We start from the raw sequence: 56,537 nt of genomic DNA, 5'->3' as shown, positions 1-56,537 counted from the left end.
ACATCACTGTCCCGCGGAAGGGAGCACCCGCATGTCGAACCACACCTACCGGGTCACCGAGGTCGTGGGCACCTCGCCCGACGGCGTCGACCAGGCCGTCCGCAACGCCATCACGCGCGCCTCGCAGACCCTGCGCAAGCTGGACTGGTTCGAGGTGACCCAGGTGCGCGGCCAGATCGAGGACGGGCAGGTCGCGCACTGGCAGGTCGGCCTCAAGCTCGGCTTCCGCCTGGAGGAGTCCGGCTGACACCCCTGGAGCACCCTGCCGACGAGCGCCCCTGGAGCGTCCTGCGGACGGGCGCGTCCCTCAGGTGCGGCCCTCGCGCTCCTGCGCCGCGCGCAGCTCGGCCGACCGGGCCGCCCAGCCCGCCCTGAGCACCGGGAATCCGGCCCGTTCGGCGTCGTCGCAGACCAACTCGTCGTCGTCCACCAGGACCCGGACCTCACGGGTCCGCGCGAGGCGCCGCAGGATCTCCAGCTTGGTGCGCCGGGCGGGCCTGCGGTCGGCGTTGCCGCGCATGTGCACGGTCCCGTCCGGCAGGCCGTGCGCGGCCAGCCAGTCGAGCGTGTCGCGCCGGCAGCGCTCGGGCCGCCCGGTCAGGTAGACGATCTCGCACTCCTTCGCGCTCTCCCGGACCAGCGCGATGCCCTCCGCGAGCGGCGGATCGTGCGGCGCGGCGGCGAAGAAGGCGTCCCAGTCGCGGGGCCTGCGCTCCAGGAACCGCTGCCGGTGCGCGGTGTCGGCGAGGGTGTTGTCCAGGTCGAACACGGCCACCGGGGGCCTGCTGCTGTCGCTCACCCGCCCACCCTAGAGCGCGCCGCCGCGCAAGGGGGCCGGGAATCTGTGCGGCGTGCGGGCGTTGAACACCGTGTGACCTCCGTACTCGCCACCACCCGCTTCTCCGTCCTCGACCGCTCCCGCATCCGGGCGGGCCGCAGCGCCGGGGAGGCGCTGCGCGACACCCTCGGCCTGGCCCGGGAGGCGGAGCGGCTCGGCTACCACCGGTTCTGGGTGGCGGAGCACCACGGTGTGCCCGGGGTGGCCGGCTCGGCGCCGACCGTGCTGGCGGCCGCCGTCGCCGGGGCCACGAGCCGGATCCGCGTCGGCACCGGGGGCGTGATGCTGCCCAACCACCGGCCGCTGGTCGTCGCCGAGCAGTTCGGCGTGCTGGAGTCGCTCTTCCCCGGCCGGATCGACATGGGGCTCGGCCGCTCGGTGGGCTTCACCGACGGGGTCCGCAAGGCTCTGGGCCGGGAGAAGGACGACGCCGAGGACTTCGACGCGCAACTGGCCGAGCTGCTCGGCTGGTTCCGGGGCACCTCGCCCACGGGCGTGCACGCCCGCCCCGCGGAGGGCCTGACCGTGCCGCCGTTCGTGCTGGCCATGGGCGAGGGCGCGGCCGTCGCCGCCCGTGCGGGACTGCCGATGGTCATCGGGGACCTGCGCGACCGGGACCGGATGCGCCGCGGCATCGACCGCTACCGCGCCGGGTTCCGCCCCTCCGAGTGGAGCCGGGAGCCGTACGTCGTCGTCTCCGGCACCGTCGCGGTGGCCGCCACGCCCGCGGCGGCCCGGCGGCTCCTGGTCCCGGAGGCGTGGTCCATGGCGCACGCCCGCACCCGCGGCTCCTTCCCGCCGCTGCCGCCGGCCGAGGAGGTGGAGGCGCGCACGATGACGGCCAAGGAACGCGACCTGTACGAGGCCGGTCTCGCGGGCCACGTCGCCGGTACGGAGGAGCAGGTCGCCGACGAGCTGGAGAGGCTGGTGAAGGAGACCGGCGCGCAGGAGGTGCTCGTCACCACCAGCACCTACGACCGCGAGGCCCTGCTCGACTCCTACCGGCGGCTCGCCCGTGTCACCGGTACGGGGACCTTCGGCGCCCCGGCGTAGAATCGCGGGGTTTGTCCCGCCCACCGTACGGAGCCCTCCGCGATGCACAGCCCCCACGACCCGTACGTCCGGGTGCGCGACGCCCGCGAGCACAATCTGAAGGGCGTGGACGTGGACGTCCCCCGGGACGTGGTGGCGGTGTTCACCGGCGTCTCCGGATCGGGGAAGTCGTCGCTGGCGTTCGGGACGGTGTACGCGGAGGCGCAGCGGCGCTACTTCGAGTCGGTCGCGCCGTACGCCCGGCGGCTGATCCACCAGGTCGGCGCCCCCAAGGTGGGCGAGATCAGCGGGCTGCCGCCCGCCGTGTCGCTCCAGCAGCGGCGGGCGACCCCGACGTCCCGCTCCTCGGTGGGGACGGTCACCAACCTCTCCAACTCCCTGCGGATGCTCTTCTCCCGGGCCGGCGACTACCCGCCGGGTGCCGAGCGGCTGGACTCCGACGCCTTCTCGCCGAACACCGCGGCCGGGGCCTGCCCCCGGTGCCACGGGCTCGGCCGGGTGCACCACACCACCGAGGAACTGCTGGTCCCCGACCCCTCGCTGTCGATCCGGGACGGGGCGATCGCCGCGTGGCCGGGCGCCTGGCAGGGCAAGAACCTGCGGGACGTCCTCGACGCCCTCGGACACGACGTGGACCGGCCCTGGCGCGAGCTGCCCGCCGAGGCGCGGGAGTGGATCCTGTTCACCGACGAGCAGCCGGTGGTCACGGTGCACCCGGTGCGGGAGGCGGGCCGCATCCAGCGGCCGTACCAGGGCACGTACATGAGCGCCCGGCGGTATGTGATGAAGACCTTCGCGGACTCCAAGAGCGCCACCCTGCGGGCGAAGGCGGAGCGGTTCCTGACCAGCGCGCCCTGCCCGGTGTGCGGCGGCGCCCGGCTGCGGGCCGAGTCGCTCGCGGTCACCGTCGGCGGCCGCACCGTCGCCGAGCTGGCCGCCCTGCCGCTCACCGAGCTGGCCGCGCTGCTGCCGACCGAGGGCGAGACGGCCAGGGTGCTGACCGAGGACCTCACCTCCCGGATCGCACCCGTGGTCGAGCTGGGGCTCGGCTATCTGAGCCTCGACCGTCCCACGCCCACCCTGTCCGCGGGCGAGCTGCAGCGGCTGCGGCTCGCCACCCAGCTGCGCTCCGGGCTGTTCGGTGTCGTGTACGTCCTCGACGAGCCCTCGGCGGGTCTGCACCCGGCGGACACCGAGGCGCTCCTGACGGTCCTCGAACGGCTGAAGGCGGGCGGGAACTCGGTGTTCGTGGTCGAGCACCACCTGGGCGTGATGCGCGGCGCCGACTGGATCGTGGACGTCGGTCCGCTGGCCGGCGAGCACGGCGGGCGGGTGCTGTACAGCGGCCCGGTCGACGGACTGGCCCGCGTCGCGGAGTCGGCCACCGCCCGTCACCTCTTCGACCGCTCCCCCGCACCCGTCCGCGAGGTGCGCGTCCCGCGCGGCACGGTGACGGTGGGCCCGGTGACCCGGCACAACCTGCACGGGGTGACCGCGCAGTTCCCGCTCGGTGTGCTCACCGCGGTGACCGGCGTGTCCGGCTCCGGCAAGTCGACCCTGGTCGGCGAGATCACCGAGGAGCTGGCGGGGGTGGACCGGCTGGTCTCCGTGGACCAGCGGCCGATCGGCCGCACCCCGCGCTCCAACCTGGCCACGTACACGGGCCTGTTCGACGTGGTGCGCAAGGTCTTCGCGGCCACCGACCAGGCCAAGGAGCGCGGTTACGGCGTGGGCCGGTTCTCCTTCAACGTGCCGGGCGGGCGCTGCGAGACCTGCCAGGGCGAGGGCTTCGTCGGCGTCGAGCTGCTGTTCCTGCCCAGCACCTACGCGCCGTGCCCGGACTGCGGCGGGGCGCGCTACAACCCCCAGACGCTCGAAGTGGCGTACCGGGGACGGAACATCGCCGAGGTGCTGGACCTGACGGTGGAGGGGGCGGCGGAGTTCTTCGCGGACGCCCCGGCGGCGGCCCGCAGCCTGGCGGCGCTCCTGGACGTCGGTCTGGGGTACCTGCGCCTCGGCCAGCCCGCGACCGAGCTGTCCGGCGGGGAGGCGCAGCGGATCAAGCTGGCGAGCGAGCTGCAGCGGGGGCGGCGCGGGCACACCCTGTACCTGCTCGACGAGCCGACGACCGGTCTGCACCCGGCGGACGTCGAAGTGTTGATGCGCCAGTTGCACGGCCTGGTCGACGCCGGGCACACGGTGGTCGTGGTCGAGCACGACATGAGTGTGGTCGCGGGGGCCGATCATGTGATCGACCTGGGGCCGGGCGGCGGTGACGCGGGCGGCCGGATCGTCGCCGCGGGGACGCCCGTCGAGGTGGCGCGCGCCCCGGGCAGCGCCACCGCGCCCTATCTGGCCCGGGCCCTGGACGGCGGGGAGCGCCGGTGAAGTCCGTTCACCGGCGCACGGTCCGTACTGACGACCGGGTGACGGTCACTCGCGGCCCCGCCGCTTGCCGCCCCGGCCGGTCTCGTCCTCCGTGAAGGTCTCGGTCTCGGCCTCGATGCGCTCCTTGCGGACCTGGCCGCGCACCGTCTCGTTCTCCGTGATCTCCTCCGTGGTCATGCGGACCCGCTCCACGGGCACCGTCTCCGTCCTCACCACGGGGCGTTCCGCGTGCAGCGTGACCTCGTGCTCGGCCTCGCTGATCTCCGGCCCGGCCAGGGCCTCGTCACGGTTGGCGTCCGTGATGGGCTCGCGCACCACGCGCACTTCCTCGTGGGTCACCGGAACGGTCTGCTGGGTCTCTTCCGTGACCACGTACTTGTGCAGCCTGGCCCGGCCCGACTCGTGCCGTTCGACGCCGACGTGCAACTGCTCCTCGGAGCGGGTCATGGCCTCGTCCCCGCGCATGGCCTCGCGGTCCATGGCGTCCTGGCGACCGGTCATGCCGCCGGTACCGGCCGTACCGCGCATGTCCTTGCCGCCGGTCTCGCCGGTGCGGCCGGCCATGCCCGCCGCACCCGCCGCTCCGGCGGCTCCGGCCGCGCCCGCCGTGCCCGGTCCCGCGGCGAAGCGGCCGTCGTCGGTGCGTTCGGCCTCAGACAGCACGCTGTCCCAGTTGATGCCGTAGTAGTCGTAGAGCCGGTGCTCCTCGGACTCCGACAGATGGCCGCCCGCGTCGACGTCGACCGAGGGCGCGCCCTTGACCTGCTCCTTGCCGTAGGGAACCTCGAGGTGGTCCTGCACCAGTGCGGCGTCGCGGATGGGCACGAAGGACTCGGTGGAGCCGAACATGCCCGTCTTGACGCTCACCCACTCGGGGCGCCCGGTCATGTCGTCGAAGAAGACATGCTTCGCGTCGCCGATCTTGTTGCCGTCCCCGTCGTAGACCGGCTGGTCCAGGACGTTGGCGATCTCTTCACGGGTGATCATCTGCCATCACCCTCCTTTCGGGTGCCTGCCTTCCGGTTGTCCGCATCCAGCGGTAAGGAAACGGCACAAACCTCACAAAGCACACATACTTTTCGAAGGTGCTTTCCCCGGGTCACCGTGGACCGCGTCCTCGGTGACCCGGGCCAGCGAACGACGGTCACGGTGGCGGCCGGGCGGTACCACCGGTCGCACCGACACCTCGGCGGTCAGGCCGCGCGCCGACGCCACCCGCCACAGGGAGGCGAGCAGCGTGTCCGCGCCGACGAACGCCGGCGTCGTGCTCACCGCCCGCTCCCCGGCCCGGTAGTGGATCCGGACCGGCTGCACCGGCACCCCGGCGTCCAGGGCGGCCTGGAACACCGCCCGGCGGAAGGTCCCGTGGGCCCGCCCGCACCAGGTGCTGCCCTCGGGGAAGGCGGCCACCGCGGCACCCGCGCGCAGCGCCCGCGCGATCGTGTCGACGGTGCCCGGCAGGGCCCGCGGCCGGTCCCGTTCGATGAACAGCACCCCGGCGCGCGCCGTCGGGCCGCCCGCCACCGGCCAGCCCCTGATCTCGCTCTTGGCCAGCATCCTGGCGGGACGCACGGCGGCCAGCAGCGGGATGTCGAGCCAGGAGACGTGGTTGGCGACCAGGAGCAGCCCGCCCCCGGGGACGGCGGCGCCGGTGACCCGGACCCGGACCCCCGCGGCCCGCACCACCCACCGGCACCAGCGCCGCACCAGGGCCGCCGGCAGCCTGCGCCTGAGCACGGACGGCGCCAGCACGACGGCGATCCCGGCGAGGAGCAGCACGGCGACCGCGGTGAGCCGCAGCACGGCCCGCGGGACGGCCGCCGCGGCTCCGGACGGCTCCACGCAGGCGGCGGGGGTGCAGGGCGCGAACGGCAGCCAGCCGCTCATCAGGCCGGGGCCAGCGAGAGGAAGTGCCGCAGGTAGCGCGGGTCGACCCGGCTCATCGGCAGCAGCACGTACAGGTCCGCCACGCCGAAGTCCACGTCGTGCGCGGGCTCCCCGCAGACCCAGGCACCGAGCCGGAGGTAGCCGCGCAGCAGCGCCGGCAGCTCGGTGCGGGCGGCGGGCGCCGCCGGGCGCGGCAGCCACGGCAGCAGCGGCCGGACCCGGTACTCCTCGGGCGCCAGGTGCCTGGTCCGCACCCGGTCCCAGGCGCCGGCGGCGAGCGCCCCGCCGTCGGCGAGCGGGAGGGAGCAGCAGCCCGCCAGCCAGGCGTGGCCGCGGTCGGTCATGTAGCGGGCTATGCCGGCCCAGACGAGCCCGATGACGGCGCCGTCGCGGTGGTCGGGATGCACACAGGACCGGCCTACCTCGACCAGGGAGGGGCGGATCGCCTCCAGCGCGGCCAGGTCGAACTCGCTCTCCGCGTAAAGCCGTCCGGCGACCGCGGCGCGCTCCGGCGGCAGCAGCCGGTAGGTCCCGACGACCTGCCCGGTCGTCTCCTCGCGCACCAGCAGGTGGTCGCAGTACGCGTCGAAGGGGTCGATGTCGTACCCGGGTTGCGGGCTTTCCAGCAGCGCGCCCATCTCCCCGGCGAAGACGTCGTGCCGCAGCCGCTGCGCGGCCCGCACGTCGTCCTCGTCACGGGCGAGGGCGACGGTGTAGCGGCGGTCGGCGGCGGGCTTCGGGGGGCGGTCAGCGGTCAGTACGCCGGTCATGGGTGCTCTCCTGGTCATGAGAACGCAGGGACGTTTCCGCCCCAGTTCTTCCGACGCCGGCTGTACTGCGCATGACGACTGCCGGGAGCGCGGATGTGCGCTTCCTGAATGCCGGGCTCCCGGACACCGGCCCGCTCAAGCGAAACGGGGCCGGGAGGAGCACCTCTCCCGGCCCCGTCCGTCCGCACCTGTCGGCGAACGTCGTGGGGGCTACTTCTTGGCCACCTTGCGCGTGGCCCGCAGCCATTCCTTGTTCATGCTGGTGATGGAGACCAGCGGGATGCCCTTCGGGCAGGCGGTCGCGCACTCGCCGGTGAGCGTGCAGCCGCCGAACCCCTCCGCGTCCATCTGGCCGACCATGTCCAGCACCCGCGTCTCCCGCTCGGGCGCGCCCTGCGGCAGCACGTTCAGATGGTTCACCTTCGCGGACGTGAACAGCATCGCCGCACCGTTCGGGCAGGCCGCCACGCACGCGCCGCAGCCGATGCACTCGGCGTGCTCGAAGGCGAGGTCGGCGTCCGGCTTCGGTACCGGCGTGGCGTGTGCCTCGGGGGCGGCCCCGGTGGGCGCGGTGATGTAGCCGCCGGCCTGGATGATCCGGTCGAAGGCCGAGCGGTCGACGACCAGGTCCTTGACGACCGGGAAGGCGGCGGCGCGCCACGGCTCGATGTCGATGGTGTCGCCGTCCTTGAAGGACCGCATGTGCAGCTGGCAGGTGGTGGTGCGCTCGGGCCCGTGGGCGTCGCCGTTGATGACCAGCGAGCAGGCGCCGCAGATGCCCTCGCGGCAGTCGTGGTCGAAGGCGACCGGGTCCTCGCCCTTGAGGATGAGTTCCTCGTTGAGGGTGTCGAGCATCTCCAGGAAGGACATGTCGCTGGAGATTCCGTCCACCTCGTACGTGGACATGGCGCCGTCGGCGTCGGCGTTCTTCTGCCGCCAGACGCGCAGGGTGAGCTTCATGCGTAGCTCCGCTGGGTGGGGTGGACGTACTCGAAGACCAGGTCTTCCTTGTGCAGGGCGGGGGCCTCGCCGGTGCCGGTGAACTCCCAGGCGGCGGCGTAAGCGAACTCGTCGTCCTTGCGCGCGGCCTCGCCGTCCGGGGTCTGGGACTCCTCGCGGAAGTGGCCGCCGCAGGACTCGGAGCGGTGCAGCGCGTCGAGGCACATCAGCTCGGCCAGCTCCAGGTAGTCGACGATGCGGTTGGCCTTCTCCAGCGACTGGTTGAACTCCTCGCCGGTGCCGGGGACCTTGATGCGCCGCCAGAACTCCTCGCGGATCTGCGGGATGCGCTCCAGCGCCTTGCGCAGTCCGGAGTCGGTGCGGGCCATGCCGCAGAACTCCCACATCAGCTCGCCCAGTTCCCGGTGGAAGGAGTCCGGTGTGCGGTCGCCGTCGACGGACAGCAGCAGGTTCAGCCGGTCCTCGGTCTCGGCCAGCACCTCCTGCACCACGGGGTGGTCGTCGTCCACGTCGTCCTGGCGGGGGTTGCGGGCGAGGTAGTCGTTGATGGTGGCCGGCAGCACGAAGTAGCCGTCGGCCAGGCCCTGCATCAGCGCGGAGGCGCCGAGCCGGTTGGCGCCGTGGTCGGAGAAGTTGGCCTCGCCGATCGCGAACAGGCCGGGCACGGTGGTCTGGAGGTCGTAGTCGACCCACAGGCCGCCCATCGTGTAGTGCACGGCGGGGTAGATCCGCATCGGTACCCGGTACGGGTCCTCGTCGGTGATCCGCTGGTACATGTCGAAGAGGTTGCCGTACTTGGCCTCGACCGCCTTGCGCCCCATGCGCTTGATGGCGTCGGCGAAGTCCAGGTAGACGCCCTGGCCGCCGGGGCCCACTCCCCTGCCCTCGTCGCAGACGTTCTTCGCGGCGCGGGAGGCGATGTCGCGGGGGACGAGGTTGCCGAAGGACGGGTAGATGCGCTCCAGGTAGTAGTCGCGCTCGTCCTCGGGGATCTTGTTGGGCGGCCGGTCGTCGCCCTTGGCCTTCGGCACCCAGATCCGGCCGTCGTTGCGCAGCGACTCGCTCATCAGCGTCAGCTTGGACTGGTGGTCGCCGGTGCGCGGGATGCAGGTGGGGTGGATCTGCGTGAAGCAGGGGTTGGCGAAGTAGGCGCCGCGCCGGTGCGCCCGCCACACGGCGGTCGCGTTGGAGTTCATGGCGTTGGTGGAGAGGTAGAAGACGTTGCCGTAGCCGCCGCTGGCCAGGACGACGGCGTCCGCGTAGTAGGTGTCGATCTTCCCGGTGATCAGGTCGCGGGCGACGATGCCGCGGGCCCGGCCGTCCACGACGATCAGGTCCAGCATCTCGGTGCGCGCGTGCATCTCGATGTTGCCGGCCGCGATCTGCCGGCTGAGCGCCTGGTAGGCGCCGAGCAGCAGCTGCTGGCCGGTCTGGCCGCGGGCGTAGAAGGTGCGGGAGACCTGGACGCCGCCGAAGGAGCGGGTGTCGAGCAGTCCGCCGTACTCGCGGGCGAAGGGCACGCCCTGGGCCACGCACTGGTCGATGATCTCGACGGAGATCTGCGCGAGCCGGTGCACGTTGGACTCGCGGGAGCGGAAGTCGCCGCCCTTGACGGTGTCGTAGAACAGGCGGTGGATCGAGTCGCCGTCGTTGCGGTAGTTCTTGGCGGCGTTGATGCCGCCCTGCGCGGCGATGGAGTGGGCCCGGCGCGGGGAGTCCTGGTAGCAGAACTGGACGACGTGGTAGCCCTGTTCGGCGAGGGTGGCACCGGCGGAGCCGCCCGCGAGGCCGGTGCCGACGACGATGACGGTCTTGCCGCGCCGGTTGGCGGGGTTGACCAGCTTCGCCTCGAAACGGCGGGTGTCCCAGCGCTCGTTGACGGGTCCGGCGGGGGCCTTGGTGTCGGCGACCGGCTCGCCGGTCGTGTAGTCGGCGTAGGTTGTCATGTCAGCTCACCACTCCGGTCATGACGCCCACGGGTACGGCGACGAAGCCGATCGTGAGCAGCAGCGCGAGGACGTTCGCGGTCGTCTTCAGGGCCCGGTCGCGGGTGCGGCTGCCGGCGCCGAGGGTCTGGGCGGCGCTCCAGAAGCCGTGCCGGATGTGCAGGCCGAGGGCGAGCATCGCGACGATGTAGATGACGTTGCCGTACCAGGTGGAGAAGGTGTCCACGACGTTCTGGTAGGGCTTGCCGGACTCGAAGCCGCCGGAGTGCACGGTGCCGGTGGTCAGGTCCAGGAGGTGCCAGACGATGAACAGGCCGAGGATGATCCCGCCCCAGCGCATGGTGCGCGTCGCGTAGCTGGAACGGGGCTTCTTGTGCACGTACTTGCTGGGCCGCGCCTTGATGTCGCGGCGGCTGAGCTGGTACGCGGAGACGGCGTGGGCGACGACGGCGACCACCAGCACGACCCGGATCAGCCAGAGCGTCCACTCGTAGTGCATGAACGGCTCGCCGACCGTGCGCAGCCAGTGGGCGTAGTGGTTGAACTCCTCGGTCCCGAAGAAGATCTTCAGGTTCCCGATCATGTGGGCGACCAGGTAGAGCAGCATGACGAGACCGCTGACCGCCATCACTGTCTTCTTGCCGACGGTCGAGTCCCACACGGTGCGCGCCATGGACGGCCGTCGGTCCGTCCGCGTTGCCAGAGCCATGTCACAGGACGTTACGGGGCGGAGACCTCATCGGTCCAAGACATGGAATGCCTCGTTTCCATAGGCGCTGCCTATCGCTCACGTATGCTCGCGGTATGCAGTTGCAACAGCTCCAGTACTTCGTGGCGGTCGCCGAGACCCGGCACTTCACCCGGGCCGCCGAGGCGGTCCACGTGGCGCAGCCCTCGCTGTCGCAGCAGATCAAGGCGCTGGAGCGGGAGCTGGGCGCCGACCTGTTCCTGCGGGCGCGCGGGAACATCACCCTCACCGACGCCGGGGAGGCGCTGCTGCCGCTGGCCCGGCGCATCCTGGCCGACGCGGACACCGCCCGGCACGAGGTGCTGGAGCTGGCGCAGCTGCGCCGGGGCCGGGTCCGGCTGGGCGCCACCCCGAGCCTGTGCACCGGCCTGCTCCCCGACGTGCTGCGCGCCTTCCACGACCGCTATCCCGGCATCCAGCTGCTGATCGAGGAGGGCGGCTCGCACGACCTGGTGCGGGAGCTGGCGCGCGGCGCGCTCGACCTCGCCCTGGTCGTGCTGCCGCTGCCCACCGCCTCTCCGGCGCTGACCACGGTGGAGCTGCTGCGGGAGGACCTGGTGGTGGTGTCGTCCCCGGAGTCGCCCCGGCCGGGCGGCGGGCGCCGCGCCGTGCGCATCACCGACCTGGAGGGCGAGCGGCTGGTGATGTTCCGGCACGGCTACGACCTGCGGGAGCTGACCGTGGCCGCGTGCCGCTCGGCCGGGTTCGAGCCGGACTTCGCCGTGGAGGGCGGGGAGATGGACGCGGTGCTGGGCTTCGTGCGGGCCGGGCTCGGCATGGCGGTCGTGCCGCGGATGGTGGCCGCCCGTTCCGGGCGCGGACTGCGGGTGACCCCGCTGGCCCGGCCCGGTCTGCACCGGACCATCGCCCTGGCCCACCGCAGCGACGTGGCTCCGCCGCGGGCTGCGCGGGAGCTGCAGCGGATGCTGCTGGAGCGGTGAGGGCGCCCGGTTCCGTGGCCCGCAGCCGCCGTCAGGCGAGCGCGGCCGGCCGGAGGGTCTCCTCGCACCAGCGGCGGAAGCTCGTGGGCGCGGTGTCCGGCGTGCTCGGCTGGACCGCGCCGTAGAAGCCCTGGGCGTCCATCGCCGCGGCCATGTCGGCCAGGCCCTGGGCGCCCGCTTCGCTCGCCCCGAAGCGGAGGGCGGACGCCCGGTACGCCTCGGGCGTCGTCTCCAGCACGCGTACCGGACGGCCCAGTACGTCGGACAGCACCTCGGCCATGCCTTCCGGGGTGAGGTCGTCGGGGCCGACTAGCGGGACGTCGGCGCGGCCGGTCCAGGAGTCGTCGAGGAGCAGGCGGGCGGCCGTGGCGGCGATGTCGGCGGTGGCGCAGGTCCGCAGGACGCGGTCGGGGGCGCAGGCCATGCGGAACTCGCCCGTCTCGCGCAGGGCGGCGGCCTGCCCGAGCAGGTTCTCCATCAGGAAGGGCGGGCACAGGGCCCGGTAGTGCACGCCCGTGGCGGCGATCCGGTCGTCCATGGCGAGCGAGGCGGAGATCGGTCCGGCGTCCTTCGCCACGCCGCGTCCCAGGGTGGAGACGGCGACGACCCGGGCGACGCCCTGCCGCGCGACCACCTCGCACAGCGACCGCGTGAAGTCGCGGAAGTGGCCCTCGACGCTGTCGGCGCCGGGTGCGGGCGGCACCAGCCAGAACACCTGGCCGGCACCTTCGCAGGCGGCGCCCAGCACCTCGGGGTCGGCGTGCGAGCCCTGGAACACCTCGGCCCGCTCCCGGGCCCGGTCGGTGAGCCGGCCGGGGTCGCGGGCGATCACCCGGACCGTGGTCCGGGCGCCCTGGGCGTCGAGGAGGTCCAGGACGTCGTCGAGGACCTGTCGGCCGATGCCGCCGGTCGGGGTGGTGATGACGATCACGAGCACAACTCCGGTTCGGGGAGGGAGAAGAGAGTGGGTGCGCGCCGGGCGGGGAGACTGCTGCCGTCCGCTCTCCGGCGCACTCCCATCCTGTTCGCCGGGCGGCCGGAACTGAAGGATCGGTCGGGTCCCGCTTGTTACCCTGAGGGCAATACCAGGCGTCACCGGAGGGAGGCGGGCCATGGAGTCGCGGTCCCTGCGCTACTTCGTCGCGGTCGCCGAGGAGCTGAACTTCGCGCGGGCCGCCGAGCGGCTGGGCATCTCCCCGCCTCCCCTGTCCCGGGCGATCCGGCGGCTGGAGGCGGAGCTGGGCGTCACCCTGTTCGAGCGGACCACCCACAAGGTCACCCGGACCCCGGCGGGGGACGTGCTGCTCGCCGAGGCGCGGGTCGCGCTGGACGCGCTGGAGGCCGCCGGGCGTCGGGCCAGACGGGCGGCCGAGGGTCCGAAGCTGGTGCTGGCCGTGAAGGCCGACGGGGACGCGGGACTGCTGGAACCGATCCTCGCCCGCTACGCGTCGGAGCCCGGGTCCGTGCCGGTCGCCGTCCGGCTGTGCGGGTGGCAGGAACAGCCGCGGCTGCTGCGCGCCGGTGAGGCGGACGTCGCCCTGGTCCACGCGCCGTTCGACGCGACCGGTCTCGACACGGAGACGCTGGCCGCCGAACCGCGCGTCGCCGTGCTGGCCGCGGACCACCCGCTCGCGGACCGCGACCGGCTGGAGCTGGCCGACCTCGGCCTCGACGCGGGCAGTGTGGCGCGGCACATCGACGACGCCCGGCGCGGCCACGACGACCTGGCCCAGGTGCTCACGGCCGTCTCCCTCGGGAAGGTCGTCACCCTGCTGCCCGCCTCGGTGACCGCCCGCTACCCGCGCCCCGGCGTCGCCTACCGCCCGGTCCTGGACGCGCCGCCGGTCGTCCTGTCCCTCGCCTGGCCCCGGCAGTCGCGTTCGACGGCGACCGCGGCCCTGGTCCGCGCGGCGACCGAGGCCGCCGAAGCCGCCCGCGACGGGGCGTGAGCCGGACAGCACCCCGCCCGGCACCCCCACCCCGCGCCCCATCCAGCAACCGTGCCCCGCCCGCGCCCACCACCGGGTCCGAGCCGGGCCGCACCCGCGACCGCAGTCACCCGGCCCCGCCCGGCAGCCACGCCCCTACGGCCACTGCCCACCTCCTCCGCGCGGCGCCCCGGACCGCCGAAGCCGCCCGCAACACGACGCAAGCCGGACGACACCCCCGCCCGGCTCCCTCACCGCGCCCGATCCGGCGGCGAGCACCACCCGCGCCCCGCACTCGCCCGCCACCGGGTCCGAACCGGGCCGCGGCGTATCCGCGACCGCGGCTCACCCGGCCCGGGCGGCGGCCGGGGTCAGCCCGTGGCGTCCACCAGGGCGAGGTCGTGCAGCCGCTCCGGCGGGCCCGGGCGGGCGTAGTACCAGCCCTGGGCCGTGTCGCAGCCGAGTATGCGCAGCTGCTCGGCCTGGGCGCCGGTCTCCACGCCCTCCACGGTGACCGCGAGGTCCAGGCTGTGGGCGAGGGCGACGATCCCCTCGACGATCTTCAGGTCGACGGGGTCCGCCGGGAAGCGCTGCATGCTCTGGGTGAACGAGCGGTCCAGCTTGAGGACGCTCACCGGCAGCCGGCGCAGGTTGGCCAGGTTGGAGTAGCCGGTGCCGAAGTCGTCCAGGGCGATGTCGACGCCCATCTCGGCCAGCCGGCGCAGCGGCTTCAGCAGGTCGTCATCCGCGCCGATCAGCGCGGACTCGGTGACCTCCAGGCACAGCGCGTCCGGCGTGACGCCGGTCCGCTCCAGGATCTCCACGGTGTCCTGGACCAGCCCCGGGTGGGTGAGCTGGCAGGGCGAGAGGTTGACGTTGATCCGCAGCGGGCCCGCGGCGCCGCCCTGGCCGTACCGCTCCCGCCAGACGCGGGCCTGCCGTACGGACTGCTCCAGGACCCAGCGGCCCAGCGGCACGATCAGGCCGGTGTGTTCGGCGAGCGGGATGAAGCGGTCGGGTCCGAGCACCCCGTGCTGCGGGTGCAGCCAGCGCACCAGCGCCTCGGCGCCGCGCACACTGCCGTCGCCGAGGTGGACCAGCGGCTGGTACTCGATGAAGAACTCGCCGCGCTCCAGGGCGGCGGGCAGCGCGGTGGTCAGCCCGTGCCGGGTGATGACGCGGGCGTCGGCCTCCGGGTCGGCCAGCTCGAAGCGGTTGCCGCCCGCCGACTTGGCCCGGTACATGGTGATGTCCGCGCTGCGCAGCACCTCCGCCGGACTGCGCTCGCCAGCCGGGCCCTCGACGACACCGATGCTGCCGCGCACGGTCAGTTCGCGGCCGTCGACGCTGACCGGGGCGAGCAGCGCGTTCATGATGCGCCCGGCCAGTTCGTCGACCTCGCGGCGGGTGTCGGGCCCGGTGGTCAGCGCCACGAACTCGTCGCCGCCGAGCCTCGCGACCATCTCGCCGGGCGCGGTGGCGCAGGCCTGGAGCCGGTCGGCGACCTCGACGAGCAGCCGGTCGCCGGCCGCGTGGCCGAGGCTGTCGTTGACGGTCTTGAAGCCGTCGAGGTCGAGGTAGCACAGGCCGAAGCGCTGGCCGGGGCCCGCGTTCAGGGCCTTCTCCAGGCGTTCGAAGAAGAAGCTGCGGTTGGGCAGGCCGGTGAGCGCGTCGTGGGTGGCCTCGTAGCGCAGCCGCAGGTTGAGCAGCCGCCGCTCGGTGGTGTCCTCCATCAGGGCGAGCTGGTACTGCGGGGTGCCGTCGGCGTCGCGCAGCAGGGAGACGGTGAGGTTGGTCCACAGCACCGTCCCGTCGGGCCGGTAGAAGGCCTTCTCCACGTGGTAGTGCTCGCGCTCGCCGCGCACCAGCTCCTCGTAGAGCCGCCAGGTCTGCGGCGCGTCGTCGGGGTGCGTCCACTCCGTCGCCCGGCGGCCGCCCAGCGTGGGGTCGGCGATGCCGAACATCCGCATCAACGCGTCGTTGACCTGGAGGACGTTGCCGTCCAGGTCGGCGATGCCGATGCCTATGGCGGCGCCCTCGAAGACCGCGCGGAAGCGCGCCTCGCTGGCGTGCAGTGCCTCGGCCACCACGCCCTGCGCCTTGAGCGCGGCCTGGGCGATGGCCTCCTGCTCGGCGAGGGTCCGGGCCCGCAGCGCCCCGGCGAACCCGGCCGCCATCGCGTGCTGGAGCCGTGCTGAGCGGGCCCGCAGGTCCTCCGGGTCGCCGTCCTCGCCGCAGTAGAGCACCAGGTAGGCGTCGACGCAGTCCAGCGTCCGGGAGAGCGCCTCCGGGTCGGTGCAGTGCGCGTCGACGAGCGCCGCGCCGACCGCCCTGGCCTCTTCGGCGTCGAAGCCGCGGGCGCGCAGCACCTCGCTCAGCCGGCGGGCCAGCGGCAGCAGGTGCGCCTCGAACTCGGGCCGGGTGGACGACGTCGAGGTCACCGGGAACACCGCCCGGCTCCAGATCGTCGCGAACCGGCGCAGCCTGTCCTCCGGCCCGTCCGGCTCCGCGCTCACGCCGTACGCCCCACGCCGGCGAATCCGGAGAACGCGTACGGGTCCTCTTCCTCCGGCTCCCCCTCCGGCCGCCAGCGCGGCATCGGAACCAGTCCGGGTTCCACCATGTCGTACCCCTCGAAGAACCGCGCGATGTCGTCGCGCGAACGCATGATCAGCGGATTGCGGATGTCCTTGTACACGTCCACCGCGCCCCCGGCCCGCTCGGCGGGCAGCGGGATTCCCTCGTACGAGGCGTGCGTGAGGACGAGCAGGCTGCCGGGCGCGAGCGCGTCGCGCAACTCGGCCACCGCGGCGTACGGGTCGTCCTCGTCTTCCACGAAGTGCAGTATGGCAACCAGCAGCAGGGCGACCGGCCGGTTCAGGTCGATCAGCCGCTCCACCTGAGGACTGGCCAGGATCTCCCGCGGCTTGAGCAGGTCGCCGGCCACGACGTCCGCGTCGTCGTGGCCCGCCAGGACGGCCTCGCTGTGCGCGACCGCGACCGGGTCGTGGTCGACGTACACCACGCGGGCGCCGGGACGGTCCCGTCCGGCCACCTCGTGGACGTTGCCGAAGGTGGGGATGCCGGAGCCGATGTCGAGGAACTGGTCGATGCCCTGGTCGGCGGCGAAGCGCACGGCCCGGCGCATGAACGCCCGGTTCGCCTGCATGATCTTGGGAAGTCCCGGCATGAACTCCATGGCCCTGCGGGCCGCTTCCCGGTCGACCTCGAAGTTGTGCGAACCGCCCAGGTAGAAGTCGTAGATCCGGGACACGCTGGGCACCGAGATGTCGATGCTGCGAGGGGCCCAGGCGGGACGCTCCATCTAGCTCTCCAAGGCATAGGCGATCCGGTGTTCGAGCTGAGGCTACTGATCGCCCGCCAAAGGAGCGAGCCCAACCGGAAATTGACCGTCCGTTCCCGGTCACTGCCCGCGGCACGTGCCGTGGGCGAAGGCGTGCCAAAGCACACGAACGGGGCCGTCCCCTCCGTCTGGGTACGGAGGGGACGGCCCGTGGCCGGGCGCCGAAGACCGGCAGGCGGGAGGTCGCTACTTCTTCGGCGCGCCGACCGGCTTTCCGTCGGGCTTGACGGCGTACCACGTGCCGCCCACGCCCTGACCGTTGGTGTCCCCGGCCTTCTTGTCGCCGGCGAAGGTGTAGATGGGCCAGCAGTCGATCGTCTGCTGGGCGGCGCCGTCGGGCCGGGTGAAGCTCATCAGTCCCTTCTTCTCCACGCCCTTGGTGTCGTTCGCCTCGACGGGCGCCACGACCGGCCACTTCTCCAGGCACGCTCCGGTGCAGGCCGAGACCGGCTTCGGCCAGGCCTCGTCCTTCATGAAGCGGTAGACGGTCATGCCGTTCTTGTCGACGACGATCTCGCCCAGTTCCGGGTCCTCGCGGGTGGACAGCCCGGCGGCCGGCGCGGCCTGGGCCTTCTTGCCGTCCGCCGCCAGCGCGTACCACTTCTTGCCGACGCCCTGGCCGTTGACGTCCCCGGCGGCGGTGTCCTTGGCGTAGCGGTACGCGGGCCAGCCGCCGATGGTCAGCTGCTTGGTGCCGTCGGGCCGGGTGACCTCGCCGAGCAGGTCCTTGTCGATGCCCTCGCCGGCGAGGGCGTCGTCGGCGGCCACCGGCGGCCACGTGGTGGCGCAGTCGTTCTCGCAGGTCGTCTTGGGCGGCTCGGCGGTGTCGGCGTCGAAGCGGTAGAGGGTACGTCCGGCGCCGTCGGTCACCAGGTCGCCGATCTCGGCGTTCGTCGAGACGGACAGCTTGCCCGCGGGCTCCGGCGCGCTCGCCGAGGGCTGCCCGGCGCCCGCGCCGGTGCCGAGTCCGTCCCCGGCGCCGGTGCCGAGGTCGCCGACGTCGCCGGGCGCGGCCGTCGCGCCCACGTTCTGACTGCCGGTGGCGCCGCCGCCGTCCTGGCCGCACGCCGTCGTCAGCGCCAGCAGCGCCGCGGCGCCCGCCGCGAGTGAGGCGCTCCGCCAGGAGGTCTTCATCGTCAATCCCCGATCGTCACGAAGGTGTTGGGGCGCCCTGCTGGGCCGCCGCACGACACTGGGTACGCACGGGGGAGCCGGTTGTGTTCAACCGGTCGCGGGTTTTCTCGGGCGGGCGGATCCGCCGTTGTCAAATCCCTGGTGGGGCCGTGTCCCTCCTTCGGGGCAATCGCCGGGCACTCGGGCGTGGGACGGTGCGCCAGGCTTCATGATCTGCGTCGTGCATGGACCCGAACCGACCCGATCCGCCGCTGCCGGACGGGTGTTGGCCCTGGTGACGCTGACGTTCACCCTCGTCGGCATACCGGTCGGCGCGGCGCAGGCCGACGCCTGTGCGTACGCGTCGACGGGGCCGGAGGGCACCGACGCGGTGGCGGTCGCCGGGAGCGTTTCCACCTGGCCCACCTTCCCGCCCTGTCCCAGGCCCACCCCGACGCCGACCCCCACTCCGACGCCCCCGCCCCCTCCCCCTCCTCCGCCCGAGCCCACTCCCCCGCCCGCCCCGAAACCTCCGTCGCCGAAGCCACCGGCGCCGGAGCCCGAGCCGCCGCCTCCCGCCCCGCGGCCGGCGCCGCCGCGGCCGGCTCCCGAGCCGAGCCCGACGCGGACGCCCGCTCCCACCGTGCCGCCGGTCCGTCCGGCGGTTCCCGCGCCCGTTCCCCCCGTCACGCACCGGCCCACGCCCCGTCCGTCGCTCAGCCCGGTGCACTACCCGCGCCACCGCGCCGCCCGGGCACCGCAGCGGTCCTCGCGCGGGGCCACGTCGCCGCTCGTCTTCGTCCTGCTCATCACGGTGCCCGCGGTGGTCGCCGTCGCCGCGCTCCGTGCCCGCTGATCCTGGAGGCCTCTCTTGCCGGAATGGCTTGTTCTCACCCTCGCGATGCTGGCCGCCTGTGTCGTGGTCGTCATCGTCACCCTCCTGCGGCACCGCGCCGCGTCCGACGACGAGGACATCACCGAGACCCCGGATGTCATCGAGTACATGACGATGTGGATCGGCGTGGTGTACGCCATCGTCCTGGGCCTGGCCATCGCCGGTGTCTGGGAGGCGCGCAGCGCGGCCCAGGCCGACGTGCAGACCGAGGCCGTCGCGCTGCACGAGATCTCGGAACGGGCCCGGGTCTACCCGCCCGACGTCCGTGACCGCATCCGGGAGGATGTCAACGCCTATGTCGGACACGTCGTCACCACCGAGTGGAAGGCGATGGCCGACCACGGGGAGGTGACCGAGCGCGGCACCGAACTGCTCGACCGGGTCCGCGCCGACGTCACCGACTACGAGCCGAGGTCGGACTTCGAGGCGCAGGCGTACCAGCCCCTCGTCGACCAGGTGGCCCTCGCGGACCAGGCGCGCAACTCCAGGGCTCAGTCGACCGGGGCGACCATGCCGGGGGTGGTGTGGTTCGGGCTGATCGCGGGGGCCGTCATCACCATCGGGATGGTCTTCGCCCTGCAGATCCGGCGCACCACCCGCGAACTGGTCCTCGCGGGTCTGTTCTCCGCGCTGATCGCCTTCCTGCTCTTCCTGATCTGGGACTTCGACGCGCCCTTCAGCCGGGGCGTGGCGGCGTCGACCGACCCGTTCCTGAGCCTCTTCCCCGGCGCCGGGGACTGACCCGGCACTGACACGACACCGGGGGCGGTGACGGCCGACACGCCGTCACCGTCCCCTGTGCGGCCCACACTCTTGCCCCATTCGCGCGACTGCGATCGCGGTGACGTGCACGGCTTCCTAGCGTTTCGGACATCGAGGTGCATTCCTGGCGCGAGCGGAACAGGTCCGCCGCTGCTCCTCGGGGACCCGGAGGATTCACCATGCGCGCGATACCCGTCGCCTCGGTCGCACTGCTGGGCGGCGTCGCCCTCTCCGCCTGTGTACCGGCCGGGGCCGTGGGCTCGAACACGTTCGGCTTCACCGTCAGCCCCGCCACCGTGGCGCCCGGCGGCGAGGTCACGCTGGGGGTGGGCCGTACCGCCGCGGGCTGCCACGGGCGGGTCACGGTGACCTCGCCGGTCTTCGACACGGTCACCATCCCCCGGGACGAGTCCTCGGCGACGGCGCGGGTCGACCGGGACGCCCGGCGCGGGGCGGTCTACCAGGTGACGTTCGCCTGCCGGGACAAGACCGGCACGGTGGACCTGACCATCGCCGGCGGCGGCTCGCACCACCCGTCCGACGAGCCCTGGCACGACAAGGGCGTGCACGCCGGTGAGGGCGGCAGCATCGCCGGTCTCGACCTGAAGCAGCTCGGGCTCGGCGCGGCGCTCGTCGCGGGGGCCGTCGGCGCCGCGTACCACCTCTCCCGCCGCCGCGGCGAGGACCGCGCCTGATCCCGCCTTTTTCCGAGTGCGGCGCCCCCGGCGCAGCACTTCGCCCCGGATCCCGAGGAGGGTCCGGGGCGCAGTGCTGCGGTCGTGCTCCGGTCGGGGCCGCTCAGATCCGCCGCTCGGACCGGCGGCGCATCCAGAACAGACCGCCACCGGCGACGGCCGCGGCGACGAGCCCGCCGCCGATCGCGATGTCGGTCGCGGTCGCCCCGCTGGTGCTGCTGCCGCCGAGGCCGCCGCGGACACCGCCGATGACGGTGAAGGCCGCCGGCCGGGTCAGCCGCCGGCCGGAGCAGTTGACGGTGATGTCGTACGAGCCCGGCCTGGCGTCCTGCTTGATGGTGGCGGTGCCCCTGGACGTCTCGTTGGCTCCCCTGACCGGGGTCAGGTGGGTGGTCCGGAAGGCGTCCGAGGTCATGGTGCCGCCCTGGGGGCAGCCGTCGACCGTGACGGTCATCTGGCCGCCGCGGGCGATCACGCTGGGCAGGGCGACGATGTTGCTCGGCTGGTTGTGGTCGCCTCCCGCGGTGGCCGCGGGGGCGGCCAGTCCGAGGACAGCGACGGCGGCGCCGGCTGCCGCGAGGGCACGAGTGTTGCGCATGTGATCCTCCGCGGAAGACGCCCCGGGTCCCGTCCCCGGTCGATCGGCGAGAAAGCGCCTCCCAGAAAGACCCTCAGTTGCCCTGCTCGCAGCCGCATTTCGACGATGGTCCGTCCTGGTGAGGGGGGTGCCGGGCGGAAACCGCGCGAGCGGATATCGCCGCAGGTCACACACCGTCAGAAAATCTCCGCCGGCCGCCTCCCGGATGGCGCACCCGGGACCGCGCGCACCACCCGTTCGCCGCCGCCCCGTCGCCGGTGTCCCGCACGGCGCTTAGCGTGCTCGTATGCGCGGATGATCCGGCGACGGCCGGGTCGAGAGGGGATGGAGAATGTACGACTCCGAGTTGGCCGAAGAGGAGGAGCGGCGGAGGAAGCGCGCTCCCTGGGGCGTGATAGCGCTTGTTCTGCTGACCGGTCTCGCGCTCATCCGCAACGGCTCCGGTGAGTTCGACGTGGGCCCCCCGCAGCCCGCGTCGGCCGCTGCCTCGGACACCCGCGCGGCCGCCGACGACGGCGCCGCCTCCGGCGTCACGCCGCTGCCGTACTCGGTGCCCGACCGGGTGTCCGTCCCCGCCATCCAGGTCGACGCCCCGGTCATGGGGGTCGGCCTCGACGCGGACGGCTGGGTCGACGCGCCGCCCCCCGAGGACCCGAACCTGGCCGGCTGGTTCACCGGTGCGGTGTCCCCGGGGGAGAAGGGCACCGCGGTCGTGGTCGGCCATGTCGACAACGAGCAGGGCCCCGCCGTCTTCTACGGGCTCGGCGCCCTCAAGAAGGGGAACAAGGTGGAAGTGCACCGCCAGGACGGAAAGACGGCGGTCTTCGAGATCTACGGCATCGAGGTCTTCGAGAAGAACAACTTCCCCGGCGACCGGGTCTACGGCTCCAAGGGAAGCGCGGAACTGCGGGTCATCACCTGCGGCGGCGGTTTCACCAAGCAGAACGGCTACGACGGCAACGTCGTCGCCTTCGCCCGCCTGGCCGAGGTCCGCTGAGCGTGCCCCGGCCCGGCGGGCGCGGCGGCGGTCAGATCAGGCGCCGCCGGGGAACGGTGAGGTGGTACCCGGAGTCGAGCAGTTCCGGCAGGTAGCGCCGCAGGGCGCGGACACTCTGCGAACGGTCGCCCCCGGCGTCGTGCGAGAGCACCACGACACCGGGGGCCGCGCCTTCCTCGACCCGGTCGACGATGGTGCCGGTGCCGGGTGTCGTCCAGTCCAGGGTGTCCACGGTCCAGGCGAGCGGCTCCATGCCGAGTTCCGCGCCCAGCTGGAAGGCGGCGCGGTTCCAGGCGCCGTAGGGGGCCCGGAACCAGCGCGGCGCCTCGCCGCAGGCCTGCTCGACGACCTCGCTGGTGCGCTCCATCTCGGAGCGGATGCGGCGCCGGGAGAGCTTCGTCAGCAGCGGGTGGGACCAGGTGTGGTTGCCGACCACGTGCCCCTCGTCGGCCATCCGGGTCAGCAGGTCGCGGTTGTAGTCCGCCATCTCCCCGCACACGAAGAACGTCGCGCGCACCTCGTGCTTCGCGAGGGTGTCCAGGATCTGCGGGGTGTACTCGGGGTGGGGCCCGTCGTCGAAGGTGAGCATCATGGTGCGACCCCGGCCCGTCATGCGCAGGATGGGCTCGCTGCGCACCGGGGGCCGGGCGGGCGCGGCCCGTGGGGCGCCGTATCCGGTCAGCGGCTGGAGGCGGTAGGCGGAGGGCTTGAGCGGGCTGCGCTGCGGGGGTCCGGGCGCCGGGACGGGGGCGGGCGGCCGGGACGGTCCGTGTCCCAGGCCCGCCGAGAGGGCGCCCCCGGCGCCGGCCGCGCCCAGGGCCGCGGCACCGGTGAGCAGGGTGCGGCGGGAGAGCAACTGGTCCTTCTTCATGACTCATCAGTCGCCCGGTCGCGGTGTGCCGCACCTGAGCAACACCGGGGCGGCGGCACGAAACCACCCGCCCGGCTCAAGATCACCCGGGTCTCCGATAACCTCGCCGCGTGACGGAACAGCACTCCCATCAGTTCGAACGCGGCACGGACGGGCCGAAGGTCATCGTCGTCGGTGTGGACGGCTCCGACTCCTCCCTGCGGGCCGCGGCCTACGCCGGTGGGCTGGCCAGGCGGCAGGGCGCCCTGCTCGCCGTGGTGTACGTGCAGCCGGTGCTGGCGGGCGGTGCGGCGCTCGGGGCGTCGGTGGCGGAGACGACCGACGAGATCGCCGAGGACCTGGTCGCCCACATCCGGGAGGCGACGGAGCGGGCGAAGGGGATATTCGACGTCCGCTGGGAGTTCCACACGTTCCGCGGCGATCCGTACAGCGGTCTGGTGCAGACGGCCGACGAGCTGAAGGCGGACGCGGTGGTGGTGGGCGCCTCCGAGCAGGCGGGCCACCGGTTCGTCGGCTCGGTCGCGGTGCGGCTGGTGAAGGCGGGACGCTGGCCGGTGACGGTGGTGCCGTAGCCCCGGTCGGGCCGGTGGTGTGCGTCTCGGGTCCTTTGTGCGTCGGTGGTGTGCGTCGTGGTCCTTGTGCGTCGTGGCTTCCGTCACGGACGTGCGTGCGTCATCATGATCCACCGTCAGCCGTTTGCCGATCACAAAGAGGTGAGGCGCATGGCCAGGTTCCGCGCAGGTGAGGGTGTTCTCCGCCGCAAACCCATCGAGCACATCGAGGAGACGGAGAGCGGCGGCGGCCTGACCCGCTCGCTGGGGCTGTGGCAGCTGACCGCGATCGGCGTCGGCGGCATCATCGGGGCCGGGATCTTCACGCTGGCCGGCACGGTCGCCAACGGCACGGCGGGCCCCGCGGTGCTCATCTCCTTCCTCATCGCCGGTGTGGCGAGCGCGGCGGCCGCCCTGTCGTACGCCGAGTTCGCCGGGCTGATCCCGAAGGCGGGCTCCGCCTACACCTACGGGTACGCGGTCCTGGGCGAGCTGGTGGGCTGGTTCATCGGCTGGGACCTGCTCCTGGAGTACACGGCGATCGTGGCGGTGGTCGCGATCGGCATCTCGGGCTACTTCAGCTTCCTGGTCGGCGAGATGGGCGCCGACCTGCCGAACTGGATGCTGGGGGCGCCCGGCACCGGCGACGGGCACAAGGTCGACCTGTTCGCGGCCGTGCTGTGCCTGCTGATCGCGTACCTGCTGACGCTGGGCATCAAGAACGCGGCCCGCTTCGAGATGGTCGTGGTCGTGCTGAAGGTGCTCGTGGTGCTGCTGGTGATCGGGGTCGGCGTCTTCCACATCAACAGCTCGAACTACCACCCGTTCTTCCCGTTCGGGGTCGGCGGGGCGTTCACCGGCGCGGCGACGGTGTTCTTTGCGGTCTTCGGCTACGACGCCATGTCGACGGCGGCCGAGGAGTCGAAGGACGCCCAGCGGCACATGCCGAAGGCGATCATCTACTCGCTGATCATCTCGATGGTGCTGTACGTCGCGGCCTGTCTGGTGCTGACCGGCATGCAGAACTACAAGGACATCGACCCGGAGAGCGGCTTCTCGACGGCGTTCAAGTCGGTGGGGCTCGGTTCGCTGGCCGACATCATCGCGGTGGGCGCCATCATCGGCATCCTCACGGTGATGTTCACCTTCATGCTGGGCGTCACCCGCGTGTGGTTCTCCATGTCGCGCGACGGGCTGCTGCCCAAGTGGTTCGCCAAGACCCACCCGACGCGGCACGTGCCGACGCGGGTCACCTGGATCGTCGGGGTCGCCTCGGCCGTGATCGCGGGCTTCCTGCCGATCGGCGAGGCGGCGGAGCTGACCAACATCGGCATCCTGCTGGCGTTCGTGGTGGTGTGCGCGGCGGTGATCGTGCTGCGCTACCGGCAGCCGGACCTGCCGCGCACCTTCCGCACCCCGTGGATGCCGTTCGTGCCGGCCCTGGGCATCGTCTTCTCGATCTGGCTGATCACGTTCCTGCAGTGGCAGACGTGGGTGCGGTTCGCCGTGTGGTTCCTGGTCGGTCTGGTGATCTACTTCGCGTACTCGTACCGGAAGTCGGAGCTGGCGCGGCGTTAGAGGGTGCGCAGGAAGTCCAGCAGGATCTTGTTGAACTCCGCCGGCCGCTCCAGGTTCGTGTAGTGGCCTGCGCCGTCGACGGTCACGGACCGGCCGTCACGGACGGTGCGGACCAGCCGCTCGGCAGCGCCGGTGAGGTCGTCCGGTTCGAGCGAGCCGTTGACGGCGAGGACCGGCACGTCGATCTCCGGCACCCGGGCCCACGTGTCGGTCATCGGCGTGTGCAGGACGGGTTCGCCGGGACTGTGCTTGGACATCGTGTGGAGGGCCATCTCGCCCAGCCGGCGCAGGATGCCGGGATCGATGTCGTCCGCCGTCCGGGCCGGCCCGGGGACCACGCGCAGGAACGCGGCGAGCCAGCCGTCGAGGTCGCCCGCCGCCAGGGTGCGGGCGTATTCCGCCTGGATCTCCCGGTACCAGGGATCGGTGTACTCGAAGTCGCTGGTCGCGGCGCCGCAGGCGACCACCGCCCGGACCAGCTCCGGGTATTCGAGGGCGGTGTCGGTGGCGATCCCGCCGCCCATGGACAGACCGACGAGCACGGCGGGACCGGCGTCCAGGTGGCGCAGCAGCCCGGCCAGGTCGTCCGCCCAGCGGAAGGGCTCCGTGGCGTTGGCCGAGAAGCCGTGGCCGCGCACGTCGGGAGCGATCACGCGGTGACCGGCGGCCAGGGCCGGGATCTGGGCGTCGTACAGACGGTGGTCGACGAACCCCGAGTGGAGCAGCACCACGAGGTCCCCGGATCCGGTGTCGCGGTATGCGAGGTCCCCGTCCGAGGAGGTGAAGAAGCGGAGATCCGAAGCAGCATTCATGACAACCAAGGTGTCATGCTGTTCCCAAGTTTGGCAACTGAGGTGTCATGATGGCGGGGTGAACGACATCGACGCGCCCCTCCCCCCGGACGCCCTCGCCCGGCGGCTCACCGAGGTGTACGACCTGGTCGGCCCGCTCTACCGGCGCGCGCAGCGCGGCGTCGAGCAGGGCCTGGCCGCCGACGGCCTGTCCGTGGGCGTCCGCGCCGTGCTGACGATGCTGCGGCGCGGCGGGCCGATGACCGTGCCGCAGATGGGCCGGGCCCAGGCGATCAGCCGTCAGTTCGTCCAGCGGATGGTCAACGACGCCGCGGCGCAGGGCCTGGTGGAAAGCATCCCGAACCCGGCGCACCGCCGGTCCTCGCTGATCCGGCTGACCGACCGCGGCCGGGACGCGATCGACGCGGTCCTCGACCGGGAGCACCGACTGCTGCGCGAGGTCGGCCAGGGCCTCACGGACGCCGACGTCACCACCTGCCTGCGGGTACTGGGGGCCATGCTGACGGCCCTGGACCACGTGGCGGACGCCTGAGCTACTTGCCCATCACCAGCCCGTCCCCGGCGGCGCCCCGGCTGAGCACCACGTCGCGGATGCGGTCGCGCACGGCGCGTACGTCGGCGCCCTCGTCGATCGCCCGGTTGAGGTTCACCACCCGGCCGGCGTCCACGTCGAACAGCTGCGGGACGAACTCTGCCTTCGTCACCTTCCAGCGTTCGCCGGCCCGGTCGGGCGGGGCGAAGGTGAAGCGGCCGATGGTCGACTGGTTGCCGCGCGGGTCCCGGACCCCCTGGTCGTTGACCATCTCGCCCGCGATCTGGTCCCCCATGCCGTAGACCACCCAGGTGCCGTTGACCTTCTCGTAGGCCTGCGGGACGTGGGCGTGGGTGCCGAGGATCAGGTCGATGTCGGGGCGGTCGCCGGTGCGGGCCGCGGTCAGGCTCCGGGCCAGGGCCACCTGGTCCCCGTCGGGCTCGTCCTGCCACTCGGTGCCCCAGTGCAGCGACACGACGACGACGTCAGCCCCGGCCCCGCGGGCGGCCCGCGCGTCCGCGACGACACGCGCCTCGTCGATCAGTCCGACCGCCCAGGGCTGGTCCGCGGGCAGCGGGTGTCCGTTGGTGTGCAGGGTGTAGGCGAGGTGGGCCACCTGGGCCCGGCCCGCGCGCAGCACCGTCGCGATGTCCGCCTCGGCCTCGGTGCGGGCCGTACCGGCGTGCCGTACGCCCGCGCGGTCGAGGGCGTCCAGGGTGCGGCGGATGCCGTCCGCGCCGTCGTCGACGCTGTGGTTGGAGGCGGTGGAGCAGCCGTCGTAGCCGGTGGCGGCGAGCGCCTTGGCCACCTCGGGCGGGGACTTGAAGAGCGGGTAGCCGCTGTAGTCGCCGTTCGCGCCGTAGACGGTCTCCATGTGGCACAGGGCGAGGTCGGCCGGTGCGACGACGGGCCGGGCGCCGGCGAGCATGGGGCGGAAGTCGTGGCCGCGGCCGCCCGCGTCGAAGCGGGCCCGCTCGATGATCGAGTCGTGCGGGAGCACGTCCCCGGAGGCGACCAGGGTGAAGGCACCGGTGTCCGCGGCGGACGGTGCGGGCGCCGGCGGCTTCGGGGGTTCGTGGTCGCGGGCCTGGCAGGCCGCGCCCGCGGTGAGGAGGGCGGTCAGGGCCAGGGCCACCTGGCGGCTGCGTGTGATCATCCGTTCACTCCGCTGGGTCGCACACACCGATGAAAAGTCACATTTACTTACAAACAGGTAAAGAGGTGCTGCCTGCGCCGGGCGGCTCCGACACGCCCATTAGCCCGTCCGGGATGCGCGGACGGCACGCGGTCCGCACGCCCGCCGCACGCGGTCCGCACGCCGACCGTTCGTCGAACCGTTCGTCGACGCGATCGACCGTCCGCCGCACACCCGTGCGTGCGCCCTGTCCCCGCGCCGCCCCCTGCGGTGCCATACGGCCATGACGGCCGGAATCACCCTGACGGACACAGCGAACGGGACGACCGCCGAGCACGAGCTCGCCGCACTGCAGCGCGAGCACGGCCGGCCGCTCTTCGCGCTGCTGCTGCGGCTCAGCGACGGCGACCGGCAGCGTGCCGAGGACCTGGTGCAGGAGACCCTGGTCCGCGCCTGGCAGCATCCCGAGGCCCTGCGCGCCGACGACTTCGACTCCGTACGGCCGTGGCTGCTCACCGTGGCCCGGCGGCTCGCGATCGACGCGCGCCGCGCCCGCCAGGCGCGCCCCGCGGAGGTCGGCGACGCGGTGCTGGAGAACGCGCGCGTCTGCGCGGACCACGCCGAACGGGCCGCCGCGGCCCTCGATGTGCGCGAGGCTGTGAAGACACTCACTCCGGAGCACCGTGAAGTCCTGGTGCTGGTGTACTTCCAGGGGGCGAGCGTGGCGGAAGCGGCGGCCGCGCTCGGCATCCCACCCGGTACCGTGAAGTCCCGCGCATACTACGCGCTGCGCGCCATGCGCAGGGTGCTACCGGGATACGCCGCCGACCTGCGGTGAAACCGGCCCTATGGTCAAACCTCCGTAAAGCGCCTTGCCCAGGACCCCGGTTGAGCAGTCGGCTGTCCTCATCCGTGTTCCGGACGGGGGCCCATGACCCGGGTCGGGCGACGCGCACGCACCGGAGGAAGGCAGGAAGGGATGCTGCACAGAGGTCAAGAGAGCACGGACGGCACCGGCGGGGGCGAACTGAGCGTTCCCATGGCGTGGTTGTACGCCGAGTACATCGCCGACGAGCTGCTGCGGACCGGCGACCTGATGCCGCCGACGTCCTTCGAGTTCCGCGCCGGCCGCGACGCGCTGGCGCTCACCGTCTTCCTGTCCGACACGGAGAACGAACTGAGCGGCATCCGGGTCGTCACCCACCTGGAGACCTGGCTGTCCCTGACCGCCTACGACCAGCCCTGGCACGAGTGGGTGCACGGACGGCTGGCCGAGGCCACGGCCGACGCGGTCGCCGCCGGACGCCACTCGCCGGACCTGGAGCTGGCCCGGGCCGCCTGGCGCTGGCTCCAGGAGACCGAACTGCTCGCCCCGGACCTGAACGCGGTCCCCGGCGGAGCACCGGTGACCGGGGAGGACGAGGGGCCGAAGGTGTGGACGCCGGCCTGGCAGCTCGGGCTGCCGCTGGGGCACCTCGCCATCCACCTGTTCTAGCCTCCGGCCGGCCTCGCGGAACTTTCCTCGGCAGGGACCAATCCGCGCCCCGGGCCGCTCCGAACACCTTGGTCGCGATTGCGCGGTGGCTTGAGTGATTCGGCGGTCCGGTGCGTACGGGTGGGAGCAAGGAGTAACCCCACCCGCACCCAACGGTACGAGGATTCGGCATGAGGTCCCTGGAAAGGCATCGTGACGTCGGCGCCTACGCGCTCGGCGTGCTGGACGAGGCGGAGGCCTTCCGCTTCGAGGACCACCTCATGGATTGCCCCCGGTGCGCGGCCCAGGTGACCGAATTCGGCCCAGCGGCCCGCCAGTTGATGCTGTACCGGCAGGCGACACCGCGTATCGTCCACCCGCTGACCAGGCCGGGACCCGGGCTGCTCGACCGGCTGCTGTCCGCGGTGGCCGCCCGTCGGCGGGCCGGCCGCAGGCGGGTGCTGTACGCCGTGGCCGCCGCCGTCGTGTGCGCGGTGGCCGGACCCGGCGCCCTGCTGTACGCGAGCCAGGGCGACCCGGCGCCGCAGCTCACCGCGACCGACGCCAGGACCGGGGTGTGGGCACGGATCACGGCCGAGGACGAGGCCTGGGGCACGGACGTGCGACTCGAGGTCGAGGACGGGGCCGGGCCCCGTTCGTGCCGGCTCGTCGCCGTCGGCCGCGACGGGTCGGAGCAGACGGTCACCAGCTGGATGGTCCCCGAGCACGACGCCCGGCCGCACACCATGCGCGGCGGGGCCGCCCTGCACCCCGGCCAGATCGACCGCTACGAGGTGCGCACTGCGGACGGCGAGCACCTGGTGACCCTGCCGGCCGGCTGACCGCGCCGCTGCGTCCGTCCTCGCGGCGGCGCCGCCGTCACTTCAGCAGCCGGGACATCCTGCGGTCCGCCAGCGGTTTGCCGCCGGTCTGGCAGGTCGGGCAGTACTGGAGCGAGGAGTCGCTGAAAAAGACCTCGCGGACGGTGTCGCCGCACACCGGGCAGGGTTCGCCGGTGCGGCCGTGGACCCGCAGCCCGCTCTTCTTCTCGGCCTTCAGGCGTCCCGCGGCGATGCCCCGGGAGCGTTCCACGGCCTCGGTGAGCGTGCCGCGCAGGGCCGCGTACAGCCGGGCGGTCTCCTCGTCGGTGAGGGAGGCGGCCAGTTTGAACGGGGACATCTTCGCGGCGTGCAGGATCTCGTCGCTGTACGCGTTGCCCACGCCCGCGATCAGGCTCTGGTCGCGCAGGGCGCCCTTGAGCTGCCGCCGCTCGCCGTCGAGGAGGGCGGCGAAACGCGCCTGGTCGAAGTCGTCGGCGAGCGGGTCGGGGCCGAGCCGGGCCACGCCCGGCACCTGCCGCGGGTCGGTCACGACGTACACCGCGAGCCGCTTCTGCGTGCCCGCCTCCGTCAGGTCGAAGCCCGCGCCGGTCTCCAGCGCGAGGCGCAGCGCGAGCGGGCCCCTGCCCGGCTTGGGCAGGCCGCTGGGCAGGCTGTCCTTCCACTGCAGCCAGCCGGCCCGGGCCAAGTGGGTCACCAGGTGCGGTCCGCCGGCGGTCTCGACGTCGAGGAACTTGCCGTGGCGGTGCACGGCCGCCACCCGGTGGCCCTCCAACGCCGTGAGCGGGGGGTCGTACGTCTTCAGGACGCTGACCGCCACCGGCAGGACGCGGACGATCTCGTGGCCGGTGAGGTGTTCGGTCAGGAAGTCGCGGAGCGCCTCGACCTCGGGCAGTTCTGGCATACGTCCAGAGTGCCACCGGTCACCGGTGGTGCCAGTGGGGTCAGCCCGCGCCGGGCGCCACCACGAACTCCGCCCACACCACCTTGCCGCCGCCGCGTGCCTCCACTCCCCAGGCGTCGGCGAGCGCGTCGACCAGGAGCAGGCCCCGTCCGGAGACCCCGTCGTCCCCGGCCTCGCGGCGGCGCGGCAGGGCGCTGGAGGAGTCCTCGACCTCGACCCGCAGCCGCCGGTCGGTTCCGGTGAGCAGCCGCAGGGTCACGATCGCGGAGCCCTCGGTGTGCATGAGGGCGTTGGTGGTCAGCTCGTCGGCGACCAGTTCGATCTCGTCGCTCTGGGCCTTGGCTCCCCAGGACCGGACGGCGGCCCGGATCATGTGCCGGGCCTCGGTGAGGCCCTCGGGGTCGCCGGGCGAGACGTGCTGCTGGACCCGGCCGAAGGTCCTGGGTGCGCCCAGGCCGTGGCGGCGCAGCACCAGCAGCGCGACGTCGTCGTCGCCGCGCCGCTCGTCGACCACGTCGATCAGCCGGTCCGCCAGGTCCCGTACGTCCTCGGGACCGGAGCTGATCAGCGCCGTCAGGACGGCCATGCCCTCGTCGAGGTCGGCGCCCGGCTGCTCGACCAGGCCGTCGGTGCACAGCAGCAGGGTGTTGCCCGGGTCCAGCTCCAGGGTGGCGACCGGGTAGGCGAGGCGCCCGAACTCGGCGGACAGGCCGAGCGGCAGCCCGCCCTCGACGCGCACCAGGCGGCAGGTGCCGTCGCCGAAGCGCAGCAGCGGGTCGATGTGTCCGGCGCGGACCACCTGGACCACTCCGGTGCCCAGGTCGGCCTCCGCGTACAGGCAGGTCGCGAAGCGGTCGGTGTCCAGTTCGTGCAGGAAGACCGAGGCCCGTGCCATCACCGTGGCGGGCGGGTGGCCCTCGGCGGCGTAGGCGCGCAGCACGATGCGCAGCTGGCCCATGACGGCGGCGGCGTGCGTGTCGTGGCCCTGGACGTCGCCGATGACGGCGCCGACGCGGCCGCCGGGCAGCGGGATCAGGTCGTACCAGTCGCCGCCGATGTCCCGGCCGAGGGCGCCCCCGATGGAGGCCGCGCGGTAGCGGACGGCGACGTCGCAGCCGGGGACGCTGGGGATGGTGCGCGGCAGCATGGCCTGCTGGAGGCCCTCGGCGAGGTCCATCTCCTGCTCGTAGAGCATGGCCCGCTGCAGGCTCTGCGCGATGCCGCTGCCGAGCGCGACCAGGACGTTGCGGTCCTCCGCGGAGAAGCCGTGCCGGTCGCTGTAGAGCAGCCCGATGGCGCCGATGGGCCGGGCCTGGGCGATCAGCGGGAGGTAGGCGGCGGCGGTGATGCTGAGGTGGGTGATCTCCCGCCACAGCATCGGGTAGCGCTCCGCGAACTCCTCCGGCGACTCGATGAAGCGGGGGCTGAGGGTCCGTACCGCCTCGCTCATCGGGTACGGCTCGTCGATCCGGGTGATCCGGGTGCCGGGGATGAAGCTGTTCTCGGGCCCGTCGGCGACCAGCCGGATGCGGCCGGCCTCGACCAGGCCCATCACCAGGCTGGTGGCGCCCAGCCGGGTGAGCCCGTGGGTGTCGCGCAGCACGTCGATGACGTCGTCCACCGTGCGGGCGTGCGCGAGGGCGGCCGTGGCGAGCTGCACGACGTTGGTCAGCCGGCGGCGCGCCTCGTCCTGCGCCGCCTGCTCCCGGTTGGCCGCGCTGTCGGCCATCTCCTGGGTGGCGTCGCGGACGATGCCGATGATCCGGCGGGGGCGGCCGGTCTCGTCGCGGCGGATGTAGCCCTGCGTATGGGTCCAGCGCAGGGTGCCGTCGCGGCGGCGCAGCCGGAAGTAGGTGCCGTAGTTCTCGCTGCCGTCCTTCATGGCCCGGGCGACGATGGTGTCCATCCGGCGGCTCTCCGCCGTGGGCACGCGCAGCGCCAGTGACTCGGGGCGCCCGTCGTACTCCTCCGGGCGCAGGTCGAAGACCTCCAGGGCCTGGGCGTCCATGTGGAACAGCCCGGCGTCCAGGTCCCAGTCGAAGCTGCCCATGCGGTTGAGCGCCAGGATCGGGTCCGGGTGGGCGGGCCAGTCGTCCGGGAGTGACGGGGCGCTCGCTCCCCGATCAGACATGAACCCCACCTTGCCAGGATTTGTCGGAATCTTCGACTCCTGGTCCACCGGACCGGGGCCGGGGAAAGCCGGTGGCCGGGCGGGGTACCCGGAGCGGGTCACGAGAGGAGCCCGGCCGTGGAGTGGTTCACCGCACCCGACTACTGGCTCGCCCGGCTGGTCTTCCAGCGGGCCCTGGCCGTCGTGTACCTGGTCGCGTTCCTGACGGCCGCCCTGCAGTTCCGGGCGCTGCTCGGCGAGCGGGGTCTGACCCCGGTCCCCCGCTTCGTCGAGCGGGTGCCGTTCCGGCGGGCGCCGAGCCTGTTCCAGTGGCGCTACTCGGACCGGCTCTTCGCGGGCTGCGCCTGGGCGGGCTGCGCGGTGTCGGCGGCGCTGGCGGCCGGGCTGGACTCACTGCTGCCGCTGTGGGGCGCGATGCTGCTGTGGCTGGTGCCGTGGGCGCTGTACCTCTCGATCGTCAACGTCGGACAGACCTGGTACTCGTTCGGCTGGGAGTCGCTGCTGCTGGAGACCGGCTTCGTCGCCGTGTTCCTGGGCAACGACGAGGTGGCGCCGCCGGTCGTGGTGCTGTTCCTGCTGCGCTGGCTGCTGTTCCGGGTGGAGTTCGGGGCGGGCCTGATCAAGATGCGCGGCGACGAGTGCTGGCGGAAGCTGACCTGTCTGGACCACCACCACGAGACCCAGCCGATGCCGGGGCCGCTGAGCTGGTTCTTCCACCACCTGCCCCGGCCGCTGCACCGCGTCGAGGTCGCCGCGAACCACGTCACGCAGCTTCTGGTGCCCTTCTTGCTGTTCGCCCCGCACCCCGTGTCGACGGCCGCCGCGGCGCTGATGATCGCGACCCAGCTGTGGCTGGTGCTCTCGGGCAACTTCTCCTGGCTGAACTGGATCACCATCGTGCTGGCCCTGTCGGTGGTCCGGTTCCCGTCCGATCCGCCGTCCGTGGCCGCCGCGCCGCTCTGGTACGAGGTCGTGGTCCTGGCGGTGGCGGCGCTGCTGGTGTTCCTGAGCCACCGGCCGGTGCGCAACATGATCTCCCGGCGCCAGGTGATGAACCGCTCGTTCGACTCGCTCCACCTGGTCAACACCTACGGCGCCTTCGGCACCGTCAGCCGGGTGCGGTACGAGGTGGTGGTCGAGGGCACCGCCGACGAGGCGGCCAGGGAGGACGGGGACTGGCGGGAGTACGAGTTCAAGGGCAAGCCCGGTGATCCACACCGCTGGCCGCGCCAGTTCGCGCCGTACCACCTGCGCCTGGACTGGCTGATGTGGTTCGCCGCGCTGTCGCCCTCCTACGCCGGGCCGTGGTTCGGCACCTTCGTGGAACGGCTGCTGGAGAACGACCGCGCCACGCTGCGGCTGCTGCGCCGCTCCCCGTTCCCGCCCGGCGCGCCGCCGCGCTTCGTGCGCGCCCGGCTGTTCCGGTACCGGTACACCACCTGGCGCGAGCTGCGGGAGACGGGCGCGTGCTGGGAGCGGACGTACGTGCGGGAGTACCTGCCGCCGACCCGGCTCACCGGGGAGCGGTGAGCCGGGTCGGTCCCAGGCGCTAGGCGCGCTTCAGTCGCAGGGTCGTCAGCTGGAACGGGCGCAGGCGCACGGCGATCCGGTCGCCGTCGAGCCGGGGGGCCTCCGCGTCCGCCAGCGGACGTTCCAGCAGGTCGGTCACCTGTACGTCGGTGACCGCGAACCCGGCGGTGAGCGTGGCGCGGGCCCGGCCGCCGTGGGCCTCGTGGAAGCGGACCACGACGTCGCCGCTGCCGTCGTCGGCGAGCTTGACGGCGGTGACGACGACCGCGTCCCGGTCCACCGTGACGAGCGGCGCGACCTTGGCGGCGCCGCCGGTGACGCGCCGTTCGGGCAGGTTGATCCGCCAGCCCTCGCGCACCGCGTCGCCGATGCCCGCGCCCGGCACCAGGGCGTGCCGGAAGCGGTGCACGCCCTGGTCGGTCTCGGGGTCGGGGAAGCGCGGGGCGCGCAGCAGGGAGACCCGCACGGTGGTGGTCGTACCGGCGTCGCCGTCGGTGCGGACGGTGCGGGTGACGTCGTGGCCGTACGTCGAGTCGTTGACGACGGCGACGCCCCAGCCGGGCTCCTCCAGGTGGACGAAGCGGTGGTTGCAGGCCTCGAACTTGGCGGCCTCCCAGCTGGTGTTGGTGTGGGTGGGCCGGTGGAAGTGCCCGAACTGGGTCTCCGAGGCATACCGTTCGGCGTGCACGTCGAGCGGGAAGGCGAGCTTGAGGAACTTCTCCGTCTCGTGCCAGTCGACCTCGGTGTCCAGCTCGAGGCGCCGCTGACCCGGCGCCAGGGTCAGCACCTGGGTGACGCGGGAGGAGCCGAAGGAGCGGACGATCCGCACCGAAGCGCCGTCGTCGCCGGGGACGACCTCGTCCGCGTCGGTGAGGTCGGTGACCGTGTGCCGGTAGAACTCGTCGACGTCCCAGGCGTCCCACATGTTCGGGAAGTCCGGGTGCAGCTGGAGCAGGTTGCCCGCTCCGCCCGGCGCGATCGTCTCGCGGTCGGCGGCGATGTCGTACGCCGACACCACCAGGCCCCGGCCGTCGATCTCGACGCGCAGCAGGCCGTTGTCCAGGACGTGGCCGCCGCCGGGGCGGGAGCCGAGGTCCGTGCGGCCCTCGCTCGCGGGGGACGCGGCGGCGCCCGCCGGGACCCCGGCCCGGGCGTGCGGGGCGGAGTTGAAGACCAGCGGGGTGTCGCCCTCGCCGGCCAGGGCGCGCTGGGCGGCGTCGATGATGGTGTTCAGCTCGTCGGCGACCTTGTCGTAGGTGGCGCGGGCCTCACGGTGCACCCAGGCGATGGAGGAGCCGGGCAGGATGTCGTGGAACTGGTGCAGCAGCACCGTCTTCCAGATCCGGTCCAGGTCGTCGTACGGGTAGGGGAACCCGGCGCGCACGGCCGCCGTCGCCGCCCACAGCTCGGCCTCGCGCAGCAGGTGTTCGCTGCGGCGGTTGCCCTGCTTGGTCTTGGCCTGGCTGGTGAGGGTGGCGCGGTGCAGTTCCAGGTACAGCTCGCCGACCCAGACCGGGGGCTCGGGGTTCTCGGCCTCGGCCTTCTCGAAGAAGGCCTGGGGGGTCTCCCACTCGACGGTGGCCGAGCCTTCGAGGTTCCGCAGCCGGGCCGCCTTGGCGACCATCTCGCGGGTGGTGCCGCCGCCCCCGTCGCCCCAGCCGGTGGGGGCCAGGGAGTGCCGGGCTACACCCTTGTCCTTGAAGTTCTTCGCCGCGTGGGCGATCTCGCTGCCCTTCATCGAGCAGTTGTAGGTGTCGACGGGCGGGAAGTGGGTGAAGATCCGGGTGCCGTCGATGCCCTCCCAGCGGAAGGTGTGGTGCGGGAACTTGTTCGTCTGGGACCAGGAGATCTTCTGCGTCAGCAGGTACTTGGCCCCGGCCGCCTTGATGATCTGCGGGAGCCCGGCCGCGAAGCCGAAGGTGTCCGGCAGCCACGCCTCGTCGTTCTCGACGCCGAACTCGTCGAGGAAGAAGCGCTTGCCGTGCACGAACTGCCGGGCCATCGCCTCCGAGCCGGGCATGTTGGTGTCCGACTCCACCCACATGCCGCCGGCCGGCACGAACCGCCCGTCGGCCACGGCCTTCTTCACCCGGGCCCACACCTCGGGCCGGTGGTCGCGCACCCACGCCCACTGCTGGGCCTGCGACATGGCGAAGACGAAGTCCGGCTCGTCCTCCAGCAGGGCGGTCATGTTGGAGGTGGTGCGCGCCACCTTGCGCACGGTCTCGCGCAGCGGCCACAGCCAGGCCGAGTCGATGTGCGCGTGGCCGACCGCGCTGATGCGGTGCGCGGAGGGGACGGCGGGGGCGGAGAGCACCTCGGTGAGGCGGGACCGCGCCTGCTCGGCCGTGCCGCCCACGTCCTGGAGGTCGATGGCGTCCAGCGCCCGGTCGACGGCGCGCAGGATCTCCCAGCGGCGCGGCGAGTCCACCGGCAGCTCGGCCATCAGCTCGCCGAGCACCTCCAGGTCGAGCACCAGGTTCCACACCGTCTCGTCGAGGACGGCGAGGTCCATGCGGGTGAGGGTGTACTGCGGCTCGCTGCCCGCGGTGTCCTTGTCGCCGAGCTGGGTGGGCACGAAGGGGTGGTAGTCGAGGATGACCGGGTTGGAGGCCGCCTCGATGTGCAGGCGCACCTGCTCGCCGCCCTCGACGGGGGCGCCGATCCGCACCCACTGGTTGCGCGGGTTGAGGCCCTTCACCGGGGTGCCGTCGGGGCGGTAGACCAGGCCCTCGCACTGGAAGCCGGGCATGTTCTCGTCGAAGCCGAGGTCGAGGACCGCCTCCACGGTCTTGCCGGCCCACTCCTTCGGCACGGTGCCGGTGACGCGGAACCAGCTGGTGCCCCAGGGCGCGCCCCAGCGGGCGCCGACCTCGATGGGGCGCGGTTCGGCAGCGAGCCCCTCCTCGACCGGGACGGGCTCGCCGGGCGCGTTCCAGACCGCCACCTCCAGCGGCACGGACTCGGGGTAGAGGGCGGGGCGGACACGCTCGTCGAGGACGCGCTTGAGGCGGGCTTCGACCAGGTTGCGGTCGTCATGCATGCGGGTGCTCCGGGGTCGGGGGCGGGTGATTACCAGGGGTCGGGCGGAGGGTGGCGGGGGCCGATGTCAGGTACAGCTCCCCAGCGGCACGCACTTCGAATCGTGCGGCGCCCTCGTTCTGCTTGGCGGCGGGGGTCAGGGGACGGGTACCTGGTCGGGCGTGACGACCTCGGTGATGCCGCGGGCCGCGAGGTGTGCGCCGTCGGCGGCGCGGGTGTCGAGGACGGTGGTGGGCCGGGCCCCGTCGGCGACCAGCCGGAAGAAGGCGTCGAAGACGGCGCCGCCGGGGGCGCAGGCCGAGCGCGCGGCGGGGTCGGCCGGCACGGCGAGGGCCGTGGTGCGCGGGGCGGGGGCGGGGCGCCCGCCGTCCCGGGCCGCACGCGCCGCGCTCGCCAGGACCCGGGCCGTGTCCTTGGGACGGCGGTCGTTGGTCAGGAGCCCGAGCCCGTACTCCAGCTCCGGGAAGTCGGCCAGCTCCCGGGACACATCGTGGGAACACCACCAGGTGACGCCCCACAGGCCGGGGCAGTCCAGGGCGTTCTCGACGGTCGCCTCGGTGAAGGCGGCGGCGTGCTCGGCGGGGACCAGGGGCGCGGGGGCGCCGACCTCCTGGAGCCAGACCGGGCGGTGCGGGTCCTCGGCCCAGGCCTTGCTCAGCTCGATCAGGTAGGCGGCGTGGTGCTCGCTGGGCACGGAGGTGCGGCCGTGGCGCTGCGCGGTGCCGTTGAAGACCCAGGAGTGCACGGCCGTGACGGCGCCCCGCCGGGCGGCCTGGGCCGGGGTGAAGGGCTGGTCGTCCTGGTACCAGGTGGCGTCGTACTCGGCGTGCAGGTGCATCCGGCCCGGGGCGCCCTCCTCGCAGGCGGCCAGCATCCGCTCCAGCCAGGCGTCGATCTGGGCGCTGGTGGCGCGGTCCGGGTCGGGGTGGGGCCCGGCGGAGAACTGGTTGACCTCGTTGCCGAGGGTCATGCCGAGGAAGTTGGTCCGCCCGGACAGCGCGGCGGCGAGGGTGCGCAGGTAGGCGGCCTGGCCCTCGACGACGTCGGGGTCGGTGAACAGGTTGCGCCGGTGCCAGGTGCGGGTCCAGGCCGGCACGTAGTCGAAGCTGCTCAGGTGGCCCTGGAGGCCGTCCACGTTGACGTCGAGGCCGCGTTCGCCGGCCGCGTCGACCAGCGCCACCAGGTGCTCGACCGCGCGCTCCCGGATCAGGGCGCGGTTGGGCTGGAAGTAGGGCCACAGCGGGAAGACGCGGACGTGGTCCACGTCCAGCGCGGCGATGGAGTCCAGGTCGGCGCGCACGGAGTCGAGGTCGAAGTCGAGCCAGTGGTGGAACCACCCCACGCTCGGGGTGTAGTTGACGCCGAAGCGCACGGCAGAAGGCATGCGGTGTCCTTGAGAGGGGGGAAGCGGGTGGTTCAGCCCTTGACGGCGCCCTCGCCCACCCCGCGGAAGAAGTACCGCTGGAGACAGGCGAAGAGGACGATGAGCGGCGCCACGGCGATGATCGTGCCGGCGGCGACGAGGCGTTCGTCGTTGGCGAAGGTGCCGTGCAGGTAGTTGAGGCCGATGGTGAGGGTGAACTTGGACGGGTCGCTGAGCACGATCAGCGGCCACAGGAAGTCGTCCCAGGCGCCCATGAAGGCGAAGATCGCGACGACGGCGAGGGTGCCCTTCACCGCGGGCAGCGCGATCCGGTAGAACCGCTGCCAGACGTTGGCGCCGTCGACGAAGGCGGCCTCCTCGATCTCGTAGGGGACGTTGAGGAAGGCGTTGCGCATCAGCAGCACGTTCAGGGAGCTGATGCAGCCCGGCAGCACCACGCCGATCAGGGTGTTGTTGAGGCCCAGCTCCCGCATGGTGGTGAACTGGGCGATGATGATGCCCTCCACCGGCACGAGCATGGCCAGGATGAACACCAGCGTGGCGACGCGCCGGCCGCGGTAGCGCAGCCGGGCCAGGGCGTACCCGGCGAGGGCGGCGCCGACGCAGTTGGTGACGACGTTGGCCGCGGCCACCTTCAGCGAGTTCAGGGCGTAGTCCCACACGGGGATGGTGTCGGCGACCCGCTCGTAGTTGTGCAGGGTGGGATCGGAGGGCAGGAACTTCGGCGGGGAGCTGAAGATGTCCTCGGTGGGGCCCTTGAGCGAGGTCGACAGCTGCCACAGGAACGGACCGATGGTCAGGGCCAGGACGCCGAGCAGCAGCAGGTAGCGCAGGACCAGTTCCCACCCGCTCACCCGGCGGCCGTGTTCGTCGGTGATGCGCGGTTCGCGCTCGCGCGGGCGGGCGGTGGCCCGGGGCTTGCCGGCGGGCCGCGTCTTCTCGGCGACGCTCACGACTCCTCCTTCCGGTCGGCGCGCAGGACGAGCAGCATGAGCACGACGGTGACGACGAAGACGACGACGGAGATGGCGGAGGCGTAGCCGACCCGGCCGGTGAGGCCGGTGCCGGTGCGCTGGACCAGCATCACGAGGGTGGTGTCCTCGCCGGCCGGACCGCCGTTGGGGCCCGCCATCAGGTACACCTCGGAGAACACCTTGAAGGCGGCGACCGAGGAGAGCGCCGCGACCAGGACCATGGTGGAGCGGACCGCGGGCACCGTGACGGTGAGGAAGCGGCGGACCGCGCCCGCGCCGTCCACGGCGGCCGCCTCGTGCAGCTCGCGGGGCACGTTGGCCAGCGCGGCCAGGTAAATGATCATGTAGTACCCGAGGCCTTTCCAGACCGTGACGCCCATCGCGCTGAGCAGGATCAGCCACTGGTCGCTGAGGAAGCCGACCGGGCTGGCGCCGAGCGTCTCCAGCAGGGAGTTGACCAGGCCGCGCTCGTCCAGGAGCCAGACCCAGATCAGCCCGACGACGACGATCGAGGCGACGACCGGGGTGTAGAAGGCCGAGCGGAAGAAGGTGATGCCGGGGATGTTCTTCTGCACCAGCAGCGCGAGCAGCAGCGGCAGCAGGACCAGCGCGGGGACGACCCCGAGGACGTACAGACAGCTGTTGCGCAGGCCGATCCAGAACATGTCGTCGTGGAGCAGCTCGCGGAAGTTGGCGAGGCCCACGAACTCCCCGGGGACCAGCGTGCGGCGGTCGGTGAGGGAGTTGACCAGGGTGGAGACGAAGGGATAGAGGATGAACGCGCCGGTGATCAGCAGACCCGGTGCGGCGAACAGCCACGGGCTGCCGGGCAGTTGGCGCCGCACCCGCCGGACGCCGCCCTTGCGGGCGTCCGGGGTGCCGGTGGTGAGGGTGGGACTCGCCATGATGTCTCAGCCCTGCTGCTGGAGGAGCCGGTCGCACGCCTTGACAGCGTTGTCGAGGGCTTCCTCGGGGCTCTGCTTGCCCTGGAGCGCCTTGGCGACCTCGTTGCGCAGCTCGGTCTTCATCTGCTCGCTGAACAGCACGGGCGTGTAGTTGACGGCCGTCTTCAGCGACTTGGCGGCGGCGACCCGGACGCGGGTCTCGTCGGTGCCGTCCTCCTTGGTGAAGTACGGGTCGTCCAGCGAGCCGGCGGTGCTCGGGAAGATGGCGACCTGCTTGGCGAAGGACATCTGGTGCGCCGCGTCGGTGACGTAGTGCGCGAAGGCGACCGCGGCGGGCTTGCGCTGGCTCTGCGCGTTCACCATCAGGCCCATCACGTACATGTTGACGTGGCCGGTGCTGGTGATCTGGTCGGTGATGCCGATGTTCTTGTACAGACTCGGGGCCTGCTTCTTGAAGTTGGTGAGGTCGAGCGCGCTGCCCGGGTTCATCGCGACGGCGCCGGTGAGGAACTTCTTCCCGGTGGACTCGGGGGTGGCGGTCAGCGCCTGCGGGTCGAGGGCCTTGGCGTCGAACAGTTCCTTGTAGCGGGTGAGCAGTTCGACCCCCTTGGCGTCGTTGAACGCGAAGGCGGTGCCCTCCTTGTTCATGAGCGACGCGCCGTAACGGCCGAAGTCCTCGATGGTGGGCACGTTGGCGAGGGTGGCGACCTCGCCGTCGGTCTTGTCGGCGATCTTCAGGGCGGCGTCGAAGAGGTCGTCGTAGGTCTTCGGCGGCTGCTCGGGGTCGAGCCCGGCCTTCTTGAAGAGGGACTTGTTGTAGAAGAGCGGGCCGGTGTTGAGGTACCAGGGGAAGGCGTACGTGCCGTCCATGCCCGGTATCCGGTGGCTGGCCCAGGCCCCTTCCAGGTACTCCTTCTGGTACTGGCCGGCCGCCTTGTCCAGGTCGAGTGCCAGGCCCGCCTTGGCGAGCGGGGCGACCAGGTCCGGGGAGACGTTGACGACGTCGGGCAGGGTGCCGCCCGCGGCGTCGGCGCTGATCTTGTCGGCGTAGCCCTCGCCGGGCTGGTCGACCCACTTGACATGGGTGCCGGGGTACTTCTTCTCGAAGTCGGTGATCAGGCCCTCGAAGTAGTCCTTGAAGTTGGCCCGCAGGTTCCAGGTCTGGAAGGTGATGTCGCCCTCGACCTTGCCCGAGGCGTCGGTCGAGCCACCGCCGTCACCCCCGGAGCCGCAGGCGCTGAGCGGCAGGACGAGGGCGGCGACGGCGGCGACGGCGAATGTTCTGCGCGAGGTGGACACGGTGACACGTCTCCCTGAAGGACGTCGGCGGTGGGATGCCAGCGACCATGCACGGCGATTCCGCGGAAAGTCAATGGATTCTCGCCAACTAAAGCAGAAGCTCTAACATTAGTCCAGGTCAGAGCGGTTTGAGTGCGCACTTGCCAGGAACTACTAATGCGCTTTAGGATCTCCGCACTCAAGCGCTTTAGCTCTCACCGCACTCACCGCTCGCACCGAGGAAAGGAGCGCGCATGCCGGCCAAGCGGCCCGCCGCGCGCCGGCCGACGATGAAGGACATCGCGCGCCGGGCCGGAGTCTCCGAGAGCGCGGTGTCGTTCGCGCTGAACGACCGGCCGGGGGTCTCCGAGATCACCCGGGACCGGGTGCGCCGGGTGGCCGAGCAGCTCGGCTGGCGGCCCAGTACGGCGGCGCGCGCGCTGTCCGGGGAGGGCGCGGCGACGGTCGGCTTCGTGCTGGCGCGGCCCGCGCACACCCTCGGCGTCGACTCCTTCTTCCTGCAACTGGTCTCGGGCATCCAGGAGGTGCTGGCCGGGCGGCACCTGGGGCTGCTGTTCCAGGTGGCCCGGGACGTCGAGGAGGAGTGCGAGGTGTACCGGCGCTGGTGGGCCGAGCACCGGGTGGACGGCGTCCTCGTGGTCGACCCGCGCACCGACGATCCGCGCCCCGACCTGCTCGACGAACTGGGCCTGCCCGCCGTGGTGATCGGCGGTGCGCCCGACGAGCGCCATCCGGGGCTGTCGACGGTGTGGGCGGACGACGCGGGTGCGATGGCCGCGCTGGTGGACGGGCTGCACGCGCTCGGGCACCGGCGCATCGTGCACATCGCCGGGCTGCCGGACCTCGCCCACACCGAGCGCCGCATCCGCGCACTGCGCGCCGAGGCCGGGCGGCGCGGCCTCGGCGAGGTCGAGTCGGTGACCACCGACTACTCGGACGCCGAGGGCGCGGCCGTCACCCGCCGGGTCCTGGAGGCGCCCGCTCCCCCGACCGCCCTGATCTACGACAACGACGTGATGGCCGTCGCCGGGGTCGCCGTGGCGGCCGAACTCGGCTTCTCGGTACCGGCGGACGTGTCCGTGGTGGCCTGGGAGGACTCGGCGCTGTGCCGCATGGTCAAGCCGTGGCTGTCCGCGCTGTCCCGGGACAGCGTGGAGTTCGGCCGCACGGCGGCGACGGAGCTGACCGCCCTGCTGGACGGCGGCCCGGCCCGGACGGTGCGGGTACCGGTGCCACGGCTGATCGAGCGGGACAGCACGGGCCCGGCGCGACCGCCGGCCTGAGAGCCGGGGCCGGGCCGAAGTGTCCGGGGACCGGCCGTGGGGCGCCCCGGCGCACAGGCGGCGCTACCGGAGCCGGCGGAACGGATCGAGGCACTGCGGCCCTGGCGGCGGGCGGCGCCGCTGGGCTGAGGGAGGTCACAGGGCGCGGTGCATGATGTGCAGGCCGACCCGCCCGTGCCGCGGGTGGTCGAACGCGTCCGGCACCGTGCCCAGGATCGTGAAGCCGAGGGAGGTCCACAGCCGCACGGCGGGGTTGGTCTCGACGACGGCGTTGAAGACCATGCCCCGGTATCCCTCGGCCCGGGCGGCCTCGACGACGTACTCCGCGAGGGCCCGGCCGGTGCCGCGGCCCGCCCGGGCGGGGTCGACCATGAAACCGGCGTTGGCGATGCGGGCGGCGGGACCGCCGTAGTTGGCGGTGAGGTAGGCGGAGCCGAGGACGGCACCAGTGTCGTCCTCGGCGACGTAGACGCGCTTGGCGGGGTTCATCCACAGGACCCGGGCGTCCTCCTCGGAGGTGTCCGGGTCCCAGGCGTAGGTCTCGCCGGCGGCGACGATGCGGTGCCAGAAGGGCCAGATGTGCGGCCAGTCGCCGGCCGTGGCTTCCCTGATCAGCATGGGCGTGAGTCTCGCACGACCGTGCGCGCGGCGAACTCTGCGGGTGGCGGGCGGGTCAGTCCACGCTCGGCAGGATGTGCGGCTCGGCGAGGTCCTCCTCGTAGCCCGCGAGGCGGATGGGGGCGGAGCGCGCCCACACGTCGAGACTGCCGATCTCTCCGGGCCGGCGCCCGGCGCGCCCGGTGCGTTCCTCGGTGCGTTGTTCTGGGTTCGTCGTTTCCGGTGTCACCGCGCACTCCTTATGTGTCGGGTCACCCTCAAAGGCCTGTCGGCGCCAGTCTCCCGTCCGGCACCCGGGGCCCGCTGGGGTGTGAGTCGAATGCAGTTCGGACGCGGTGGCGTCGGCAACTCGTGCGGAGGCGAACCGTTGTGAACCGGCTCGTCCCATGACGGACCTCGGGTGGTGGGACCCTGTGCTGCCGTCCGTCCGGTCCAGATTAACCAAATGAGCGGGGGTGCGCTCTATGGGGCTCAAAAGATGGGAGAACCATTGCCCTTCACCCCGCGCACAGTTGACCCGATTCTGCCCCGGTTTCTTGGCATTCGCACCGTGCGCAACTCACCCGTTCGGCCTACATGGGCGTCCGCATCTTCGATGGCCCGGGGTGACGGGTCGCGCAGTTAAGTTGCCGTTGGCTGGGCCGCAAGCTCGCCATGGTCTGCTGCTCGTCGGCAACGGCTGTCTCGTGGGAGGACCGAGGCATGGAACTGCGCAGCGTCGAGGAGCTGATGGACCTGTTGTACGCCTGCCGGGGCGAGCGGCCCGCCGCCGGGCACGGAGGTGGGCCCGGCGGAGCGCCCGGGGATCCGCACGGGCACGCGCTGCGCACGGCGGCGCTGCTGCGCCGTCGCCGCCCCGCCGACAAGGAGCTGCAGGTCGCGGGGCTGGTGTCGCCGGTGGGGCGGCTGCTGTGGCCCGGCGACCCGGCCGCCAGGACCGCCGACGCGGTGCGGCCGCTGCTCGGCACGCGCGTCGCCCGCCTGGTGCGCCGTCAGGCCCACCCGGAGAGCTGGGCCCAAGACGACGACGACCTGGTCAGCCTGCGTCAGGCGGACGAGGAGGCCCGCACCGCCGACTTCGACGCGGGGGTGCTGGAGGACTGGCGCACGGTGCTGGAGCTGACGGCGGCGCGGAACTCGCGGCTGGGCGCGGTCGACTGAGGCACCGTCCGGTGCGGACGGGGCGCCTGCGGCGGTCCGCAGGGCCCGGTCACCACTTGCCGGGCGCGTAGTCCTTGAGGAAGACGCCGTACAGGTCCTCGCCCGCCTCGCCGCGCACGACGGGGTCGTAGACGCGGGCGGCGCCGTCGATCAGGTCGAGCGGGGCGTGGAAGCCGGCCTCGGCCAGCCGCAGCTTGTCGTAGTGGGGCCGCTCGTCGGTGATCCAGCCGGTGTCGACGGAGGTCATCAGGATCTTGTCGGTGTCGAACATCTCCTGGGCGCTGGTCCGCGTCACCATGTTCATCGCGGCCTTGGCCGCGTTGGTGTTCGGGTGCCCGGCGCCCTTGTACCCGCGGGCGAACACGCCCTCCATCGCCGAGACGTTGACGACGTAGGCGCGGCCCGAGGGCGCCTTGCGCGCGGCCTCGGCCATGGCCGGGCGCAGCGCGCTGATGAGGATGAACGGCGAGGTGTAGTTGCACAGCTGGGTCTCCAGCAGTTCCACCGGCGAGATCTGCTCGATGGTCTGCACCCAGGTGTTGGAGTCGACGACGTCGGGGACCAGGCCGCCCGCGTCGATGGCGGTGCCCTCGCGGTGCCGGACCACGCTGGCGTTGCCCGCGACCAGGGCGAGGTCGGCGACCTTCTGCGCGTCGAGCCCGGAGGCGCCCAGCGGCAGCGCCGCCAGACCGTCCACCGCACCGGAGTTGAAGGCGCCGATGACGTGGTGGGCGGGCAGCTCCCCGGCGGGCAGCGGGGCGCTCTCGCCCTCGACCAGCGCGGCGTAGGCGGAGGGCAGGCGCCGCACGGTCTGGGTGGCGTTGTTGATCAGGATGTCGAGCGGTCCCTGCTCCGCGACCTGCTCGGCGAGGGCGACGGCCTGGGCGGGATCGCGCAGGTCGATGCCGACCACCTCCAGGCGGTGCAGCCAGTCGGCGGAGTCGTCCATCGCCTTGAAGCGGCGGATGGCGTCCTTGGGGAAGCGGGTGGTGATCGTGGTGTGCGCGCCGTCGCGCAGCAGCCGCAGCGCGATGTACATGCCGATCTTGGCCCGGCCGCCGGTGAGCAGCGCGCGTTTGCCGGTGAGGTCGGCGCGGGCGTCGCGGCGGGCCCGGTTCTCGGCGGCGCAGTCCTGGCAGAGCTGGTGGTAGAAGTAGTCGACCTCGACGTAGCGCTGCTTGCAGATGTAGCAGGAGCGGGGGCGCTGGAGTATGCCCGCGATCGTGCCCTCCTCGGTGCGCGAGGAGGGCAGCAGGCCCTCGGTCTCGTCGTCGATGCGCTCGGCGGAGCCGGTGGCGGTGGCCTCGGTGACCGCCTTGTCGTGGGCGGTCTTGGCGGCGCGGCGCTCCTGGCGGCGGCGCTGCTTGACCATGCGGTAGATGTGCGAGGTGGCCCGGCGGACCGTGATCGCGTCGGGGTGGTCGACGTCCAGTGCGTCGAGTTCCTTGAGCACGTCGAGGCAGACGGCGAGCCGCTCCGGGTCGATGCCGGGACCGTACGCGGGGGCGGTCGTCCCTTCCGGGGCCGCCTCCCGCGCGGGCGTCCCGTCCGCGGGCGCCGCGTCCCTGGTCGCCGAGCCGTCCTGTGTCACCGTCATCGCCGCTGCCGTTCCCTGGTCGCCGTTGCGGCGCTTTCGGGGCGACCGCTGTCGAACAGCGGATTTTATTCAGCGCGCGGCGCGGATCCAAACCCGCCGGGGTCAGGGACGGCAGGCCGTGAGCAACGTCTCCACCTCCTCGGCCATCGCCCGGGCGAGGCGGTCGAGGTCCGGCACCGCCTTCGCGTCGGCGACCAGCCCGTAGTGGACCTGTCCGCGGTACGTCGAGACGGCCACCGCGAGGGAGTGGCCGCGGGCCAGCGGCGCCAGCGGATAGACCTCGGTGAGCGGGTGTCCGCCGAGCCGCAGCCCGAGGCTGGGCAGGGGCACGCTGGTGACCAGGAGGTCGAACCAGAGCCGGGCGGCGCCGGAGACCAGCGGGCCGCCGAGGCGGTGGCCGAGGGCCGGCACGTGGTCGGCGAGCAGGGCGACGGCACCGGCGCCGCGGCCGGGCCCGGCGTCCTTGTTGCGGTCCATGGCGGCGCGGACCGCGCCGAGGCGGGAGAGCGGGTCCGGGTCGCCGACCGGGAGCCTCATCAGGTACCCGGAGAGCCGGTTGCCCTGGGGGTGGGCGGTGCGCGGGCGGCGCTTGGAGACGGGGATCAGGGCCCGGGGCGCGACGCCCTCGCTGCCGTCGCCGCGCTCATCAAGCCAGCGGCGCAGGGCGCCGGCGACGACCGCGATCAGTACGTCGTTGACGGTGCCGCCGGTGGTCTTGCGGACGTGGTGCACGTCGTCGAGCTCGACGGCCACGCCCGCGATCCGGCGGGTGCCGGAGGAGGCGGCGGTGAGCGCGGGCGAGGAGCGCACGTCGAGGGTGGACAGGGCCGCCGCGGCACCGATGTCCAGGGCGCGTCCCGCGTCGGACAGGGCGCCGCGGAGCCGGTCCGGCAGGGCGCGCACGTCCGGCAGCAGGCCGCGGGGCGGCTGCTCGGGGCGGGGCCTGGGGGCCGGCAGGTCCAGCGGGTCGAGGACGCCGGCCGCGAGGGTCAGGGCGCGCAGGCCGTCGGCCAGGGCGTGGTGGAACTTGAACAGCACGGCGAAGGAGCCGCCGTCCGCTCCCGGCAGCACGTGCGCCTCCCACGGCGGACGCCCGCGCTCCAGCGGGCGCTCCATGAGACGTCCGGCCCGGGCGTGGAAGTCGGTGGTGGGGGCGTGCAGCCGCACGTGGTCGAGCGGGTCGAAACGGGGGTCGGGCTCGCGGGTGGCGCCGCCGAAGGCGAACGGCCGGCGCAGGGCCAGCGGCGGCTGCCAGGTGTCCCGGATCCTCATCCGCAGTCCGGGCACCGCGGGGGCGCGGGCCGCGAGCAGGTCCGCCGCGTGGGCGCCCGCGGTGGGCGAGTCCGCCTCGAAGACGCCGAGTGCGCCCAGGTGCATGGGGTGCTCGGCGGACTCGATGTTCCAGAACGCCAGGTCGAGGGGAGCGAGTGGATCGGGAGTCAAGGCTTGCCTCGCAAGGACGACGCAGGGGCGGCGGATGGGCGGCGCATGGCCGGCGGAGGGGCAACGGGTGAACAAGCAGTCAATCGCTCTCCGACGATTACGGTCAAGTACGATCAAGCTACACACAGTTAACAGCAGATTAAAGTCCCGCCCCTGCGCGCAGGGGCGGGACTGCCGTGGCTCATGGTGCGCCTGTGCTCGGCTCACCTCACGTCAGGGGCGGCGGCACCGCCTCGGCCGAGGTTCCCCACCCGGACGGCTGCGGGCCGACCGTGAACGCGAGCGACCTGACCGAGCGCAGGGTGTCGGTCGTCAGCCAGGTGCGGGCGTAGGCCGAGCCGTCGGTGCGGGCCGACTGGACGTAGCGGTCGGTGTCCGAGGTGCCGGGCGCGGTGATCGTCAGAGCACCGCGCGGGTAGTACCGGCGGTCCAGGGTGAGGTCGACGCGGTCGAAGACCGGGGTGGACAGGCCCCAGGTGTCGTAGCCGGGCTGGATCGGGAAGATCCCGATCGAGGACAGCACGTTCCAGGCGGACATAGTCCCGAGGTCGTCGTTCCCGGTCATGCCGGTCGGCGTGTCCGTGAACAGGGTGAGCGCCGCGTGCACCACGTCGGTGGTCTTCCAGGGCTGCCCGGTCGACAGGTAGGTGTACGGGGCGATGAGGTCGGGCTCGTTCTGCGGGTTGTACTTGTCGGCGTTGTAGTAGTCGTACGGCCCGTTCACCCAGACCTCGCGGGCGGTCTTCGCCGGGTCGGCGAGGAGCTGGTCGTAGGCGAAGAAGGAGTCGAGCCGCTCGTTCGCGGCCTCGGTCCCGCCGATGAGGTCGATCATGCCGGGCAGGTCCTGCGGCACCAGCCACTGGTACTGCCAGGACGTGCCCTCGTGGAAGCCCTCGCTCTGCGCCGGGTCGGCCGGTCCGGTGAAGGCGCCCTCGGCGTCGCGGGCGCGGAAGAAGCCGGTCGACGGGTCGAAGACGTTGCGGTAGCTCTGGGCGCGCTCGGCATATCGCTTCGCGTCCGCGTCGTGGCCGAGGTCGCGGGCCATGCGGGAGAGCATGGCGTCGGACAGGGCGTACTCCAGGGTGGCGGAGGCGCCGTGGTCGTAGTCGGAGTCGCCCGGCTTGGCGTGCGGGCGGCCCTTGACGTACGGCGCGAAGCCGTCGGCGAGGTACTCCCGGTTGGCCTCCCGGCCGACGGCCGGGGACTCGGTGGGCGGGACGCCGTCGGCGTTCTTCTTCAGCGCCCGGTAGGCCTTCTCCTCCCAGCCGTGCAGCAGGCCCTGCTGGTAGGCGTTGGTGAGGAAGGGGGTCACCGGGTCGCCCGTCATGATGTTGGTCTCGACGGTGCCGTAGCCCCACTTGGGCAGCCAGCCGCTCTCCTCGTCGATCTTGATGACGGAGATCGCCATGTCTCGGGCCTCGCGGGGCGCGAGCAGGGCGAGGAGCTGGGACTGGGTGCGGTAGGTGTCCCACAGGGACCAGTTCTGGTAGTACGTGAAGCCCTTGGCGCGGTGGATCTCCTGGTCCCAGCCGGTGTAGCGGCCGTCGGCGTCGCTGCCGATGTTCGGCGCGAGGAAGGACCGGTACAGGGACGAGTAGAAGGTGCGGCGCAGGGTGTCGTCGCCGCCGCGGACCCTGACGTCGTCCAGCCGCTTCTCCCAGGTGCGCTCGGCGCCGCGGCGCACGGCGTCGAAGGAGTGGCCGCCCTCCGCGCGCAGGTTGAGCGCGGCACCGCGCGCGTCCACGTAGGACAGCGCGGTGGTGGCCTCGACGGTGCGGTCCTTCGTGGTGTCGAAGCGGACGTAGGCGCCGTCGCCGCCGGTCTTCGCGCCCGCTCTCACGGTGCCCTCGTCCCAGGTGCCGTAGGAGGCGAAGGGCCGGTCGAAGCGGGTGATCGTGTAGACGGTGTACGGCTTCGTGTCCTGGCAGAAGCCGCTGCCGGTGATCGCGGTGCGCACGGTGCGGCTGTCCAGCACCTCGACCTTGGTCGAGATGTTCTTGTGCAGCGACTGGCCCGCGTTGAGCAGCACGTTGGCCTTGTCGGTGGCCGGGAAGGTGTAGCGCTGCACTCCGGTGCGTTCGGTGGCGGTCAGCTCCGCCTCGACGCCGGAGTCGAGGCCCACCCGGTAGTAGCCGGGGCTCGCCTCCTCGTCGTCGTGGCTGAAGGACGCGGCGTACTTCGCGTAGTCCGTCTCGGTGACCTCGCCGGTGGTCGGCAGGACGGGGAGGTCGCCGCCGAGTCCGCAGCCCACACCGGAGAGGTGGACGAGGGAGAAGCCCCGGATGTGGTCGTTGGAGTAGTCGTAGCCGACGTTGTGGCCGGTGTCCGGCGAGAACTGCACCATGCCGAAGGGCACGGCCGCGCCGGGGTAGGTGTTGCCCTCGTTCTCGGTCCCGATGAACGGGTTCACGAGGTCGGTCAGGTTCTGGTCGGTCGTCGGGGCGGCCTGCGCCGCCGGGGCGGTGAGCAGCGCGGACGCTGCCACCACCCCGGCCACGCACAGCCGCAGACGCCGGGTGCCTCTCATGTGCGGGGACCTCCGGAAGGTCTTGCGGTGTCGTGCGGTTCTTCTCCGGGTGCGGGTGATCAGGCGGTGCAGCCCGCCGGAGTGGGCTGGGACGCGTCGTGGATGAGGGCCTCCTGGGCGGCCTTCACCCGTTCGACGTCCGGCTTGAGCACCTTGCGGTCGTACGTCGTCAGGCCGTTCAGCTCGCCCTCGACGTCCGAGATCTGGGTGTAGACGGCGCCGTTGCTGCCCCGGCAGACCAGGGCGCGCACCTCGTCGAGCTTGGTGAGGTAGTCGTCCGTGTACGTCTGCGGGTCGACGTCGACGTACGACTGCTGCACGGACCAGGCGTGGCCGGGCACCGCGAGGCCGAGGCCGCCGTACTCGCCCGAGACCAGGGCGCGTTCGCCGTCCGGGGACGGCGGCAGGGCGGGGCTCGGGTAGCCGTGCTCGTCCATGATGTCGCCGGCGCCGCCGTCGGCCCCGAGGTTCAGGCCCGACTGGTTGTTGACGAGCCGGGTCGGGTCCCAGGCCTTGGCCTGCTCGGCGACGCGGCCGATGTCGTACTGGCCCCAGCCCTCGTTGAAGGTGACCCACATGATGATCGACGGGTGGCTGACGTGTTCGTCGATCATCTCCTTCATCTCGCGCTCGTACTCGGCGCGGGCGGCGGTGGACGGGTTCTTCCCGGCGGTCATCGCGGGCATGTCCTGCCACACCAGCAGACCCAGCTTGTCCGCCCAGTAGAACCAGCGGTCGGGCTCGACCTTGATGTGCTTGCGCACGGAGTTGAAGCCAAGCTGCTTGTGCAGCTTCAGGTCGTAGGCGAGGGCCTCGTCGGTGGGCGCGGTGTGCAGTCCGTCCGGCCAGAAGCCCTGGTCGAGGGTGGCCATCAGGAAGGTGGGCTTCCCGTTGAGCATGGTGCGCGGGACGCCGTTCACCTTCTCGACGGCGATGGAGCGCATCCCGAAGTAGCTGTCGACCCGGTCGTGTCCCACGGTGACCTTCAGGTCGTACAGGAACGGGTCGTCGGGCGACCACAGGCGCGGGTCGCGGATCTTCAGGGTCAGCGGCTCGCCGGTGCGGCCGCTCACGGTGGCGACCTTGCGGTGCCCGGCGTACGCCGTGGCCTTGACGCGGACGCCGTCGCGCACGCCCTTGGGCTCGACGGTCAGGGTGCTCGCCGCACCGTCGACGTGCGGGGTGAGCTTCAGGGACTCCACGTGGTCCCGGGCGACCGGCTCCATCCAGACGGTCTGCCAGATGCCGGAGCTGGGCGTGTACCAGATGCCGCTCGGGTCCAGGCGCTGCTTGCCGAGCGGCGGGTTCTCGCCGTTCGCCGCGTCGGTCGGGTCGTAGACGCCGACGATCAGCTCCTGGGTGCGGCCGGGCTTGAGGGCGTCGGTGACGTCGGCGCTGAACTTGTCGTACCCGCCCTTGTGGTCGGCGACCTTGACGCCGTTCACGTACACCTCGGACTGCCAGTCGACGGCACCGAAGTTGAGCTTCAGCCGCTGGGCGGAGCCGATGTGCCAGTCGCGGGGCACGGTGAAGGTGCGGCGGTACCACATGCGGTCCTCGTGCCGCTGGATGCCGGAGAGCTGGGACTCCACCGGGTACGGGACGAGGATGCGCTCCTTGAGGTTCTGGCCCACCGGGGGCTGCTCGCCCGCCTCGGCGGCGGCGAACTGCCAGCGGCCGTTGAGGTTCTGCCAGTCGTCGCGGGTCAGCTGCGGGCGCGGGTACTCCGGCAGGGCGTTGTCCGGCCCGACCTCGTCGGCCCAGTCGGTGCGCAGCTCGTAGGTGGACTTGTTGCCGCCGCTGCTCCAGAAGGCGTTGACAACGTTGCCTTCGGCGTCGGTGAGGCCGCCTTCGCCGTCGTAGCGGACGTCGGCGGTGCCGGGGGCGTCGCCGTTCTTGTTGCCGACGACGGGCTGGCCGAGGGCGACGAGCAGGGCGCTGGGGTCGGCGGGGTCGACCTTGGTCTCGCCGAGCGGCCAGGTGGCGCCGCCGATCACCGCTTCCAGGTGGTCGGTGAGACCGGCCGGGGGCGCGGCCAGCGGGCTCGCGAAGTCGAGCTTGAGGGTGCGGCCGGTGGACTGGACGGTGGTCGCCGTCGCGCCGTTGTAGTCGAAGCCGTCGGGCAGGCGGAACGCCGACTGCGGGATCGCCTCCTTGCTGCCGCCGGGCTCGGTCCAGCGCAGGTGGAGGTTGGAGCCGCCGTAGTGCTCGAAGTACTCCAGCTTGATGTCGTAGGACTGGCCGGCCGTCAGCTCGATGGGCTGGGCGGTCTGTTCGCGGTCCCAGTCGTCGACCCAGTGATCGATGGCGAGCTGTCCGCCGATCCAGAGGCGGAAGCCGTTGTCCCCGATGATCGAGAAGGTGTGGGCGCCGGTCTTCTCCGGGACCAGCTTGCCGGTCCAGCGGACGCTCACGTCGTCCGACTGCCCGGTGGCGAAGGCGAGTCGCGGCTCCAGGGTGTCGAAGTCGACCTGCTGGTCGAAGCCGGTGGCCTTCAGCTCGTGGAAGTCGAAGGCGCCGGGGGCGGACTGGGTGTAGTACTCGCCCTTCAGGCCGTGGACCTCCGCGGTGCCTTCGCCGTCGGCGGCGTTGGCCGCCGGTACGGCGGCGAGTCCCGCGACGCCGAGCGCGGCTGCCAGCAACAGGGCGAGTTTGTCTCTGAGTCGTTTGGTGCGCACTGACCCTCTCCTCGAGAACGGGTGGTGGCTGATGGCTCAGGACATCGATGTCATACATCGATGTAACAGCAGCGGTGCAGAGGCATGACAACACGGATTCCGCTTGACGTCCAGGGACATGACAACGGCCCCGGGCTCAACGCGCGTATCACGCGCGCCCGGAGCCGTCGTCCGTCCCCTCGCCCGTCCGGGCGGCCGTCCGTCACGGCACCCGCTGTCCCTTGCCCAGCGCGATCACACCGCCCTTGGAGACGGTGTACAACTCGCCGTCCCGCTCCGGGTTGACGCCGATCGTGGCGCCCGGCGGCACCTCCACGTTCTTGTCGAGGACCGCCCCGCGCACCACCGCGCCGCGGCCGATGTGCACGTTGTCGTGCAGCACCGAGCCCTGCACGACCGCGCCCGGGTCGACCACAACGCCCGGGGAGAGCACGGACCGGGTGACCTGGCCCCGGATGAGGCAACCGGCGCTGATGATCGACTCGCTGGCGATGCCGCCGGCGTTGAAGCGGGCGGGCGAGAGCTGGGTCGAGTGGGTGTAGATCGGCCAGTTGCGGTTGTAGAGGTTGAAGGCGGGCCGCTCGGCGATCAGGTCCATGTGGGCGTCGTAGTAGGCGTCCAGGGTGCCCACGTCCCGCCAGTAGCCCTGGTCCCGGGAGGTCTCCCCCGGCACGTGGTTGGCGCTGAAGTCGTACAGCGCGGCCTCGCCGCGGTCGGTGAGCTGGGGCAGGATCGAGCCGCCCATGTCGTGCACGGACTCCCGGTCCTCGGCGTCCCGGTGCAGGGCCTCGACGAGGGCCTTGGTGGTGAAGACGTAGTTGCCCATCGAGGCGAAGACGCACCCGGGGTCGTCGGCGAGGCCGGGCGGGTCGGCCGGCTTCTCCAGGAAGCCGGTGACGGTCTGCCCGTCGGAGCCCGGGGTGATCACGCCGAAGGACGGCGACTCGGCGCGCGGGACCCGGATCCCGGCCACGGTGACGCCCGCGCCGGACTCGATGTGCTGGGCGAGCATCTGGCGCGGGTCCATCCGGTACACGTGGTCGGCGCCGAACACCGCGACGTACTCCGGCTGTTCGTCGTGCACCAGGTTCAGGGACTGCAGGATGGCGTCGGCGCTGCCGAGGAACCAGCGCGGGCCCAGGCGCTGCTGGGCGGGGACCGGGGTGACGTAGTTGCCGAGCAGGCTCGACATCCGCCAGGTGGTGGTGATGTGCCGGTCCAGGGAGTGCGACTTGTACTGGGTGAGGACGCAGATGCGCAGGATGTCGCCGTTGACCAGGTTGGACAGCACGAAGTCGACCAGGCGGTAGGTGCCGCCGAAGGTGACCGCGGGTTTGGCGCGGTCCGCGGTCAGGGGCATCAGGCGTTTGCCCTCTCCGCCCGCCAGCACGATGCCGAGCACCGAAGGACCTCCACGACGCATGGCCGCTCCCCTCACCCTCGTTCACCCTCGGCCGCCCCGGGCGGGGCAGCTCAAGCCTGCTTGAGGATCTCCTCGTAGAGCCGGACCGTGCGGCGCGCGATCGCGTCCCAGCCGAACTCCGCCACCGCGCGGGCCCGCCCCGCCTCGCCCATCCGCCGGGCGGCGTCCGGGTCCGCGAGCACGGAGTCCAGCGCACGCGCGAGACCGGCCTCGAAGTCCGCGTCCCCGACGCCCTCCCGCGGTACGAGTACCCCCGTTTCGCCGTCGGCCACGACCTCGGGGATACCGCCCACCCGGGAGGCCACCACGGGGGTGGCGCAGGCCATCGCCTCCAGGTTGACGATGCCCAGGGGCTCGTAGACGGACGGGCAGACGAAGACGGCGGCGTGGGTCAGCAGCTGGACCACCTCCGGGCGCGGCAGCATCCGCGGGATCCAGTGCACGCCCTCGCGGGTGCGGCTCAGCTCGGCGAAGAGGCCGCGGAACTCCTGGTCGATCTCGGGGGTGTCCGGGGCGCCCGCGCACAGCACGACCTGTGCGGCCGAGTCGATGTCCCGCACCGCGCGCAGCAGGTGGGGCACGCCCTTCTGGCGGGTGATGCGGCCGACGAACAGGACGTAGGGGCGGGAGCGGTCCAGGCCGATCCGGTCCAGCGCGTCGGTGCCGTGGTCGGGCCGGTAGAGCCTGGAGTCGATGCCGTTGTGCACGACGTGGACCCTGGCGGGGTCGAGCGCCGGGTAGCAGCCGAGGATGTCGGAACGCATCGCCCCGGAGACGGCGATCACCGCGTCGGCCGCCTCGATCGCGGTGCGCTCGGCCCAGCCGGACAGGGTGTAGCCGCCGCCGAGCTGCTCGGCCTTCCAGGGGCGCAGAGGCTCCAGGGAGTGGGCGGTCATCACGTGCGGGACGCCGTGCAGGAGCTTGGCGAGGTGGCCGCCGAGGTTGGCGTACCAGGTGTGGGAGTGCACCAGTTCGCGCCCTTCGAGGGCGGCGGTCATGGCGAGGTCCACGGAGAAGGTGCGCAACGCGTCGTTGGCGCCGTCGAGCACGGACCAGGGCCGGTGGCGCAGCACGCCGTCGCTGCGGCCCTCGCCCCAGCTGTGCACGTCCAGGTCCACGAGACGGGCGAGTTCCCGGGCGAGGAACTCGACGTGGACCCCGGCGCCGCCGTAGACGTCCGGCGGGAACTCACGGGTCAGCAGTCCCACGCGCACCCGGAACCTCCCGTCTCGGCGGCTGGTTCCCTCATGGTCACCCAGAGCGGGCTCCCGGGGAAGAGCGCGGAGGGCGGCCGCTGTCCGGCGGGCGCGGGGAACGGGCGGGTTCCGGGGAGCGTACGGGGCCCGGTTGGCGCCGGGAACGGCCGGGGCCCGGCGGGCTCGGGAAGCAGCAGTCGCCGCAGACGCCGCCGCCCGGCACCCGGTAGTACAGGCAGCAACTGCGGCGCCGGAAGGAGGTACCGGTGAGCGTCCCGGTCCCGGCGAGCAGGGGGTGGGCCAGCAGGCCGGCGGTGAGGGACCGGGCGCGGGCGGCGGTGTCCGCATGGCCCTGGCGGCGGGCCCAGCGGTCCAGTTCGCGTCCGGCGCCCGCCAGGGCGGAGGCCGCGTTGCCGCGCAGCAGTCCCCTCGCGACGCCGTAGCGGGCGTGCACGGCCTCGGTGAGGGGAGCCAGGTGGGTGTTCAGGACGACGTCCGCGAGGGTGTCGGTGTCCGCGGGACGGGCGCGCACCTCGGTGAGCCACAGGTCGTCGGGAGCGGTGGCCTCGGGGTCCCAGTGCAGCAGGCGCGGATCGAGGTCCGGGACGTGGCCGTACCGGGCGGCGCAGGCCAGGGCCACCGACCACAGGCGGGCCGCGAGCCCCTGCTGGGCCACGGAGGCGGCAACCCGGGTCTCCGGGGCACCGAGGGCGGCGGCGACCTTGCGGACCCGGTGTCCCAGCGGATCGGCGCGCTGCACCGGAACC

The 56,537-nt window shown here is 72.6% G+C and carries 49 protein-coding genes (1 of these 49 only partly in view); 18 read left to right on the top strand and 31 right to left on the bottom strand.

The features are described 5' to 3' along the window. The first annotated feature begins 31 nt into the window (after positions 1–31). Positions 32–247 carry a dodecin gene (locus tag K7854_RS20120; protein WP_226027933.1) on the top strand — a complete coding sequence of 72 codons (216 nt, stop codon included), beginning with the start codon at positions 32–34 and terminating at the stop codon, positions 245–247. A gap of 60 nt (positions 248–307) precedes the next feature. Here the strand turns inward: K7854_RS20120 and K7854_RS20115 are convergent, their stop codons facing one another. After that, the gene (locus tag K7854_RS20115; RefSeq protein WP_226027932.1) at positions 308–799 is read right to left on the bottom strand and encodes a phosphatase domain-containing protein; all 492 of its coding nucleotides are present in this window, start codon (positions 797–799) and stop codon (positions 308–310) included. A gap of 72 nt (positions 800–871) precedes the next feature. Between K7854_RS20115 and K7854_RS20110 the strand changes: the two genes are divergently transcribed. Together K7854_RS20110 and K7854_RS20105 are read left to right on the top strand one after the other, a co-directional pair. Then, positions 872–1,891 carry an LLM class flavin-dependent oxidoreductase gene (locus tag K7854_RS20110; RefSeq protein ID WP_226027931.1) on the top strand — a complete coding sequence of 340 codons (1,020 nt, stop codon included), beginning with the start codon at positions 872–874 and terminating at the stop codon, positions 1,889–1,891. 42 nt (positions 1,892–1,933) lie between these two features. Next, positions 1,934–4,279, top strand: a complete 2,346-nt coding sequence (locus K7854_RS20105; RefSeq protein WP_226027930.1) for an ATP-binding cassette domain-containing protein — start codon at positions 1,934–1,936, stop codon at positions 4,277–4,279. Positions 4,280–4,324: 45 nt separating this feature from the next. Here the strand turns inward: K7854_RS20105 and K7854_RS20100 are convergent, their stop codons facing one another. The 6 genes from K7854_RS20100 to K7854_RS20075 all read right to left on the bottom strand — a co-directional run bounded on the left by K7854_RS20100 (position 4,325) and on the right by K7854_RS20075 (position 10,515). Next, on the bottom strand, positions 4,325–5,266 hold the full coding sequence (locus K7854_RS20100; protein WP_226027929.1) for a PRC and DUF2382 domain-containing protein: 942 nt from the start codon (positions 5,264–5,266) through the stop codon (positions 4,325–4,327). Positions 5,267–5,338: 72 nt separating this feature from the next. Beyond that, positions 5,339–6,166, bottom strand: a complete 828-nt coding sequence (locus tag K7854_RS20095; RefSeq protein ID WP_226027928.1) for a lysophospholipid acyltransferase family protein — start codon at positions 6,164–6,166, stop codon at positions 5,339–5,341. Further along, the gene (locus K7854_RS20090; protein ID WP_226027927.1) at positions 6,166–6,936 is read right to left on the bottom strand and encodes a GNAT family N-acetyltransferase; all 771 of its coding nucleotides are present in this window, start codon (positions 6,934–6,936) and stop codon (positions 6,166–6,168) included. Before K7854_RS20090 ends, K7854_RS20095 begins: the two co-directional genes overlap by 1 nt. 210 nt (positions 6,937–7,146) lie before the next feature. Then, positions 7,147–7,896 (bottom strand): succinate dehydrogenase/fumarate reductase iron-sulfur subunit, encoded by a 750-nt coding sequence (locus K7854_RS20085; RefSeq protein WP_226027926.1) that lies wholly within the window; start codon positions 7,894–7,896, stop codon positions 7,147–7,149. Next, positions 7,893–9,842 carry a fumarate reductase/succinate dehydrogenase flavoprotein subunit gene (locus K7854_RS20080; protein ID WP_226027925.1) on the bottom strand — a complete coding sequence of 650 codons (1,950 nt, stop codon included), beginning with the start codon at positions 9,840–9,842 and terminating at the stop codon, positions 7,893–7,895. The genes K7854_RS20085 and K7854_RS20080 overlap by 4 nt, the downstream gene beginning before the upstream one ends. 1 nt (position 9,843) lies before the next feature. Beyond that, entirely contained in the window at positions 9,844–10,515 is a 672-nt protein-coding gene (locus K7854_RS20075) for a succinate dehydrogenase (protein WP_226027945.1), read from the bottom strand. 131 nt (positions 10,516–10,646) lie between these two features. On the opposite strand from K7854_RS20075, the gene K7854_RS20070 reads away from it, so the two are divergent. Beyond that, the gene (locus K7854_RS20070) at positions 10,647–11,531 is read left to right on the top strand and encodes a LysR family transcriptional regulator (RefSeq protein ID WP_226027924.1); all 885 of its coding nucleotides are present in this window, start codon (positions 10,647–10,649) and stop codon (positions 11,529–11,531) included. 31 nt (positions 11,532–11,562) lie between these two features. On the opposite strand, the gene K7854_RS20065 is transcribed toward K7854_RS20070, so the two are convergent. Then, on the bottom strand, positions 11,563–12,462 hold the full coding sequence (locus K7854_RS20065) for an NAD(P)H-binding protein (RefSeq protein WP_226027923.1): 900 nt from the start codon (positions 12,460–12,462) through the stop codon (positions 11,563–11,565). Positions 12,463–12,643: 181 nt separating this feature from the next. On the opposite strand from K7854_RS20065, the gene K7854_RS20060 reads away from it, so the two are divergent. Next, positions 12,644–13,480, top strand: coding sequence for a LysR family transcriptional regulator (locus tag K7854_RS20060; protein ID WP_226027922.1), 837 nt, complete (start codon positions 12,644–12,646; stop codon positions 13,478–13,480). Between the two features lie 350 nt (positions 13,481–13,830). Here the strand turns inward: K7854_RS20060 and rmdA are convergent, their stop codons facing one another. The 3 genes from rmdA to K7854_RS20045 all read right to left on the bottom strand — a co-directional run bounded on the left by rmdA (position 13,831) and on the right by K7854_RS20045 (position 17,957). Continuing rightward, positions 13,831–15,975 (bottom strand): cyclic Di-GMP phosphodiesterase RmdA, encoded by a 2,145-nt coding sequence (gene rmdA / locus K7854_RS20055; protein WP_226027921.1) that lies wholly within the window; start codon positions 15,973–15,975, stop codon positions 13,831–13,833. Further along, positions 15,972–16,784, bottom strand: a complete 813-nt coding sequence (locus K7854_RS20050; protein WP_226027920.1) for an SAM-dependent methyltransferase — start codon at positions 16,782–16,784, stop codon at positions 15,972–15,974. The genes rmdA and K7854_RS20050 overlap by 4 nt, the downstream gene beginning before the upstream one ends. Positions 16,785–17,009: 225 nt before the next feature. Then, entirely contained in the window at positions 17,010–17,957 is a 948-nt protein-coding gene (locus K7854_RS20045; RefSeq protein ID WP_226027944.1) for an SCO0930 family lipoprotein, read from the bottom strand. 703 nt (positions 17,958–18,660) lie between these two features. Here K7854_RS20045 and K7854_RS37515 point away from each other — a divergent pair. The 3 genes from K7854_RS37515 to K7854_RS20035 all read left to right on the top strand — a co-directional run bounded on the left by K7854_RS37515 (position 18,661) and on the right by K7854_RS20035 (position 20,288). Next, positions 18,661–18,792, top strand: coding sequence for a hypothetical protein (locus tag K7854_RS37515; RefSeq protein ID WP_264087481.1), 132 nt, complete (start codon positions 18,661–18,663; stop codon positions 18,790–18,792). A 15-nt stretch (positions 18,793–18,807) separates the two neighbouring features. Beyond that, complete coding sequence (locus K7854_RS20040) at positions 18,808–19,572, top strand: bestrophin-like domain (protein WP_226027919.1); 765 nt, start codon at positions 18,808–18,810, stop codon at positions 19,570–19,572. Between the two features lie 200 nt (positions 19,573–19,772). Next, positions 19,773–20,288 (top strand): hypothetical protein, encoded by a 516-nt coding sequence (locus K7854_RS20035; protein ID WP_226027918.1) that lies wholly within the window; start codon positions 19,773–19,775, stop codon positions 20,286–20,288. Positions 20,289–20,391: 103 nt separating this feature from the next. On the opposite strand, the gene K7854_RS20030 is transcribed toward K7854_RS20035, so the two are convergent. Continuing rightward, positions 20,392–20,886 carry a hypothetical protein gene (locus tag K7854_RS20030; protein ID WP_226027917.1) on the bottom strand — a complete coding sequence of 165 codons (495 nt, stop codon included), beginning with the start codon at positions 20,884–20,886 and terminating at the stop codon, positions 20,392–20,394. A gap of 331 nt (positions 20,887–21,217) precedes the next feature. Between K7854_RS20030 and K7854_RS20025 the strand changes: the two genes are divergently transcribed. Beyond that, positions 21,218–21,883: a class F sortase gene (locus K7854_RS20025; RefSeq protein ID WP_226027916.1), complete on the top strand. Its 666-nt coding sequence runs from the start codon at positions 21,218–21,220 to the stop codon at positions 21,881–21,883. 31 nt (positions 21,884–21,914) lie between these two features. Here the strand turns inward: K7854_RS20025 and K7854_RS20020 are convergent, their stop codons facing one another. Then, positions 21,915–22,754, bottom strand: coding sequence for a polysaccharide deacetylase family protein (locus tag K7854_RS20020; RefSeq protein WP_226027915.1), 840 nt, complete (start codon positions 22,752–22,754; stop codon positions 21,915–21,917). A 110-nt stretch (positions 22,755–22,864) separates the two neighbouring features. Here K7854_RS20020 and K7854_RS20015 point away from each other — a divergent pair, with 110 nt between their 5' ends. Then, on the top strand, positions 22,865–23,326 hold the full coding sequence (locus tag K7854_RS20015) for a universal stress protein (protein ID WP_226027914.1): 462 nt from the start codon (positions 22,865–22,867) through the stop codon (positions 23,324–23,326). Between the two features lie 150 nt (positions 23,327–23,476). Further along, complete coding sequence (locus K7854_RS20010; protein ID WP_226027913.1) at positions 23,477–24,883, top strand: amino acid permease; 1,407 nt, start codon at positions 23,477–23,479, stop codon at positions 24,881–24,883. Here the strand turns inward: K7854_RS20010 and K7854_RS20005 are convergent. Next, positions 24,880–25,695: an alpha/beta fold hydrolase gene (locus K7854_RS20005; RefSeq protein ID WP_226027912.1), complete on the bottom strand. Its 816-nt coding sequence runs from the start codon at positions 25,693–25,695 to the stop codon at positions 24,880–24,882. The two genes, K7854_RS20010 and K7854_RS20005, sit on opposite strands and share 4 nt — an antisense overlap. A 58-nt stretch (positions 25,696–25,753) precedes the next feature. Between K7854_RS20005 and K7854_RS20000 the strand changes: the two genes are divergently transcribed. Then, positions 25,754–26,227 carry a MarR family winged helix-turn-helix transcriptional regulator gene (locus tag K7854_RS20000; RefSeq protein WP_226027911.1) on the top strand — a complete coding sequence of 158 codons (474 nt, stop codon included), beginning with the start codon at positions 25,754–25,756 and terminating at the stop codon, positions 26,225–26,227. 1 nt (position 26,228) lies between these two features. Here K7854_RS20000 and K7854_RS19995 read toward each other — a convergent pair whose 3' ends face one another. Next, positions 26,229–27,383 (bottom strand): CapA family protein, encoded by a 1,155-nt coding sequence (locus tag K7854_RS19995; protein WP_226027910.1) that lies wholly within the window; start codon positions 27,381–27,383, stop codon positions 26,229–26,231. A gap of 262 nt (positions 27,384–27,645) precedes the next feature. Between K7854_RS19995 and K7854_RS19990 the strand changes: the two genes are divergently transcribed. The 3 genes from K7854_RS19990 (at position 27,646) to K7854_RS19980 (ending at position 29,678) form a co-directional block, all read left to right on the top strand. Beyond that, complete coding sequence (locus K7854_RS19990; RefSeq protein ID WP_087805250.1) at positions 27,646–28,200, top strand: sigma-70 family RNA polymerase sigma factor; 555 nt, start codon at positions 27,646–27,648, stop codon at positions 28,198–28,200. Positions 28,201–28,341: 141 nt separating this feature from the next. Further along, on the top strand, positions 28,342–28,857 hold the full coding sequence (locus K7854_RS19985) for a hypothetical protein (RefSeq protein ID WP_226027909.1): 516 nt from the start codon (positions 28,342–28,344) through the stop codon (positions 28,855–28,857). 170 nt (positions 28,858–29,027) lie between these two features. Next, positions 29,028–29,678 carry a zf-HC2 domain-containing protein gene (locus tag K7854_RS19980; protein ID WP_226027908.1) on the top strand — a complete coding sequence of 217 codons (651 nt, stop codon included), beginning with the start codon at positions 29,028–29,030 and terminating at the stop codon, positions 29,676–29,678. 37 nt (positions 29,679–29,715) lie between these two features. Here K7854_RS19980 and K7854_RS19975 read toward each other — a convergent pair whose 3' ends face one another. Continuing rightward, positions 29,716–30,579, bottom strand: a complete 864-nt coding sequence (locus K7854_RS19975; protein WP_226027907.1) for an Fpg/Nei family DNA glycosylase — start codon at positions 30,577–30,579, stop codon at positions 29,716–29,718. A 40-nt stretch (positions 30,580–30,619) separates the two neighbouring features. Then, on the bottom strand, positions 30,620–32,710 hold the full coding sequence (locus K7854_RS19970; protein ID WP_226027906.1) for a SpoIIE family protein phosphatase: 2,091 nt from the start codon (positions 32,708–32,710) through the stop codon (positions 30,620–30,622). Between the two features lie 117 nt (positions 32,711–32,827). Between K7854_RS19970 and K7854_RS19965 the strand changes: the two genes are divergently transcribed. Further along, positions 32,828–34,240, top strand: a complete 1,413-nt coding sequence (locus K7854_RS19965) for a lipase maturation factor family protein (protein WP_226027905.1) — start codon at positions 32,828–32,830, stop codon at positions 34,238–34,240. A 19-nt stretch (positions 34,241–34,259) separates the two neighbouring features. Here the strand turns inward: K7854_RS19965 and K7854_RS19960 are convergent, their stop codons facing one another. The 5 genes from K7854_RS19960 to K7854_RS19940 all read right to left on the bottom strand — a co-directional run bounded on the left by K7854_RS19960 (position 34,260) and on the right by K7854_RS19940 (position 41,844). Further along, positions 34,260–37,283 (bottom strand): alpha-mannosidase, encoded by a 3,024-nt coding sequence (locus K7854_RS19960; protein WP_226027904.1) that lies wholly within the window; start codon positions 37,281–37,283, stop codon positions 34,260–34,262. Between the two features lie 135 nt (positions 37,284–37,418). Beyond that, complete coding sequence (locus K7854_RS19955; RefSeq protein WP_226027903.1) at positions 37,419–38,666, bottom strand: glycoside hydrolase 5 family protein; 1,248 nt, start codon at positions 38,664–38,666, stop codon at positions 37,419–37,421. Between the two features lie 32 nt (positions 38,667–38,698). Further along, entirely contained in the window at positions 38,699–39,619 is a 921-nt protein-coding gene (locus tag K7854_RS19950) for a carbohydrate ABC transporter permease (RefSeq protein WP_226027902.1), read from the bottom strand. Continuing rightward, positions 39,616–40,545, bottom strand: a complete 930-nt coding sequence (locus K7854_RS19945; protein WP_226027901.1) for a carbohydrate ABC transporter permease — start codon at positions 40,543–40,545, stop codon at positions 39,616–39,618. Before K7854_RS19945 ends, K7854_RS19950 begins: the two co-directional genes overlap by 4 nt. Positions 40,546–40,551: 6 nt before the next feature. After that, entirely contained in the window at positions 40,552–41,844 is a 1,293-nt protein-coding gene (locus tag K7854_RS19940; RefSeq protein WP_226027900.1) for an ABC transporter substrate-binding protein, read from the bottom strand. Between the two features lie 233 nt (positions 41,845–42,077). Between K7854_RS19940 and K7854_RS19935 the strand changes: the two genes are divergently transcribed. Continuing rightward, positions 42,078–43,127 carry a LacI family DNA-binding transcriptional regulator gene (locus K7854_RS19935; protein ID WP_226027899.1) on the top strand — a complete coding sequence of 350 codons (1,050 nt, stop codon included), beginning with the start codon at positions 42,078–42,080 and terminating at the stop codon, positions 43,125–43,127. A gap of 135 nt (positions 43,128–43,262) precedes the next feature. Here the strand turns inward: K7854_RS19935 and K7854_RS19930 are convergent, their stop codons facing one another. Both K7854_RS19930 and K7854_RS19925 read right to left on the bottom strand, forming a co-directional pair. Next, positions 43,263–43,745 carry a GNAT family N-acetyltransferase gene (locus K7854_RS19930; RefSeq protein WP_226027898.1) on the bottom strand — a complete coding sequence of 161 codons (483 nt, stop codon included), beginning with the start codon at positions 43,743–43,745 and terminating at the stop codon, positions 43,263–43,265. A 55-nt stretch (positions 43,746–43,800) separates the two neighbouring features. Continuing rightward, a complete protein-coding gene (locus K7854_RS19925) occupies positions 43,801–43,974 on the bottom strand; it encodes a hypothetical protein (protein WP_226027897.1) in 174 nt (57 codons plus the stop codon). Positions 43,975–44,447: 473 nt separating this feature from the next. On the opposite strand from K7854_RS19925, the gene K7854_RS19920 reads away from it, so the two are divergent. After that, on the top strand, positions 44,448–44,906 hold the full coding sequence (locus K7854_RS19920; protein ID WP_226027896.1) for a hypothetical protein: 459 nt from the start codon (positions 44,448–44,450) through the stop codon (positions 44,904–44,906). A 49-nt stretch (positions 44,907–44,955) separates the two neighbouring features. Here the strand turns inward: K7854_RS19920 and K7854_RS19915 are convergent, their stop codons facing one another. From K7854_RS19915 to K7854_RS19885, 7 genes are all read right to left on the bottom strand, one after another. After that, complete coding sequence (locus K7854_RS19915) at positions 44,956–46,503, bottom strand: SDR family NAD(P)-dependent oxidoreductase (protein ID WP_226027895.1); 1,548 nt, start codon at positions 46,501–46,503, stop codon at positions 44,956–44,958. 102 nt (positions 46,504–46,605) lie between these two features. Beyond that, positions 46,606–47,946: a WS/DGAT/MGAT family O-acyltransferase gene (locus K7854_RS19910; RefSeq protein WP_226027894.1), complete on the bottom strand. Its 1,341-nt coding sequence runs from the start codon at positions 47,944–47,946 to the stop codon at positions 46,606–46,608. A 208-nt stretch (positions 47,947–48,154) separates the two neighbouring features. Continuing rightward, positions 48,155–50,473: a GH92 family glycosyl hydrolase gene (locus tag K7854_RS19905; RefSeq protein WP_226027893.1), complete on the bottom strand. Its 2,319-nt coding sequence runs from the start codon at positions 50,471–50,473 to the stop codon at positions 48,155–48,157. 59 nt (positions 50,474–50,532) lie between these two features. Further along, positions 50,533–53,151: a PA14 domain-containing protein gene (locus tag K7854_RS19900; RefSeq protein WP_226027892.1), complete on the bottom strand. Its 2,619-nt coding sequence runs from the start codon at positions 53,149–53,151 to the stop codon at positions 50,533–50,535. A gap of 202 nt (positions 53,152–53,353) precedes the next feature. Beyond that, positions 53,354–54,574, bottom strand: a complete 1,221-nt coding sequence (glgC, locus tag K7854_RS19895) for a glucose-1-phosphate adenylyltransferase (RefSeq protein WP_226027891.1) — start codon at positions 54,572–54,574, stop codon at positions 53,354–53,356. A gap of 50 nt (positions 54,575–54,624) precedes the next feature. Further along, the gene (glgA, locus tag K7854_RS19890; protein ID WP_226027890.1) at positions 54,625–55,788 is read right to left on the bottom strand and encodes a glycogen synthase; all 1,164 of its coding nucleotides are present in this window, start codon (positions 55,786–55,788) and stop codon (positions 54,625–54,627) included. 37 nt (positions 55,789–55,825) lie between these two features. Beyond that, positions 55,826–56,537, bottom strand: the 3' portion of a protein-coding gene (locus K7854_RS19885; protein WP_226027889.1) for a (2Fe-2S)-binding protein. Its footprint extends 155 nt past the window's final position; 712 of the gene's 867 nt are visible here — the last part of the coding sequence; the start codon falls outside the window, past its right edge; its stop codon occupies positions 55,826–55,828.

The organism is Streptomyces hyderabadensis, from assembly GCF_020404845.1.
Taxonomy (GTDB): Bacteria; Actinomycetota; Actinomycetes; order Streptomycetales; family Streptomycetaceae; genus Streptomyces; species Streptomyces hyderabadensis.
This window is presented reverse-complemented; position numbering and strand designations above follow the sequence as displayed.

What these genes read in the sequence shown, in the direction of transcription:
- K7854_RS19990 (WP_087805250.1), top strand. Translation starts at nt 27,646, where the DNA reads ATGACGGCCGGAATCACCCTGACGGACACAGCGAACGGGACGACCGCC.
- K7854_RS20010 (WP_226027913.1), top strand. Translation starts at nt 23,477, where the DNA reads ATGGCCAGGTTCCGCGCAGGTGAGGGTGTTCTCCGCCGCAAACCCATC.
- K7854_RS19935 (WP_226027899.1), top strand. Translation starts at nt 42,078, where the DNA reads ATGCCGGCCAAGCGGCCCGCCGCGCGCCGGCCGACGATGAAGGACATC.
- K7854_RS20070 (WP_226027924.1), top strand. Translation starts at nt 10,647, where the DNA reads ATGCAGTTGCAACAGCTCCAGTACTTCGTGGCGGTCGCCGAGACCCGG.
- K7854_RS20045 (WP_226027944.1), bottom strand. Translation starts at nt 17,957, where the DNA reads ATGAAGACCTCCTGGCGGAGCGCCTCACTCGCGGCGGGCGCCGCGGCG.
- K7854_RS20035 (WP_226027918.1), top strand. Translation starts at nt 19,773, where the DNA reads ATGCGCGCGATACCCGTCGCCTCGGTCGCACTGCTGGGCGGCGTCGCC.
- K7854_RS20100 (WP_226027929.1), bottom strand. Translation starts at nt 5,266, where the DNA reads ATGATCACCCGTGAAGAGATCGCCAACGTCCTGGACCAGCCGGTCTAC.
- K7854_RS19970 (WP_226027906.1), bottom strand. Translation starts at nt 32,710, where the DNA reads ATGTCTGATCGGGGAGCGAGCGCCCCGTCACTCCCGGACGACTGGCCC.
- K7854_RS20020 (WP_226027915.1), bottom strand. Translation starts at nt 22,754, where the DNA reads ATGAAGAAGGACCAGTTGCTCTCCCGCCGCACCCTGCTCACCGGTGCC.
- K7854_RS19955 (WP_226027903.1), bottom strand. Translation starts at nt 38,666, where the DNA reads ATGCCTTCTGCCGTGCGCTTCGGCGTCAACTACACCCCGAGCGTGGGG.
- K7854_RS19905 (WP_226027893.1), bottom strand. Translation starts at nt 50,473, where the DNA reads ATGAGAGGCACCCGGCGTCTGCGGCTGTGCGTGGCCGGGGTGGTGGCA.
- K7854_RS20005 (WP_226027912.1), bottom strand. Translation starts at nt 25,695, where the DNA reads ATGAATGCTGCTTCGGATCTCCGCTTCTTCACCTCCTCGGACGGGGAC.
- K7854_RS20075 (WP_226027945.1), bottom strand. Translation starts at nt 10,515, where the DNA reads ATGGCGCGCACCGTGTGGGACTCGACCGTCGGCAAGAAGACAGTGATG.
- K7854_RS20025 (WP_226027916.1), top strand. Translation starts at nt 21,218, where the DNA reads ATGTACGACTCCGAGTTGGCCGAAGAGGAGGAGCGGCGGAGGAAGCGC.
- K7854_RS19980 (WP_226027908.1), top strand. Translation starts at nt 29,028, where the DNA reads ATGAGGTCCCTGGAAAGGCATCGTGACGTCGGCGCCTACGCGCTCGGC.
- K7854_RS20085 (WP_226027926.1), bottom strand. Translation starts at nt 7,896, where the DNA reads ATGAAGCTCACCCTGCGCGTCTGGCGGCAGAAGAACGCCGACGCCGAC.
- K7854_RS20050 (WP_226027920.1), bottom strand. Translation starts at nt 16,784, where the DNA reads ATGGAGCGTCCCGCCTGGGCCCCTCGCAGCATCGACATCTCGGTGCCC.
- K7854_RS19945 (WP_226027901.1), bottom strand. Translation starts at nt 40,545, where the DNA reads ATGGCGAGTCCCACCCTCACCACCGGCACCCCGGACGCCCGCAAGGGC.
- K7854_RS19995 (WP_226027910.1), bottom strand. Translation starts at nt 27,383, where the DNA reads ATGATCACACGCAGCCGCCAGGTGGCCCTGGCCCTGACCGCCCTCCTC.
- glgC (WP_226027891.1), bottom strand. Translation starts at nt 54,574, where the DNA reads ATGCGTCGTGGAGGTCCTTCGGTGCTCGGCATCGTGCTGGCGGGCGGA.
- K7854_RS20080 (WP_226027925.1), bottom strand. Translation starts at nt 9,842, where the DNA reads ATGACAACCTACGCCGACTACACGACCGGCGAGCCGGTCGCCGACACC.
- K7854_RS20120 (WP_226027933.1), top strand. Translation starts at nt 32, where the DNA reads ATGTCGAACCACACCTACCGGGTCACCGAGGTCGTGGGCACCTCGCCC.
- K7854_RS19985 (WP_226027909.1), top strand. Translation starts at nt 28,342, where the DNA reads ATGCTGCACAGAGGTCAAGAGAGCACGGACGGCACCGGCGGGGGCGAA.
- K7854_RS20030 (WP_226027917.1), bottom strand. Translation starts at nt 20,886, where the DNA reads ATGCGCAACACTCGTGCCCTCGCGGCAGCCGGCGCCGCCGTCGCTGTC.
- K7854_RS19920 (WP_226027896.1), top strand. Translation starts at nt 44,448, where the DNA reads ATGGAACTGCGCAGCGTCGAGGAGCTGATGGACCTGTTGTACGCCTGC.
- K7854_RS19930 (WP_226027898.1), bottom strand. Translation starts at nt 43,745, where the DNA reads ATGCTGATCAGGGAAGCCACGGCCGGCGACTGGCCGCACATCTGGCCC.
- K7854_RS19915 (WP_226027895.1), bottom strand. Translation starts at nt 46,503, where the DNA reads ATGACGGTGACACAGGACGGCTCGGCGACCAGGGACGCGGCGCCCGCG.
- K7854_RS19975 (WP_226027907.1), bottom strand. Translation starts at nt 30,579, where the DNA reads ATGCCAGAACTGCCCGAGGTCGAGGCGCTCCGCGACTTCCTGACCGAA.
- K7854_RS20095 (WP_226027928.1), bottom strand. Translation starts at nt 6,166, where the DNA reads ATGAGCGGCTGGCTGCCGTTCGCGCCCTGCACCCCCGCCGCCTGCGTG.
- K7854_RS19960 (WP_226027904.1), bottom strand. Translation starts at nt 37,283, where the DNA reads ATGCATGACGACCGCAACCTGGTCGAAGCCCGCCTCAAGCGCGTCCTC.
- K7854_RS20105 (WP_226027930.1), top strand. Translation starts at nt 1,934, where the DNA reads ATGCACAGCCCCCACGACCCGTACGTCCGGGTGCGCGACGCCCGCGAG.
- K7854_RS20060 (WP_226027922.1), top strand. Translation starts at nt 12,644, where the DNA reads ATGGAGTCGCGGTCCCTGCGCTACTTCGTCGCGGTCGCCGAGGAGCTG.
- K7854_RS20090 (WP_226027927.1), bottom strand. Translation starts at nt 6,936, where the DNA reads ATGACCGGCGTACTGACCGCTGACCGCCCCCCGAAGCCCGCCGCCGAC.